Consider the following 56,540-nt stretch of genomic DNA (forward strand, 5'->3'; position numbering starts at 1 on the left):
AGACGGCGCGCCGCTCTTCCAGTATCCCGGACCGGTCCTGCTACTGGATCACGAAAAGGCGATTATTGCCGCAAATCCGGCCGCCATGTCCCTGGTGCACGGGATCATGTCCGGCAGCGCCCTGTCGGTCATCGCGCTGGTCAGCGCCACGCTTTCCAGCGGCGGTCGCGCCCAGAACATGAAGATCCTGGACGAGGAAGCCGGGCGGACAACCGATATTACCGCCCTGCCGGTCGATGGGGGCGCGCATGTGCTACTGCTGGGCCGGGACATCTCCCTTGACCAGAACCTGCGCAACGCACTCGTGGAATCCCGTCAGCGCTACAAGGATCTGGTTGAGATCTCCAGCGACTTCGCCTGGGAAACCGACGCGAAAGGGACCTTCGTCTTCGTTTCCACCGCCGGCGCCCTCGGATACGAGCCGGACGAGCTGGTCGGACACGCCGCCGACGATTTCGTCAGCAAGATTGACGGCATCCGGACGGTCACTCCCTTCAATGCGAAAGAGCCCTCGACCGGGATCGAATTCCGCTTCCGCCGGGCCGACGGCAGCATCGCAGAACTGGAGGCCTCCGCCGCGCCCCTGCATACGGAGGACGGCAGCTGGCTCGGCGCCCGCGGCGTCTGCCGGGACGTGTCCGAGGCCAGACGCCGCGACGCGGCTCTCGCCAAGGCGCGGAACCGGGAACGGCTGATGGCCTATATCGTGCGGACCATTCGCGACGAGATGGACCCGAAGGCCATGCTGGCCTCCGCTGCCCGAGCGATCGCCCGCTCCCTCGCCTCTGATGGCTGCGTGATCTTCCGCAGGAATGATTCCGGAGGGTTGACGGTGGCCGCCGAACTCGGCGGCGCTCCCGAGGCCTATCTCGCCGATCTGCTCGCGTCCGGGACCTCCTCGCTGTCTCCGACTGTGCTGCAGGATGCCGACGGCTCGAACATCCTCGCCTGTCCGACCGGATACCGGCAGCAGGCCAACGGTGCGGTCATCCTCTGGCGGGACACTGTCAGCGGAGCCTGGAACGAGGATGACAGCGACCTGATGAAGGAGGTTGCGAACCAGATCGGCATCGCGATCGAGCAGGTTGCCTCGAACGAAAACCTGGAATTGCTGTCGACCACCGATCCGCTGACCAAGCTGCTGAACCGACGCACCTTCCAGCAGCGTCTGGACGACCGGCTGGCGAAGGCCGGACAGGGCGGCGCGCTGATCTATGTCGACCTCGATAATTTCAAGCTGGTGAACGACAATCTCGGCCACCAGATGGGCGACAAGGTGCTGCTCGATGTCGCCGGCATGCTGCATGAAGCCGCCGGAGCCCAGGACATGCCGGCAAGGCTCGGCGGGGACGAGTTCGTGATCTGGTTCGACGGCGCCGACAAGGATACAGCACGGACCAAGGCGGAGGGATTGCTGAAAGCAGCCGGAACGCTTGCACAATACGCGGTGGATGAAACACGGAAGGTCGGCATGTCGATCGGTATTGCCTGCGTTGACGGACAACCAGACGCACCGTCCGAGAATGCCGAGAGTCTGATAGCCCGCGCGGACGAGGCGATGTACGAGATCAAGCATGGCGGCAAGAACGCCTATGCTTTCGCAAAAGACCCGGAAGAAAGCGGAGACCGCAGTGATGGCCACTGAACCGAAGCGGCGGATGAGCGACACGGAGAAGGCCGTCTACGAGAAGGCGAAGAACGTTGCCGCCAGCAAGGATCTGGCAGAGCGCCGGCGTCTTGCGGAAGACCATCTGACGCCGCCCGAGATCCTGTTCTTCCTGGCCGAAGACGATAACCGTGAGATCCGCCAGGCGGTGGCCGCCAATAAGGCGACACCACGCCATGCCGACCAGTTCCTGGCAAAGGACGAAAGCGATGACGTCCGGTCCATCGTCGCCCGCAAGGTCGCTGCGATCGCCCCGAACCTGAGCTCGGAACGGCGGGACAGCATCCGCAAGCTGACCATCGAGGTCCTGGAGACGCTGGCGCAGGACCAGGTTGACCGGGTCCGGGCGGTTCTGGCCGACGCGGTAAAGGATCTGCCCGACGCGCCACCGGAGATGATCACCCGGGTCATCGAAGCGCTTGCCCGCGATACCATCCTCTCGGTCTCGGGTCCGATCCTTGAACATTCGCCGTTGCTGGCCGACGAACTGCTTGTCGAGATCATCCAGAACGAGCCCGTGGCCGGCGCCCTCTCTGCCATTTCACGGCGCCAGACCGTATCCGAGCGGGTGTCCGATGCGGTCATTTCCGCGAACGACGATGTTGCGATCGCGGATCTGCTCGGCAACAAGTCCGCCCAGATCCGCGAGGAAACCCTGGATGAGCTGATCGAGGGCGCAGCGGACCGGCCCGTGCTGCACCGGCCGCTGGTGACACGCCCGAAACTGCTCGGCCGCCATGCCCTGAGCCTGGCCAAGTTTGTCGGCTATGCGCTGGTCGCCGAACTCAGCAAGCGCACGGATCTCGCTGCGGAGACCTCGGCCCACCTGGCGTCCGAGATCGAGAAGAGGCTGGCTGAAAATCCCGCTCTCGCGGAGGGCGACACCATCGTCACCGGCCGCGAGCGGGCACGGCAGATGCATGAGAACGGAACGCTCACCGAAGACGCGGTGAGTGAGGCGGTGAGCGAAGGAAAACGTCCCTTCGTGCTGGCGGCGTTCGAGCTGGTCACCGGCCTGTCGGAGGATGCGGTGCACAGCCTCGCCTCGTCGGTCAATCCGAAGGCATTGGTGGCGCTGGTCTGGAAAGCAGGCTACAGCATGGAATTCGCCGTCCAGCTGCAGCTTCGGCTTGCCAATATTCCACCGGAAAAAGCGCTCAAGCCAACGGAGGATGGCGGATTTCCCCTGAGTGAGGATCAACTCTCCTGGCAGATCGAGCTGGTCAGCGAGGAACCTGAAGAAGAGTCTGAAAGCGCCTAGAAAGCACCGCTCAGGACGCTACTTCCGGCTTCGGAACCTCATTTTCTTCCTTCTGCCAGTCGTTCCCTGCCGAAATAACGCAGGTCTGCCCGCCCGGTGTGGAGATTGCGATCGTCCAGCTCCCGGTCTTGGAACTGAAGACCTGGACGAAATTTCCGGCGCCGTCGAATCCGGAGGCGGAAACCGATTCTCCGTACTTCTTCCCGAGCTGCTTCACCAGATCCGCATGCTGCGTGCAGAGACGCGGATCCACCGCATCGGCCGGGGCCGCGAAAGAAACCAGCGCGGCGACAATGGTGGCGGCGGAAAAATAACGCCCGGCCTGAATTTTCAAACTTCCATGCACGGCATTCTCCTTTCTGAGAATTACGCCGATCCGGGTACACGGCCTGACCAGACGTCTTGCCGCGACGCGTTCCGAGAAAGTCCCCAGGGACCTCTCCATGGTTGTGATTGTACTGGCTGAATATTGACAAATCGCAAACGGGAATCCCGGCGATTTACAGGATTTGTTAGGCATAAAACGGCAAGAAATACCGTTAATTCAATGTACTATGGATTTCTTATGATTCCGTGCCGCCGGTATCTACCGGAGCGGGTCAGCCACGGATGATGGTTCCGACACCGTGGGGCGTGAACAGCTCGACCAGACAGGCATGCGGCACGCGTCCGTCGAAAATGACAGCGGCGCGGGCGCCATTCTCGACCGCATCGATGCAGGTTTCGATCTTCGGAATCATGCCGCCGGAAATGGTGCCGTCCCCGATCAGGCGCCGGGCATCGTCAACGCTGAGCTCGGGGATCAGGTTCCCGCTCTTGTCCAGGACTCCGGCCACATCGGTCAGCAGCAGGAAGCGGGCCGCGTCGGACGCAGACGCGATGGCACCGGCAGAGGTGTCTGCATTGATGTTGTAGGTCTCGCCATCCTCGCCAAAGCCGATGGGCGCGATCACCGGAATCAGCCCGCCTTCGGCGAATGTTTTCAGGATGCTGACATCCACGCTCTCCGGCTCACCGACAAAGCCGAGATCAAGCACCTTCTCGATATTGCTGTCCGGGTCGATCCTGGTCCGGCGCAGCTTGCGCGCGGTGATCAGGTTGCCGTCCTTGCCGGAAATACCGATGGCCCGGCCGCCAGCCGCATTGATGGCGGCCACGATGCTTTTGTTGATCGAGCCGGACAGCACCATCTCGACAATCTCGACCGTCGCGCTGTCCGTGACCCTGAGGCCATCGATGAACTCGCTCTTGATCGCCAGGCGGCCGAGCATCTTGCCGATCTGCGGGCCGCCGCCATGCACCACGATCGGGTTCATGCCAACCTGCTTCATCAACACCATGTCGGCGGCGAAGGATTTGAACAGATCGTCGTCGCCCATTGCATGACCGCCGAACTTCACGGCGACCGTCTTGCCGCTGTAGCGGCGCATGAACGGCAGCGCCTCGGTCAGAATGCCGGCTTTCGAAAGCCATTCCTGCCGCAGTTCGTGCAAAGACGATTCGCTCATGTTTCTTTCCCCACTTTCAGGATGCGGACAAAGCGGCCAGGGCCGCCCTCAGCTCCGGAATCCCGTCTCCCTTGTCGGCGCTGCTGCACACGATCACCGGATGCGCGGCGACATGCTTGCGCAGCTCGGTTTCCGTGGCGGATACGACTGCATCCAATTCATTTTTTTTCAGCTTGTCGATCTTTGTCAGGACGACCTGGTAGGAGACGGCGGCCAGATCCAGCATCTCCATCATTTCCCGGTCCGAGTCCTTGAGGCCGTGGCGGGAATCCACCAGCAGCAGCACGCGCTGCAGCACGGTGCGGCCTTTCAGGAACTGGCGCAGGGTATGGTTCCAGGCGGCAACCACGGTCTTGGACACCTTGGCGTAGCCGTAACCGGGCAGGTCGACGATCATCAGCCGGTTGCCCAGATTGAAGAAGTTGAGCTGCTGGGTCCGGCCCGGCGTGTTCGACGTCCGGGCCAGCGTCTTCCGGCCGGTCAGCGCGTTCACCAGGCTCGACTTGCCGACATTGGACCGTCCGGCAAAGGCGATTTCCGGCATCGAGGCTTCCGGCAATTGATCAAGCCGCGCCGCGCCCCAGACAAAGCCGCATTCCTGGGCGAACAGCAGGCGGCCTGCTTCCAGTTCCGCCGGATCCAGAGCGTCGTCGGTCATCGCAATCCCTACTTGACGCCCATACGCCACATGATGAGGCGCTGCTGCGCAATCGAGAGCAGGTTGTTCCAGGCCCAGTAGATCACCAGACCGGCCGGGAAATTCGCCAGCAGGAAGGTGAAGAAGATCGGCAGGAACATGAACACCTTGGCCTGGATCGGATCGGCCGGCTGCGGGTTCAGCCTCTGCTGCAGGAACATGGTCAGGCCCATCAGGATCGGCCAGACACCGATCATCGGGATGAATGCCGGCGGTGTCCACGGGATCAGCCCGAACAGGTTGAACAGAGTGGTCGGATCCGGCGCCGACAGATCGTGGATCCAGCCGTAGAACGGCGCGTGGCGCATTTCGATGGAAACGAACAGCACCTTGTAAAGCGCGAAGAACACCGGAATTTGGACGAGGATCGGCAGACAGCCGGAGGCCGGGTTGACCTTCTCCTTCTTGTACAGCCCCATCATTTCCTGGTTCAGGCGCTGCTTGTCGTCGGCATATTGCTCACGCAGCACCTGCATCTTCGGCGTCAGCTCGCGCATCTTCGCCATCGACTTGTAGGACTTGTTCGCGAGCGGGTAGAAGACCAGCTTCACCGCGACTGTGAAGACCAGAATAGCGATACCGAAGTTTCCGACCACGCTGTGAATCCAGGACAACGCATAGAAAAATGGCTTGGTCAGGAAGTAGAACCAGCCGAAATCGACAGCCAGATCGAAGTTCGCGATGCCATATTCGGCTTCATATTTGTCGAGGAGCTTGACCTCCTTGGCGCCGGCAAAGAGATGGACCTTGGATTCCGCCGTGCCGCCGGCTTCGATCGCCCGGCCGGAGCCCAAATAATCGGTCTGATAACGGTCGTCCTGCTGCCGGATCATGTGCATGAAACGGTATTTGACCGCTTCGTCCTGGGCCGGCACCAGCGCGGCCAGCCAGTATTTGTCGGTGATCCCGATCCAGCCGCCGGTCGCCGAAACCTCGACGTCTCCATCCTCCTGCAAATCGTCGTAATCGACTTCCTTCAGGGTCTCGTCAAAGACACCAAGCGGGCCTTCATGAAGAATGTAGAACCCGGCAGTCTGCGGCGTGCCGCCACGGGAGATCAGACCATAGGGAAAAAGCGTCACCGGAGCGCTGCCGCTGTTCCGTACTTTCTGCGTCACGGAAAACATGAACTGGTTGTCGATCGCGTAGGTGCGCTCGAAGATCAGACCCGCGCCGTTGTCCCAGGTCAGAGTGACCGGCTGGTTCATACTCAGCGTGCTGCCATCTGCGGTCCATACCGTCTTGGCATCGGGCACCGGGGTGCCTATGGCTTCCGGCACCCAGCCGAATTCGGCGTAGTAGGATTTCGGCGCGCCCACCGGCTTCAGCAGATGAATGTCGTCGCTGTCCTTGTCGAGGGTCTCGCGATAATCGGTCAGGACCGTATCGTCGATCCGCGCCCCCACGGTCGAGATCGTGCCGCGCATTCCGGGCGCATCGATCGTGATCCGTTTCGGGTCGGCTGCGATCTCACGCCGCGCCTTGACCGCATCCTCGGCCGACATCTTGACGACACCCGGAAGGGAAGCGCTTCCGACCGGCGCTCCCGACGGAGCCGGCGCGGAAGAGTCGGATGCTCCGGAAGCCGCGAGTTCGGCCTGCCGGGCCTGCTGCTGCTCGACCTTCGGAACCTCGTATAAAAACTGAAACCCGACCAGAATCGCCACGGATAGAACGACGGCGAGAATCAGGTTCTTTTGCTCATTCATTGTTCGGCCCGACAATTGTGATGCATCTGAGAAGCGGCCCCATTCCGCTTGGGGACGGGATCATAGCCGCAGCCACCCCAAGGATGACAGCGCAGAATACGTTTCATGGTGAGCCAGCCGCCAACCAGGGCGCCGTGACACTCGATTGCTTCCAGGCCATAGCGCGAACAGCTCGGCTCAAAGCGGCAGTTGGTCCCGAGAAACGGGGAAATCATGTAACGGTAGAACATAATCAGCCCGCGGAAGAGCCAGGCAAGCGGAGACCTGCTGGAACGTGTCACGTCCGTGCCTCCTGCTTGAGCGCGTCCACCTTGGCGAGCGCGCGTTTCAGGTCCGAGAGAAGGTCGTCATAAGAGCGGGTCAGGGTGTTCGCGCGAGCAATCAGGACAAATTCATGCCCGGGTCTGGCCAGCGCGTTCAACAGATCATGAACCACGGCTCTCAGCCTTCGTCTTGCCCGGTTTCGCTGAACCGACCCGCCGACCTTGCGGCTGGCGGTGTAGCCAACCTTGATCTCGGTCTCGTGGCCGGGCTCAAGCGGGCGGGCCTGCAGGACGATCCCCTGCGTCACGGCCTTGCGTCCGGTTCGGGCAATCGTCAGAAATTGGCTGCGCTTTCGCAAGCGCTCCAACGTTCCTGAGGACGAATTGCGCATGATAAGAGCGCTTTCTGAAATGCACGCGACCCGGCCAGACTGGCCGGGCAGCAGCATTTAGGCGGACAGACGCTTGCGGCCCTTGGCGCGCCGGTTGCGAATGACATGGCGGCCGCCAACGGTCGCCATGCGGGACCGGAAGCCATGACGGCGCTTGCGTACGAGGACGCTGGGCTGATAGGTGCGTTTCACGGGAAGTCTCCGTCGACGTAAAATATAGCAATCTCGCGAGTGCGGGGCTGTATATAGAGTTGCCCTGCCCGAGTCAACGCGAGCGCGGGGTTATGCCACATAAAATCGCAGAACACACTAAGCTTCTCGGCTTTCGCTCACGCCATGGTGACTGGTTGTGCCTCGACTGCCGCGCAACATCGGTGTCCCAGGAGCCGGACCGCGTTAAGGTTCCGCAACAAGACACACCGAGGAGCATCCCGAGAGCGATGAAGACCGACGCCCCAGACCGTGGCACCGCCACACAGGAGATCACGGCGGATATCTGTGTTATCGGCGGAGGCTCGGGCGGATTGTCCGTGGCCGCCGGCGCCGTACAGATGGGCGCCTCCACCGTGCTGTTCGAGCGCGGCCTGATGGGCGGAGACTGCCTGAACTACGGATGCGTGCCCTCCAAGGCCTTGCTGGCTGCCGGACACGCAGCGGCGGCGGCCCGGAAAGCCGGACGCTTCGGGATCTCCCTGCCGGCGCCAGAGATCGATTTCAGCAAGGTACATGCCCATGTCCGCGATGTGATTGCCGGCATCGAGCCGCATGATTCCGTCGCCCGGTTTGAAGAGCTCGGCGTCCGGGTCATCCAGGCGCAGGCCACCTTCTCCGATGCCCGTACCGTTACCGGCGGCGGAGTCAGGGTCCGGGCCCGGCGTTTCGTGATCGCAACCGGGTCCAGCGCCATGATTCCGCCCATCGCCGGTCTCGACAGTACGCCCTACCTCACCAACGAGAGCATTTTCGATCTCACCGAGCGCCCCGATCACCTGCTCATCCTCGGCGGCGGCCCGATCGGCTGCGAGCTGGCGGAGGCCTACCGCAATCTCGGCGCGGATGTGACGCTCATCGAAGCCGCGCGGCTGCTCGGCAATGAGGACGAGGAGGCCGCCGACATCCTGCGCGCGCACCTGACGGAGATCGGTGTCACCCTGCTCGAAGGCGCCCTGGTGAAAGAGACATCCGGTGCCGGGCGGACGGTCCGGCTCGGCATCGAACAGGACGGGCTGCGCCGGCAGATCGACGGCAGCCATCTGCTGGTTGCGGCCGGGCGCAGCCCGAATCTGGAGGGGCTCGGCCTGGAGGCGGCGGGGATCACGTTCGGCAGATCCGGCATCGAGGTCGATGCCGGGCTCAAGACCAGCAATCGCCGGGTCTACGCCATCGGCGATGTCGCCGGCGGCCTGCAATTCACCCATGTTGCCGGTTATCACGCCAGTGTGGTGATCCGCAGCGCCCTGTTCCGCATGCCCGCCAAGGCCGATCACAGCGCCGTGCCCCGGGTCACCTATACTGACCCGGAGCTTGCCCATGTCGGCTTGCTGGAGCGGCAGGCGCGCGAGCAACACGGCGAGAAGCTGCGGGTGCTGAAATGGCCGTACCAGGAGAATGACAGGGCCAGGGCGGAACGCGCGACGGACGGCTTCATCAAGGTGATGGTGCTGAAGAACGGACGGGTGCTGGGCGCGACCATCGTCGGCAGGAACGCCGGTGATCTCATCCAGAGCTGGGCCATGGTCATCGCCCGGAAAATCAAGATCGGCACCATTGCATCCTCGATCGTCGCCTATCCGACATTCGGGGAAATCGGCAAGCGTGCTGCCGGATCTTTCTTCACGGAAACATTGTTCAGTCCGCGCATGCGCAAAATCGTCCGCTTCCTTGCCGCCTTCGGGTAAACTTGCCCGGCGGGTTATGTCGACGGACAGGTGTTCATGCTGGGCTTCGCCAACAGTCTCTCTTTTCGGCTGCTACTGCTGACGGTGTTCTTCGTCATGGTGGCGGAGGTACTGATCTATACACCGTCGATTTCCCGCTACCGGCTGAGCTACCTGCAGGAAAAGCTCGCCGAGGGCCATCTTGCGGCCCTGTCTGTCAAGGCGGCACCGGATGGCATGGTCACCGAGATGCTGGCGCGCCAGCTGCTGGATCATGTCGGCGCCTACAGTGTCGTGGCGAACGATGAATCCAATTTCATGCCGATGCTCAGGCGCACCGAGGTCCCCGAGCCGGACATGGCCGTCGACCTCAGAAGCGCCGGCGTGCTCGCCCTGATCCTCGATGCGTTCGATACGCTGGGGCAGCCCCGCAACCGGGTTCTCCGGCTGCATGGCCTGTCTCCGCGCGATCCGGATATCTTCGTCACCATGCTGATCGACGAAGCCCCGATGCGCATGGAGATGCTGGATTTCTCCTGGCGCATCCTGACACTCTCGGTGGTGATCTCGCTTTTCACCGCCGCCCTTGTTTTCCTCTCCCTGCGCTGGTTGATGGTACTGCCGATGCAGCGCATCACCAGCAGCATGACCGCCTTCAGACAGCGTCCGGAAGATCCCACTTCCGACCTCCCGGTTTCTACCAGACGGGACGAGATCGGCATCGCGGTCCGTGAGCTTGCGGACATGAAACAGGGTGTCCGCCGGGCGCTCCGGCAGAACATGCGGCTGGCCACGCTCGGCACGGCAGTGAACAAGATCAATCACGATCTGCGCAATATGCTGGCAACCGCCACCCTGGTGTCCGACCGGTTCGCCGAAAGCTCCGACCCGTTTGTCCGCAAGGCGGTGCCGCCCTTTCTCAGAACCCTCGACCGTGCGGTCAAGCTCTGTTCGGATACGCTGAATTTCACCCAGGAGTCGGTCCCGCTGATGACCGAGAGAATGACCCTGAAGAGGCTGCTCGACGACATGATTCCCGAGCTGAGCAGCTCGCTTCCGGAAGGTCAGCTGGCGATCGAGATCGATGACGTTCCCGGCGTTTCCGTGTCGGTCGACCCCGACCAGATTTACCGGATCTTTGCCAACCTGGCCTCGAACGCGTCGCGGGCCGGGGCATCCCGTTTCCATATCCGGTTCGAACATGACGACGGGACGCTGGCGCTGTTGTTCGAAGATAACGGGCCGGGCATACCAGATCCAATCCGCGAGAAGCTGTTTCTGCCGTTTCAGCTCTCCGGCAATGGCGGCGGATCGGGTCTCGGACTCGCGATCGCCCGCGATATCGCCCGCGCTCATGGCGGTGCGCTCTTTCTTGTACAGACCGGGGCAACGGGCAGCCTCTTCCGGCTCGAACTGCCCTGCCCGGCAACGGGCCGGTCGCGGGGCGGCACCACACGCGCGGCATGATGGCACGCCGGTAGGCGCTTCCACGGGGCGGCCTGACACGGTAGTGTTGGGGCGATAACAACCGTTGAGGCCGCACACAGCCCCCTCGACTGGCGCGAACCGGAGCATCGGATGCAACGCATTTCGGGAGAGATCAGAGCGACCGACACATTCGCGTCGCCGTGCGATGATTGTACCATCCGCGATCTGGCGATCTGCGGCGCGCTCCGAGCAGATGAGGTGCGGCGGTTGACCGCTATTCTCTCCTCGGTCGAACTGGCCGCCGGCGAGCCGATCGTCAATGAGGGAGATCCGGCCGATTTCGTCTATACGCTGACGGCAGGAACCATCCGTCTCTACAAGTTGCTCGCGGACGGACGCCGGTCGGTAACCGGATTTCTTTTTCCCGGCGATTTCCTCGGGGTTTCCCATCGGGATACATACGGGTTCAGCGCCGAAGCCATTACCCCCGCGACGCTCTGCCAGTTCCCGCGCACCAAGCTCGAAGCTTTGCTGCAGGAGATCCCGACGCTCGAGCACCGGCTGTTTGCCCGCGCCTCGGAGGAAATGAGCCTGATGCAGGAGCAGATTGTGTTGCTTGGCAGGAAGACCGCCGCGGAACGGGTCGCCTCCTTCTTCCGCGGCCTTGCCGCCCGGCAGGTGAAGCGCTACTTACCGGCAAATCCGGTTTCCGTGCCGATGACCCGCACGGATATCGCAGACTATCTCGGCCTGACGACGGAAACGGTCAGCCGCACCATCACACAGCTGAAGAACAGGAAGCTGATTTCGATCGAGCCGGGGTCCCGGATCAGGATCGAGGATGAAGACCTACTCGACGAACTCGCCGAAGCTCTCTAGCGGCGCAGCGAGGAGATCGGCTCGACCGGGCGCGGCTCCAGATCCCAGGGAAAGTGAATCCAGGTATCCTGGCTGACCTCTGTCACAAAGGTATCGACCAGGGGCCGGCCGGCCGGTTTGGCATAGACTGTGGCGAAATGGGCGTTCGGCAGCATCGCCCGCACCGCTTTCGCCGTCTCCCCGGTATCGACCAGATCGTCGACGATCAGCCATCCGGTACCGTCACCGGCAAAATCGCTGTTCTTCATCAACTTGACGGTGCCACGCTCCTTGTCGGAACCATCCACGCCATAAGACGCGACGCTGACCGTATCGATGATCCGGATATTAAGCTCGCGGGCAACCACGGCTGCCGGGACAAGTCCGCCGCGGGTGATGGCGACGATGCCGTCAAAAGGACCGACTTCCGTCAGCCGCCAGGCCAGGGCCTTGGCCGTCCGGTGAAGTTCTTCCCAGCTGACCGGGAAGGACTTGTTGAAAGAGGCCTGATCGTCGCTCGTCATGGCGCACACCCATCAACTACGCAAAGAGATGCGGCGACATAGCGCGACCGGCGGCTTTCCGCAACGATGAAAGCCGCCGCATGGCGTATTACGCGGATTTCGCCTCGGCCCGGATCATCTGCACGCCGGCGATTCGCCAGCTGCCATCCGCCTGCTGCTCCATCTCATAGGCGGCGAGATAGGCGAGACCGTCAGGACCGATGAAGAAGACCATCTGGACCGGTTGCGGCCCGGAGCTATCGAGATCGCGGAAGGTGACCTGCTTCGGCCGGTAGACCGTACGATAGCCACGCAGGACCATGGCGCGGAAACGCTCAGGCGAGCCGAAAATGGTCTGCAGGACAGGACTGGCGAAGGCAAAGGCTCCAGCCCAGTCATCACGCTGGAAAGCCTCCAGCTGCCGGCTGATGGTGCTCCGAATATCGTCGCCGGATGCCGGCTCGGCCGACCAGGCGTTCCCTGGCGTGCCCGCATACAGTCCGGCAAGCAACACCAGACAGAAGATGAGAGACCGCATGACCAGACTCCTTTTCGGCAAGAGGTCGATGTCTCTACGCGGGCATGGACTGCCTTGGATCAGTCCGGCGGACAGCCGGAGCGGCGTCACGGGACAAACCCCGCGCATGAAAAAAGCGCCACCCGAAACCGGACGGCGCTTTTTCTAAGGTCTTTCGTTCCGGTGTTACCGGACGAACAGACGCACCTCGTTACCCGATGTATCGCCGGCGGTGGTCGCCGACAGAGCCACCCGGCTTGGCGGCAGTCCCATATCGGTCAGCGAGCGCAGGACATCCTGGGCATTCTTCCGGGCCTTGCTGGTATCGAGCGCCGCCTGCGCCGACGATCCGCCGGACGGTGACACCGCCACGAGGTCGAAGGATGCATCCGGACGCCGCTCCAGAGCGCGGCTGACGGCGGTATAGAGCGCCTGCTGATAGTTCACGTTGCTCCGGTCGAACCGGATGACCACGAGCGGCCGCCGGGATCCGGTAGCAGAACTCAGCCCGCGGCCTGGCGCGGTCGGTGTCGCGATCGCTTCGGCACCGCCCATGCCATAGGTCCGGGAGGCGAGGCTTGTCCCGAAGAACTCACCGTTCTTGATGGCCAGGGCCAGCGTGTTCAGATCATTCCGCTCGGTCGCAACATAGCGGCTCTGACGGCGGATATCGTCGCTCAGTTCGGTCAGCAGCCGGTCGACCAGAACCACAGTCCGGTTCACGTCGTCTTCGAGAATTTCCAGTTGGCGGTGATCTGCGTCGACAGCGCCGGAAAGCCCGAAGGAAGCCCGGGTGGCGTCGAGCAGATAGGTTGACAGCGCCGCATCGGCTGCAACCCTGTTCGAAAGATCGTTCATATCGCCGATATCAGCGTTCACCTGTTCGAGCAAACGCTGCGATTCGTTCCAGGAGGTGACCAGCATCGGGTTGCCCGGCGTGGTGCCGACCTGCAGCCGGGAGCGAATGGTCGCGACGGACTGGTGATAGGTCTGCGCATTGCCGATCGTCCGCTGCCGGACCATCTGCAGATCGCCGTTATGGGACCGGATGGATTCCTGAAGCCGCCGCAGATCGTCCCGAAGCTGAACCACCTTGTTGCCGACGAAAGTGCCCGTCGCGGCCCCTGGCCGCGGAGGCTGCACCTCGAAATTCGTGCTGTTCAGACTGAGCGGCTGTTGCCCGTTGGCACTGAGCGGCTGCCCGGAGGTTTCGCCGGCAGATGGCTGGATCGCCACCTGGCCAGGCGTTTGCCCTGAAGTCTGAGCGGACCCTGCCGGACTTTCGCCGGAAAGACTCGGCCACAAAGCGTCGGATGAGAAAGAACAGCCTCCGAGCAGGAGGACCATTGCGCCCAGGACAACGAGCGACGAGCGATTAAGAACCATTGGACGCTGTCACCTTGTAAATAGGTGTTATATGTGCCGCGGTTTCAGGTAGATCCGTCCGACCAACCAATGCCGACCCCCCTAGCAATATTGCCCCGGCGATCTATCCCTAGGGATAGATACCCCGCCTCTGTCTCCCCCAACCGGTAGAGGGTGAGACACAAGGAAGAAGCTTGCCGACGCAGTCCCCCACAGATGGTAGCCGCAAGCCGCGAAATTCGTAGGGATAGTAACCAATGCCAATCGGGCCTACAAGTTGTTTTGCCAGACGATTCCGTAAGATAAGCGCTTGCGTTTCCAAATTGGCTTGAGTATGTTCCGGCCTCCTTCGGGGGCGCCACGCTCCCATGGGGCGCCCGTAGCTCAGCTGGATAGAGCACTTGACTACGAATCAAGAGGTCGGGAGTTCGAATCTTCCCGGGCGCGCCACCTTCATTTATCTCCCAGAATTTCCCCGTATGTAAGCGCGTCTCGCGCCGCCATGGCCCGCAGCCTGCCGGTCAGTTTGCGCGCGAAACACGCAAAAAAACTGAATATTAACCTTTGTCTCCCAATATAACGTACAGGCAACACACGAGCTTGAACGAGAGATAATGACCAACCTGTCAAAAGAGGACCTGCGTGCCCTTCGGGTCATGGTCGTGGAAGACGACCAGTCGACACGACAGCTGTTGCGCAAATTCATGGAGCACCTTCTGTTCGACGACGTCACCGAACGCGAGAATGGAGAGGCGGCCCTGAAGGACCTGACCCGACGGCACTACGATCTCATCGTCACCGATCTCGAGATGCAGCCGATGAACGGATGGGACTTCCTGCATCACATCCGCCACGACCAGAACGTCACGAATCCCTACGTCCCGGTCATTCTCGTCACCCAGCACGCAAACAGGGAAACCGTCCTCAGAGCCCGCGATGACGGCGCCAGTGCGTTTGTTGCCAAGCCGGTCGACTTCAAGAATCTTCAGCGGACCATCATGACGGTGCTTTCCGAGACCCGCCCGTTCGTGAAAGCGGACGACTATGTCGGGCCGGACCGTCGGCGCCAGGACAAGCTCCCGAAAGACGGCAAGTATCAACGCTCGGACGACTACAAGTGGTAGCCGGTCAGCCGCCGGGTCGCAGACGGCATTCCTCACGATAGGGCGTCAGCCGCGGTACTTCCCCCCGGTCCAGACGGCCCTGCATTTCGGTCCAGTATTCCAGCGTCAGAAGATCCCCGTGGGCATCGCGGAAAACCCGGCGCAGGTGGCGGTTCTGGATCCTGAGATGAGTCTCCAGCTCCTCGGGGAGAAAAATCACTCCCTCCTCGAAGAACCAGTCCGGAATATCCTCCTCGCCGTCGAACCGGTCCAGATTGGTCCGGACCTTCACGTCGGTCAGGTCCTCGATGGCGTCATAGTCGAAGAGATAGACCTTCCGGATCCCACTGATGCCGTAGTTCCGGCCATCCAGATCCTTGTTGAAGATATTGGCCGCCGCATTGTTGGCGATGCACTGCCCCAGATTGAGGATCGCAAGCTCGGCCTCTTCCTCCGTGGCGCCTTCCAGAAAGACCGGAAACGGGATCATCTTGATCTGCACGATCAAGTGGCGGAACAGCAGCCCGGCCCCGGTCTGGATCACATTGTCACCGGCCGCCTCCAGGATCTCCTGGCGCAGCGCATCTGTGAAGTAATCCGCCGGCAGGGTGACGTTGTAATAGATGATGTTGTCCAGCATGGAGCCGGCCCGGTTGATCTCGTGCACCCGGCTGTATTTCTGCAGCACCGACCGGACACCGGGAAACACGCCCCACTTGTAGCCTGCCGTCGGATGATCCCGGATCACCTTGGCGACATAGCCAAGAGAGGGTGCCGAGAAGCCGATAGCGACGGTGCCCCGGGAGCCGACCGCGTAATCCAGCACCTCTCCCGTTTCCCGCAATTCCCGCTCGATCTGCCGGATAACGGCAACCTTGCCGATATGGTTATAGCCGATGGTGGAATATTGCAGGCCGTGCGGCCGGTCCGGCATCAGCGCGAACAGAAAGGCCGCCATCTCGTGATAATGCTCGGCGGTGACCTGGAAGTTGGCCAGCGTCGAGCTGAACACATATTGCAGGTCGTCGGAGCCGAGAATGACGGCGTCCACCAGAACCCCGTCCGCTTCGTTCAACAGGGCAATGCCGAGCGGCACCGGGTCCAGCCCGTCCCGCAGCACACGGCCGACCAGATAGGCGCCGCGGTTCCGGTAAAAGCCGGCATCCGCCATCTCAATCCCGTTGATCCGTTCCGGCTCCCGAACCGCCTCGCGTAACCGTGCCGCGACCGCCGCCGCGTCGGCGTCAAGATCGCGCCAGGACCGGGTGAACCCGGCCAGCGTCAGCACAGGCACAAGCTGCTCTGCGTCCACAGGACCGCTGATATCGAACCTTCGCGTGACGACAGGATGCGGCGCGGTTTCCTCATCCCGGGCGCGGGCGCTGGAATAGGTCGAGGCGCGCCACATGTCCGCATGCACCTGGCGGCGTACCGAATTCAGAAACGCATAGGCAAGGTCGGCATGGTAGAGCCCGTCGATCATCGGCAGATACTGGTCCTCCACATCCGCCCAGAAGGCGTCCTTGCCCTGCACATCCGGGCAATGCAGCAGAATCACCGGCACCAGCGCATTCACGGTAGCCCCGTAAATGCCGAGCCGTTCCTGACTCAGCGCCAGGGAGGCCGGCCAGTCCCGCGCCTCGAATGCGGTCTTGGCGAGATGGGCGATCGCCCGGAAACGGCCGTAATAATCGGTGAAGGCGCCATGGACCAGGGAGGCGACGGATTCGATCCGTTCAGCGTCGCTGCCGGCCGCCTCAAGCTCTTCCTGGGCCGCCGCCGTGATGTTCGGTGTCCTGAGCGTCGTCGCCCCGCGCCGGATCGATTGCACCGTCTCGCCCCTCCCATGCCGGTTCTTCCTGATCATGGGGCGGGACAGACACCGGGGCAAAGCCTATTCGGAGCAGACCGGGGACATGCAACACGCAAGACGGGCGACCACATGGCCGCCCGTCAGCAATCGTGAAACTGTTGCGCGATCAGGCGACCCGCTTGCCCTTTTCGTCGTAGCGGTACCAGCCCCGACCGGCGCGGCGGCCGGCGCGGCCGGCTTTCACCATCTGGCGCAGGATCGGGCGCGGGTTGAAGCGCTCGCCATAGGCCTCGTGCAGGATCTCGGCGACCTGCAGGTTCAGGGTGTTGGAGATATTGTCCATCAGCTCGAACGGTCCGACCGGATGGCCGAGGCCCAGCTTGCAGCCGATATCGATATCTTCCGGCGTGCAGGCGCCTTCCTCGGCGAGCCGCAGCACCTCGTCCCACATGGCGAAGAGGATGCGGTTGACGGCGAAGCCGACCACGTCCTTCACGTCGATCGGGGTCTTGCCCGCTTCGATGCAGACGTCGCGGGCGGCGGCGATCACCGCATCGTCCGTGTCCATTCCGCGGATCACCTCGACCAGCTTCATCCGGCTGACCGGGGAGAAGAAATGCAGGCCGAGGAAGCGGGACTGGCGCTTCTCGGAGAAATAGGACGCCAGAACCGTGATCGAGATGCTGGAGGTGTTGGAGGCGATGATCGCATCGTCCTTACAGACCGCATCCAGGTCCTTGTAGACGGCGGCCTTCACCTCTTCGTCCTCGAACACGGCCTCGATCACCAGATCGCGGTCGCCGAAGCCGGAAACGTCCGTCGCGGTGGAAATGTTCGACAGCGCCGCCGCCATGTCCTCTTCCGCCCAGAACTTCCGGGCCACACCGGATTCCAGCGTCTTCTGTATCCCGGCCATGCCCTTGTCCAGACGCGCCTGCTCCGGCTCCATCATGACGACGCTCTTGCCTGCCATGGCGAAGACCAGGGCGATTTCGGAGCCCATCATCCCGGCGCCGATGACGCCGATTTTGTTCACTGACATCCCATCCTCCTCGAACGGACTGGTATCTGAAATTCGTAGCCGGATTTCGTATAGGCTTCGGCGCTCCGGTTCAAGCCGTCCGGCAGTTTTGCCTCAGCGCAGCACGAACCCGCCATCGACGGTGATGAGCGATCCGGTCATGTATGCCCCCTGATCGGATGCCAGCAGCAACAGGGCGCCATCCAGATCGTCCGGCTGGCCGAGACGCCGTTGCGGGATCGTCTTGATCATCTTCTGACCGGGTTCGGTCTTGAAAAACCCGCTATTGATCGGCGTTTCGATATAGCCCGGCGCGATGGCGTTCACCCGAATGCCGTAGCGGCTCAGCTCAAGCGCCATGGCCCGGTTAAGCTGCAACAACCCGCCCTTGGAAGCGCAATAGGTCGAGAGCGCGCCGATCACTTCGGTGCCGAGCACCGATGCGATGTTGATGATCGAGCCGCCACCGCTCTCCTTCATCCGCCGGGCCACTGCCTGGGCAACCAGGAAACAGCCTTTCAGATTGGTGTCGAGCACCTGGTCGTAATCTTCCGGGCTCATCTCCAGGAACGGCTTCTGCACCGCGATCCCGGCATTGTTCACCAGCACGTCGAGCGGGCCGAGCGCGGCCTCCGCATCCTCGGTGGCCGCCGTGACGGAGGCCGGGTCGGTGACATCCATGGCCACCGCGTGGGCGGTGCCGCCGGCAGCGCGAATCCGCTCAGCCAGTTCCTGCAGCTTCGCCACCTGGCGCGCGGCAACGGCAACGGCTGCGCCGTTGGCCGCCAGTGTCTCCGCGAAACGAGCGCCGAGGCCCTGGCTGGCACCGGTGACCAGCGCCACCTTGCCGGTAAGGTCAAAAGACATGGGAAACTCCAGGGTCAGACGATGAGATTCTCGATCAGCACGGCCATGCCCTGGCCTGCGCCCATGCACATGGAAATACAGGCGTAGCGCTGCCCGGATTCCTGCAGGTGATGCATGGCGGTGATGGTCATGCGCACACCGGTCGCGCCCGGCGGATGGCCGATGGAGATACCGCCGCCATAGATATTCGTCACGTCGCGGCCAATGCCGAGTTCCTTCTCCGCATGCAGATTGACCACCGCGAAGGCCTCGTTGATCTCGTAATAATCGATGTCCGACGCCTTCATGCCGCGCTTTTCCCAGAGCGCGCGGATCGCCGGCACCGGACCGCAGCCCATGATCCGGGGAGAAACACCGACAATCGTCCAGTCGACGATCCGGGCCACGGGTTCGATCCCCTGCGCCTCGATCGCCGCCCGGTCACCGACCAGCACGAAGGCCGCACCGTCGGTCACGCCGCTGGAATTGCCCGGCGTCACCTGCCCGCCCTTGCGGAAGACCGGCTTCAGGCTCGCCAGCTTCTCCAGCGTGATCTCGGGACGCGGGAACTCGTCCTCGCTCATCAGTCGCGTGCCCTTGCGGCCCTCGGGTACCTCGATCGGCGCGATCTGCCGGGCCAGGAAACCGGTCGCCATGGCTTTGCCGGCGCGCTGCTGGCTCATCAGTCCCCAGGCATCCATGTCCTCCCGGCGATACTGGAAATCCTCGCTGAGATTCTCCGCCGTCGCCCCCATCAGGCCGTGCCCGAACGGGTCGCTATAAACGGATTCCATGGTGTCCTCGAAGCTTTGCGCACCGCGAATGGCGCCCCAGCGCATCTTCTGGTTGGCGAAGGGCGCGCGGGAGAAGTTCTCGCCGCCGCCGGCCAGCGCGATCTTGCCGTGCCCGGTCATGATCTGCTGCGCGGCGGTCAGGATCGCCTGGGTCCCGGAGCCGCAGGCCCGGTTCACCTGCATGGCGCAGCTCTCTTCCTTCATGCCGATATTGAGCGCGGCGGCCCGGCCGGTGTAATAGCCGTCCGGATCGACCGGCAGGACATTGCCCCAGACCACATGATCGATCTCTTCCGGCGAAATCTCGGCGTCCTCGACGCAGGCCTTCGCCGCATGGGTGGCCAATGCCGTCAGCGGAATGTCCTTCAGCGATTTCCCGAAATCCCCGAACGGCGTGCGCTTGCCACCCGCCAGAACGATCTCCTGTGCCATGATCCCTCACTCCCCTGCACCGGCTTTCGCGATGCTTCTTGCTTGTTGTTCGGCGCCGGAACTCTGACCCGAAGGCAGGCGGCGGCGCAAGCAGCTAGCTGCTTTGTGTCCCCGATTTTCGGTCCAGGAACAACTCGCCGAAAACCGACCCGGTGATGACGATGATGGCGAGGATCTGCGTCGCCGAGAGGTCCTGTCCGAGAACCAGAACGGCCAGCAGTGCGGCGATCACCGGCTTCAGGAAAAACAGATAGCTGCCGCGGGTGATGTCCGGCACGGCGGCGAGCCCTCCGATCCAGAGAAACTGGGTGATGGTGGTGTTCCAGAAGGCGATGACCAGCAGCGACGCCAGCGCCGGCATCTCCAGCCCGGTGAGCCGCTCCGGCGCCGCCCAGACACCGAAGAACAGGCCAACCACAAGCCACAAGCCGATACCGCCGAGCATCATGGTGATGGCGGTGATCCGGAGCGCGCCATAGAGCGTGATGATCGGCCGGACCAGCACCGAATAGGCGGCGACCGCCGCGGCACAGGCTGTGGCCAGGAGAATGCCCAGCAGGCTTTCACCGGAACCCGCCAGCGCAGCGACATAGCCGTCCGTGATCAGCAGCGCGATCCCGGCCACGGCACACAGTCCGGCGGCAATCTTGCCACGGGTGATCGGTGCCTTGTTGATCACGAGATTGCTGATGGCGACGAAGATCGGGACCGTCGTCACCAGGGTCGCGACCTGGGGCACCGAGGCGAAATCGAGCGACCAGTGAAACACCAGATAACCGATCGTCACGCCCAGCAGGGAGAGCAGCAGCAATCTCATCCCGTGGGTTTTCAGGGGCGCGACCAGATCACGCGTCCCCGGGATCAGCAGGGCGAGGACGACCAGACCGGCGCCGCCGAGGAGGAAGCGCCAGACCGACAGCTCCGGTCCGGAAATACCGGACAGAACAGCGAAAAATTCGGTCGAGGCATGCCCGAGAACACCAACGAATACCGCAAGATATGCAATGGAGGAGTATTTATGCCAGAGTGCCATGGTGAATCCCGTCAGGCCTACGATGGTGCGAACTGTCTCGTATCGTTCGCGTGCCCGCAATGTTGAATTGACACGCGGATCATCAGTTAAGCATTTACACGCGCTGCCTATAAACCGCGCATTCACGCAGCTCACTGGCTCTTCTAGGGTCTCCCGCCGTCCCGCATTCTGGAAGCATTCTCATGAGTTCGTCCGACGCCACCACCGATCCGGAACAGATCGTCACGCTCACTGCCGACGTCCGGAATACGGCCGAAACCAAGATTGCGGAAATCCACGCCATTACCGGCAGGACCAAGATGCTGGCCCTGAATGCCCTGATCGAAAGCGCGCGGGTGGGAGAGCTGGGGCGCGGCTTCGCAGTTGTCGCCGATGAGGTGAAGGGTGTTTCCGTCGAGATCGAGCAGATCGCCGATGCGCTGCAGACGGAACTCTCCGGCAAGGCCGAACGTCTGGAAACCATCGGCCGCTCGATCGTCGACCAGCTCAAGGGCCAGCGGCTTGTCGATCTGTCCCTGAACGCGGTCGAGCTGATCGACCGGAACCTGTTCGAACGGACCTGCGACGTGCGCTGGTGGGCGACGGACAGCGCCATAGTCGATTGCCTGGCTGTTCCCTCCGACGAAGCAGCGGCCTATGCCTCCAAGCGGCTGGGCGTGATCCTGTCGGCCTATACCGTCTATATCGATCTCTGGATCTGCGATGCACGGGGGACTGTTGTCGCCAACGGCCGGCCGGACCGCTACGATGTTACCGGTCGATCCGTCTCTGGTGCCGGCTGGTTTCGCGACGCCATGGCGACCCGGGACGGGGACGAATATTCCGTCGCCGACATCACGACAAGCACGGAGCTTGGCGGCCAGGCAACGGCCACCTATGCCGCCGCCATCCGGGAAGGCGGCGAGAGCGCCGGCGCCGTACTCGGCGTTCTGGGCATCCATTTCGAGTGGGAGCCGCAGGCCCAGACCATCGTCGAGGGAGTCCGCTTCGAAAAGGCCGAAGCCACCCGCTCCCGGGCCATGCTGCTCGACGCCGATTTCCGCGTCATCGCCGCGTCCGACCGGGAAGGCATCCTGGACGAACGATTCGACCTGAAGACCGAGGGCCGGGACAGCGGTCACTACACCCTGCCCAACGGCGCCGTCGTCGGCTTCCACAAGACGCCCGGCTACGAGACCTATGAAGGCCTCGGCTGGTATGGCTGCGTGATCCAGCACCCCAGCACCTGACTGCCCCGGTCTTTATCCGGAGTCTGGAACAACCCGCCGGCCGCCGCCAAGCGGCAGGGTCAGCATGACCGCCAGCAACACCATGGCGGCGGAGACCCAGAGCGTCGCCGTCAGCCCTGCGAGCTGATAGACCAGCCCGGAAAGAAGCGTTCCGGCAAACCGCCCGACGGCATTCGCCATGTAATAGAAGCCGACATTCAGCGCCACCTTGTCCGCGTCCGAATAGGCGACGATCAGATAGGAATGCAGCGCCGAATTGATGGCGAACACCACACCGAACAACAGCAAGCCGCCGACCAGAATGACCGCGGGCGCATCGCCGGCGCCTAACTCGACGGGCAGCCAGCCCGGGGTCAGCCCGGCCGCGATCAGGGCCGGAAGGAGCGCCAGGACAGCCCCCCAGAACACGGCGCCGCGCGCAGCCGAGCCGGCATCCCGCGTCCGATGCAGGAACCGGGGCACCAGCGCCTGCACGATGCCGTAGCCGACCACCCAGACCGCCATGAACAGACCGACACGGTCGAAGGACCAGCCGAGCTGGTCATAGAGAAAAACCGGCACGCCAACGACGAACCAGACGTCGCGGGACGCGAACAGGAAGATCCGCGCGGCGGAAAGGAAATTGATCTCCCGCGTCTTGGCGAACAGATCCCGCCTGCCGATCTTTGTCTTCGCCCGGCCGAGATCCGCCTTGATGGTGAGAAGGGCCGCGGCGAGAACGACGGCCAGCATCCCCGCCATGGCATAGAGCGCATGCGCAAAGCCAAGCCCCTCCAGCATCACCCCGCCGAGCAGGAAACCGACGCCCTTGAGCGCGTTCTTGGAGCCGGTCAGCACCGCCACCCAGCGGAACAGCAATCCGGCCTCCTCCGAGGCCACCACCAGCTTGACGGCGGATTTGGAGCTCATCTTGGTGAGATCCTTGGCCACGCCGGAAAGCGCCTGCGCCAGCATGACGTAGCCGACCGAGAAGAACGCCGTCCAGGCCGGGTTCGCGGCCGAGAGCATGAGCAGCGCCGCGATCTGCACGGCCAGCCCGGCAAAAAGTGTGATCCGCAACCCGAAGCGCGCACCGATCCAGCCACCGAGGAAATTGGTGACGATTCCCATCGCCTCGTAGAGCAGGAACAGGAAGGCGATATCGAGCGGCGTAAAGCCGAGCTGGTGGAAATGCAGCAGCACCAGCATGCGCAGCGCGCCGTCCGTCAAGGTGAAAGCCCAGTACGCTGCCGTCACGGACGCATAGGTCCGTCCGTCCCGCGCTCCCGCCGTGCCTTCCGTCGCCGTCACAACCGTTCCGCCACGTGCCGGGCAAGCTCCATCATCCGGTTCACATAGCCCCACTCATTGTCGTACCAGGCATAGATCTTCGCCTGTGTGCCGTTCACTACCATGGTGGATGGCCCGTCGATGATGGCCGAACGCGGATCGTCGGTGAAATCGGTCGAGACCAGCGGCCGTTCCTCGAAGCCGAGGATACCGGCAAGAGGGCCGTCCGCCGCCGCCCTGAACAATCCGTTCAGCTCCTCTACCGAACTTTCCCGCTCCAGCTCGAACACGCAATCCGTCAGGGAAGCATTGAGCAGCGGCACCCGTACCGCATGGCCGTCGAGACGGCCCTTGAGCTCCGGATAGATGATGCCGATCGCCGTCGCCGAACCGGTACTGGTCGGAATCAGCGCGTTCAGGGCGGAACGGGCCCGGCGCAGATCCTTGTGCGGCCCGTCGACAATCGTCTGGGTGTTGGTCACGTCATGAATGGTGGTGATGGAGCCGTGCCGGATGCCGACTCCCTCATGCACCACCTTCACCACCGGGGCGAGGCAGTTCGTCGTGCAGGAGGCCGCCGTCAGCAGGTGATGCCGCGCCGGGTCGTAGAGATGGTGGTTGACACCCATCACGATGTTGAGCGCACCGGCTTCCTTGACCGGGGCGGAGACGATCACCTTGGCGATGCCCTTGTCGTAATAGGGCTGCAATGCCGCGCCGGTCTTGAAACGCCCGCTGCATTCCAGAACGATGTCGATATCCTTCCCGCTCCAGCCGCTTTCCGCCGGGGAGGCGTGGCCCGTCAGCGGGATCTCTTTTCCGTCGATCAGGATGCCCGTTCCGGTATGGCCGACGGGTCGGCCCCAGCGCCGGTGCACCGTGTCGAATTCAAGCAGGTGCGCCGCCATTTCCGGCGTGAAGGCCGGGTCATTGATGGCGGCAATCTCATAGCCTCCGCGCCCCCACCAGGCGCGCAGGCCCAGGCGCCCCATCCGGCCAAAACCATTGATCGCAACACGCACGGCCATCCGCTTCTCCCATCATGCGCACACTGCCCCCAAGCATATGCCCCGGCAGCCCGTGACGCGGAGAATAGAATTTACAGCTTTTCATTTCAATGATATTTGAATTGTTGAAATGAATGATCATGAGGCAATAGCCGCGCTTGGCGCACTGGCACAGGAATCCAGGCTTCAGGTCTATCGCAGGCTGATGAAGGCCGGGCCGTCCGGCATTTCTGCGGGCGATCTGGCGGAGCAGATCGGCGTCTCCCGTTCCAGTCTTTCTTTCCATATCGCGCAGCTGGAGCGGGCAGGTCTGGTCCAGGCCCGGAAGCAGCATCGAAATATCTTCTATTCGGTCGAAATCGACGCCATGCGGCAGCTTTTAATATTCCTGACACAGGATTGCTGTAACGGAAGTCCGGACATTTGCGGCGATCTCGTCGTTACAGCCGCCTTCTGCGGCACCATTCCGGAGACAGGGCAATGACCGGTGACAGGATTCTCAACGTGCTTTTCCTCTGCACGGGCAACTCTGCCCGCAGCATCATGGCGGAAGCCATTCTGGACCGTGCCGGTGCCGGCCGGTTCAAGGCCTACAGTGCAGGCAGCATGCCGCGCGGAGAAGTGCACCCTTACGCCGCCGACTTCCTGAGAAACCAGAATTACGCCGTCGATAACCTGCGCTCCAAGGGCTGGGAGGAATTCTCGGTCCCCGGTGCGCCGGTCATGGATTTCGTCTTCACCGTTTGCGACGGCGCGGCAAAGGAAACCTGCCCTGTCTGGCCGGGCCAGCCGATGACGGCCCATTGGGGCATTCCCGATCCGGCGGCAGCCGAGGGCAGCGAGGCGGAAAAGCGCTTTGCTTTCGCCGACGCCTTCCGGATGCTGAATACCCGGATCGAGATTTTCGTCAACCTGCCGCTCCGGAGGCTCGACAGACTTTCGCTGCAAGAACGGCTGGATGATATCGCCGGCCTTACGAAGACACACGAAAGCGCCTGACAGCATACAGAAGGACCCGATACCCAATGAGTTCAGAAGCACTGGCCGCCCCCGGCGGTATCGGGTTCTTCGAGAAATGGCTTTCCCTGTGGGTCGCGCTCTGCATCGCGGCGGGGATTCTGCTCGGCAACCTGGCGCCCGGCCTGTTCGCCGTGCTGGCCGGGCTGGAATATGCCTCGGTCAATATCGTCGTCGCCGTGCTGATCTGGGCGATGGTCTATCCGATGATGGTGGCCGTCGATTTCGAGAGCCTGAAAAACATTGGCGACCGGCCCAAAGGGCTGGTCATCACCCTGGTGGTAAACTGGATCGTCAAGCCTTTCACCATGGCGGCGCTCGGCATCCTGTTCTTCCGCTATCTGTATGACGGCCTGATTTCAGCAGCCGATGCGGAACAATATATCGCCGGGCTGATCCTGCTCGGCGCCGCGCCCTGCACGGCCATGGTGTTCGTCTGGTCCACCCTGACCAAGGGCGATCCGACCTACACGCTGGTCCAGGTCTCGGTGAACGACCTGATCATGATCGTCGCCTTCGCCCCGATCTGCGCCCTGCTGCTCGGCGTCACCGACCTGACCGTGCCGTGGGAGACCCTGCTGCTCTCCGTGCTGCTCTATGTCGTCATTCCGCTCGGCGCCGGCTACCTGACCCGGCGTCACCTGACGGCAAAGGCCGCCGGCCATGACAGCGGCGAGAAGATCGTCAGCGATTTCACCGCCCGGGTGAAACCTTTCTCCGTGCTCGGCCTGCTGGCGACTGTCGTCCTGCTTTTCGGTTTCCAGGGCCGGACCGTGCTGGAACAGCCGGTCACCATCGTCCTGATCGCGATCCCGCTGATCCTGCAATCCTACGGAATGTTCGCCATCGCCTATGGCTGGGCGAAGGCCTGGAAAGTGCCGTTCAACGTCGCCGCGCCCTGCGCCCTGATCGGCACCTCGAACTTCTTCGAACTCGCCGTCGCCGTCGCCATCAGCCTGTTCGGGCTCAATTCCGGCGCCGCGCTGGCCACCGTGGTCGGCGTGCTGGTCGAGGTTCCGGTGATGCTGTCGCTGGTGGCCTTCGCGAACCGCACGCGGGGATGGTTTTCAGAGCGCCCGGAAAGGCGCTGATCGGGTTTTCCGCCCATCAATTAACACTCATGTGAACAGCGACTGTTCGCGGAAGTGATATGGTCACTTCATGGACAAGCGACTATTGAAGATTGGTGTGCTTGGCACCGTTGTGACTGCAATCTGCTGCTTCACTCCGGTACTTGTCGTTCTGATGGGAGCCATCGGATTATCCTGGGCGACAGGCTATCTCGATCTCGTTCTGCTGCCTGCCCTTGTCTTTTTCATTTCGATCGCGGGGGTTGCCCTATGGCGGCGAATACATCCCAGGCCATCCTAGAATCCACCATCACCTGCCCGGAATGCGGTCACCGCGAGACCGAGCAGATGCCCACCGACGCGTGCCAGTATTTCTATGACTGCAAGGGATGTCGCGCCGTCCTCAAGCCGAAGCATGGAGATTGCTGCGTCTTCTGCTCCTACGGCACCGTGCCGTGTCCGCCGATCCAGTCCGGGACGGATTGCTGCGGATAGCCGGCCAGGAACTCAATCACGACCTGATAGGCTGCCAAAAAACCCGGGCCGCCGAAAGGGCGGCCCGGGTGAGCCCGAGTCTTCTGAGGGAGGAGTCCCGGGGAAACTCAATCGTGAATCTTGACGTATTCGAAGTCGCCCGGCTTGTTGTCGATGCCGACGCGCGGGGCAGAAATCCACCCGGCGAACTGGCCGGGCTCGCGCACGGACGTCATCAACGATGCGATATAGTCTCCATCCCCGGTGGTCGGCAAGAACTCATCGCGGCGCGCCCCCCATTCGCCGTCGCTCAGGACCTGGCCCTGCGGCGTGGTGTGGATATCGCGGAACTCGCCGATATGGCGGTGGAAGGCCACGCTCGGCAGGGTGATCTCGAAATTGATCCCGGCCTTGCTGATGATCCGGTTCCAGCGGTTGATGCCGCCCTGGCAATCCCGGACGTAATCATCCCGCAGCCGCGCGTTGAGGGCGGACAGCGCCGGCTCGTCGACCAGCTTCAGCGCGCCGCCGACCAGCTTCAGCACCGGATAGGTATCGTTGACCAGGCGGTGGTCGTCATCGATCCGCTCTTCCTGGAAACGCCCCTTCAGGCCTGAATTGTAGCCGTTGGCCGCATTGGTCGAGATCTCGGAGCCGAACAGGTCGAGGGACAGCGAGAAGTGCAGGTTCGCCTTCTTCTGCAGGGTCGGCAGGTCGATCACGCCCAGGGCGCGGACCTTGTCGATCTCGTACGGGTCCTCGATGCCGGCCGCGCGCATCGCCTCGCAGGTGCGCTGCACGGTACGGCCGACGCCGGTCTCGCCGACGAACATGTGGTGCGCTTCCTCGGTCAGCATGAAGCGGCAGGTCCGGGAAAGCGGATCGAAGCCGGACTGGGCCAGGCTTTCGAGCTGCATCTTGCCGTCACGATCGGTGAAGAAGGTGAACATGAAGAAGGACAGCCAGTCCGGGGTCTCCTCGTTGAAGGCCCCCAGCATGCGCGGCTTGTCGCCGTCGCCGGAACGGCGGTTCAGCAGCTCGCCCGCTTCCTCCCGGCCGTCGCGGCCGAAATACTTCTGCAGCAGGTAGACCATGGCCCAGAGGTGCCGGCCTTCCTCGACATTGACCTGGAACAGGTTGCGCATGTCGTAGAGGGACGGTGCCGTGGCGCCGAGGAAGCGCTGCTGCTCGACCGAAGCCGGCTCGGTGTCGCCCTGGATCACCACCAGGCGGCGCAGCATGGCGCGGTATTCGCCCGGGATCTCATGCCAGACATCCTCGCCCTTGTGCTCGCCGAAGGCGATCTTGCGGTCCTCGACCTGCGGTGCCAGCAGGATGCCCCAGCGATAGTCGGGCATCTTCACATAATCGAACTTGGCCCAGCCCTTGGGATCGACACTGACCGCCGTCCGCAGATAGACGTCGGAGGTCTGGAAGCCTTCCGGCCCCTGGTCCATCCACCAGTCGATATAACCCGGATGCCACTGTTCCAGCGCCTTCAGAACCTTGCGGTCGCCGGACAGGTTGATGTTGTTCGGAATCTTGGTGTCGTAGCTGACATTCAGAACTTCATTCATGATCCGCGTTTCCTCTCTGTTTCGGGTCCAGCCCTTATTGGGGTTTGGGGCAATCAGACCCGCTTCGTGTCGTATTCCGGCTGCCGGCCGGTGCCGTAGCGGCCGAGCGCACCCTCCGGGCCAACCGCATTCGGGCGCTGGAAGATCCAGTTTTGCCAGGCGGTCAGACGGCCGAAAATCTTGGTTTCCATGGTCTCGGGCCCGGCGAAACGCAGGTTCGCCTCCATGCCGGTGAGCGCATCGGGGGAGAAGCTGGAGCGTTCCTCGAGGAACATCCGGACCTCGTCCTCCCAGTCGATATCGTCAAAGATGAAGGTGACGAGGCCGAGCTCGTCCGCCCGCTCCGCGTCCAGACTCTCGCCGATCGAGCCTTCCGCTTTCGTCACGGCCTCGGGGGCACCGAGGAACCGGGTCTGCAGCCGGGTCAGATCGTTGCTCATCGGGAACGGCCCGAAATTGGCCGGGCCGAGCGCGATTTCGGCCGGCGGGCGATTGTCCCCCTCAAGCTGGCCTTCCAGCATGTAGCTGCGGTCGGCGGCGAACAGCAGTTCGGCCAGCGATCCGGCAAAGCAGCTTCCCGGCTCGACCAGCGCCACCAGCGAGCGCGAGGTGACGTCGATCCGCTTCATCACCCGTTTCCAGTAGAGCGAGATCTCGCGGGCCAGCCAGTGGCTGCGGTTGGCGCCGATGAAGGCATCGTGCGCCAGCACCTTGGCGCCGTCGCCTGCTGTCTTCAGGATCAGCGTGCCGATTTCCAGCTCGTTGATCCGCAGATGCAGGATGGCGTCGTCCAGCTCGCGGCACAGCTTCAGCATCCAGTAATCGGCGCCGAGCGCGGTCAGCGCATCGGTATCGGACGGCACATCCTGTTCCGGGCCCTTGATGGTGACGGTAGCATTGCGCTCGTCCCGGTCAATCTCGACCGTGACCAGATCGTACTGCATCAGATCGCCCTCGATCTTCCGCTCGATCGGCGGAAACACAATACCCTTGGCATCGGACGGCCGGTCCGACTGTGCGGCCATCGTCGCCACCCGGGCCGCGACCGCCTCGTCGAACTTCGAGTTCGGCGCCAGTTCGTCGACCAGATCCCAATCCACGGCGCGCTTGCCCTTGATACCTTCCTCGATGGCACAGAACACGTCTGCCCGGTCCCGCCGGACCTTGCGCTTGTCGGTGACGCGGGTCAGCCCGCCGGTGCCCGGCAACACGGCCAGCAGCGGCGCTTCCGGCAGGGCGACGGAGGAGGCGCCGTCGTCGGTCAGGATGATATGGTCGGTCGCCAGTGCCAGCTCATAGCCGCCACCAGCGCAGGCGCCGGTCACCGCCGCCAGATATTTCTGGCCGGACTCCGCGCTCGCTTCTTCCATGTAATTCCGGGTCTCGTTGGTGAATTTGCAGAAATTCACCTTATGGGCATGGGCCGCGCCCGCCAGCATGCGGATATTGGCACCGGCGCAGAACACCCGGTCCTTGGCAGACCGCAGCACCACGACCTTCACTTCCGGATGCTCGAACCGCAGCCGCTGGATGGCATCGTAGAGTTCGATATCGACGCCGAGATCGTAGGAATTGAGCTTCAGCTCATAGCCCTCGAACAGGCCACCCTTCTCGTCCACATCCATGACGAGGTCGGCGCGGGCGCCGTCGAACACCAGCTTCCAGTGTTTGTAACGGGACGGATCGGTGCGGAAATCGATCATCATTTTGCGCTTCTCCCAGGGGACGCCGCTTGATGGGGCGTTCCGTCTTCTTCAATCGGCAACGCACTATAATGCAATCATGAAAATTGACATGCATTATTTTGCATGTTCGCACGCAAACAGCTCAACACCAAAACTCATCTTTCGAAAGCCCCCGGGTCGGACGCCGTCCGCATGTCGGAAATCTGACTGGCTTCGGTAAAAAACACATTGTAATGTCAAATTATGCAAGATTTCGCAGACTCATTCTCGCTGGCTTTTCAGCTGATCCTCTCCGCGAACGCCGATCTCGCGGAGATCGTGCTACTGTCGCTGAAGGTCAGCCTGTCCGCGACCCTGTGCGCCTGCATGATCGGCATGTCCCTGGGCGCGGCCATTGCCATCTTCCGCTTCCCCGGCCGCGGCGCGCTGATGGTTCTGACCAATGCCATGATGGGCCTGCCGCCGGTGGTGGTCGGGCTGGCGATCTACATGCTGCTGTCGAACGCAGGGCCCTTCGGCACCTTCCGGCTGCTCTACTCGCCGACCGCCATGATCATCGCGCAGACCGTGCTGGTGACGCCGATCGCGACGGCGCTGACCCGGCAGGTCGTGGCCGATCTGCATAATGAATATGACGAGCAGTTGCGCTCCCTCGCCCTCGGGCCGCTTGCCACCCTCACCACCCTGCTCTGGGACGCCCGCTTCTCGCTGATCACCGTGGCGCTGGCCGGGTTCGGACGGGCGGTCGCGGAAGTCGGGGCGGTGATCATCGTCGGCGGCAACATCAACCACGTGACCCGGGTGATGACGACGGCCATCGCGCTGGAAACCTCGAAAGGCGACCTCGCCCTGGCCCTGGCGCTCGGCATCATCCTGATCGGCATCTCGATCAGCGTGAATGCCGCCCTGATGGCCCTGAAAGGGACGGCGCGGCGGTTTGCCTATGAATAACATCCCGCAGGATGTCAGCCGGAATGCCAGTTTCGCGGCAACCAACCCGCTCTTGCCGTTGCGCGCCGACGACATCAGCTTCGCACCCGACGGGCTTGCCCTGCTGGACAAGGTGAGCCTGCAGATCGCCGAGGGCGGCATCAGCATGATCCTCGGCCCGAACGGCGCCGGGAAAAGCATCCTGATGCGCATTCTGCACGGACTGATCCCGGAGAGCGCCGGCACGGTGACCTGGCGGGGACAGTCTGCCAATGCCCAGATCCGCCGGCGTCAGGCCATGGTGTTCCAGAAGCCTGTGCTGCTGCGCCGGTCTGTCACCGCAAATCTCGATCACGCCCTGAATGCCGCCGGTGTTCCGCGCGGTGAGCGCAGCCAGCGCACAACAGACGCCTTGCAGGAAGCCGGCATTGCGCATCTGGCGGCGCGCCCGGCCCGGGTGCTGTCCGGCGGGGAGCAGCAGCGCCTTGCCCTCGCCCGCGCCCTCAGCCTGCGGCCGGACGTGCTGTTCCTGGACGAGCCCACCGCCAGCCTTGACCCGGCTTCCACCGCCGCCATCGAGGCGCTGGTGCTGGCGGCGGAACGGCGCGGCTGCAAGATCATCATGATCAGCCATGACATCCACCAGGCCCGGCGCCTCGCCACCGAAATCATCTTCATGGACCGGGGCAGGGTCGCAGAGCAAAGCGCCGCCGCCGCCTTCTTCGAAGAGCCATCAAGCGCCGCCGCGCGTGATTATCTGGCCGGACGGCTGCACCTGCCGGACGGCGCCTGACCGGACCACCGACCAACGGGAGCAAACGCAATGAAACACCCGAAGAGGGTTTTGGCAGGGCTCGCACTCGCGGCGACGCTCGCTCTGACGGGAACCGGCAATGCCGTTGCCGCCGACACGTTCATCATCCTGCAGTCGACCACCTCGACGCAGAATTCCGGCCTGTTCGACTACATGCTGCCGGTCTTCACCAAGAAAACCGGCATCGAGGTCCGGGTCGTGGCCGTCGGCACCGGCCAGGCACTGAAGAATGCGCGGAACGGCGACGGCGACGTCCTGTTCGTGCACGCCAAACCTGCCGAGGAGAAATTCGTCGCCGCGGGCTTCGGTGTCAGCCGCCAGGACGTCATGTTCAACGATTTCGTCATTGTCGGCCCGGCCGCCGACCCGGCGAAGGTCGGCGGCATGAAGGACGCACCGGCGGCGCTGAAGATGATTGCTGCCGCGGGCGCGCCATTCGCATCGCGCGGCGATGACAGCGGCACGCACAAGAAGGAACGCCGCCTCTGGAACGCAGCGAGTATTGATGTGGATGCTTCCAGCGGTTCCTGGTATCGCGAAACCGGCTCCGGCATGGGCGCGACCCTGAATGCCGCCGTCGGCATGGGCGCCTATGCGCTGACAGACCGGGCCACCTGGATCAGCTTCAGGAACAAGGGCGATTTCAAGGTCCAGGTCGAGGGCGACAAGACCCTGTTCAACCAGTATGGCGTCATTCTGGTGAACCCGGCCAGGCATCCGGCGGTGAAGAAGGAACTGGGCCAGAGTTTCATCGACTGGGTGACCGGCGCCGAGGGCCAGAAGACCATCGACAGCTACAAGCTGAACGGCCAGCAGCTGTTCTTCGCGAACGCAAACTGAACCACATCAAAGGCACGGGTCAGGGCGCATTGTCCCTGACCCGGCCACATTCAGACACGTCGTATCCTCCGAGCTCCGCCGCCCGCGCGCGGAAGGCCGGCCGCTCCGCAAAATCGAGCAGGGCCTGGAATGGCGGCTCAAAATAGAACTTCCGGCAGACCAGCAGATCGAACCGCTCCTCGACCAGGGGAACGAAGGCAAGCCCATGTTGCCGTGCGACCGTGGCAAGCCCCAGACCCGCGTCGGCCCGGCCGGTGCGCACCGCATCGGCGATGTCTGTTTCCGTCCGCGCCGGCGACTCCAGCCAGCCCACATCCGTTTCCGCCAGACCGTCGCGCACCATCAACTGTTCGAGCAGCAGCTGGCTGCCCGCATCGGCCTGCCGTTGCGCCACCGTCTTGCCGGCAAGGCCAGCAATCGTCTCGATTCCGCCAGGGTTGCCGGGTGCAACGATCAGGCCGCGCGTCCGGGTCGCCCAGCAGATCAGCACGGCGTCGCGGGCCGGGCCGAGGGCGCGCACGGCCGACAGATTCCAGCCGGAGCCGCTTTCTTCGGGAATATGGATTGCCGCGACCGCGGCCTCGCGCCTCTCGAAGCGGGCCATGCCATCGAGACTGCCGTCGAACAGGGTCGGCAGGGCCGCGCCGGACTCCCGCAGTGCCCAGTCCAGCAGGGGATCGTGACTGCCGGCGACAATATTCCGGCGTGGCGCCATTCCCGGCACCGGCGCCGCCGATGCGGGCGATGCTTCGGGCTCACCGGCAATCCAGGCCTCAACCTCCTGGCGCGGAAACAGCAGCTTTCCGGTAACCTTGCGACAGGGCACCTCGCCATCGGCCACGAGCTGATAGACCTTGCGCTCTTTTACCCGCAGCAGGTCCGCGAGTTCACGGACGGTCAGAAAGGCGGGGGGCGGAACGGTCATCGGCCTCGCGGTGTGTCCAACATGAAAATCATTCCGGGAAGCCTTACTGACGGGACTTCTCTCCGTCAATCCGGCTGCTGTTTCAGGGACTGCACGAAGACCAGCAATGCATCGAGGTCGTCGACCGTCAGCCGGATCTCGGCGGCATTGGGCGGCAAGGGCGTCGGCGGCGCGACCCCTTCCACGCGGATGAAGGCCGGGTGCGGGCGCCGGGCAAAAAAGGTGTCGAACCGGTGCTCGGCATCCGCCAGAGACAGCAACAGGCTGAAGGAGGGCGTGCTGCCTATACCGCCGAGCCTGGTCTCTGCATTGATGACGTGGCAGCGGGCGCAATGGGTAAGGGCGATTTCCCGACCCTTGGCAGCAAGAGTGCCTTCACCGGCCTGTGCGGGGATCGCAAAGGCGGCCAGACCAGTGAGCGCTATCGCAAGAAGCCGCAGCATCATTCAAGCCGGACGTCGCCCGTGCCGGACTGGAAGACCGTCCTGGTGCTGAAATCGACCATGTTGAGACCGAACCATGCAACGCCCGTAATCACGGCAAGGCCGACCAGAGCAGCGACGAAGGCTTTCATTTTACTCTCCTTTGTTTTGACCGGCCCGGCGTTCGGCAAATGCCAACGCCTGCCGCAGAAAATGCAGAAGGGCTTGCCGGTCCTCCGGATTGCCCAGCCGTTGCAGCGGCATCTTGGTTCCCGGGACCACATGCTGCGGTCCTTTCTCGAACAGCGCGCCGATGGTCTCGTCGTTCCAGACAATATCGCTCTGCCGCAAGGCTTTCGAATAGGGATAGTCCGGTACCGTCCCGACCTTGCGTCCGAACACGCCGTAAAGCGTCGGCCCCGCCCGATGACCGCCGTCCGGCGTCAGGGTGTGACAGACTCCGCAGGTCCTGAACAGTTCGGCGCCGCGTGCCGCCAGAACATCACCCGGCGGCACGTACGGCACCTCCCCGGGCGGGCGTCTCGCGCCGATCTCCGACCCTGCCTCGACATCCCAGCGTATCACCCTGCCGTCGCGCCCGGCCGACACCAGCTGGCTGCCATCCGGCGTAAAGGCGAGCGACCAGACCGGCCCCTTATGCCCCCGCAGGATATTGAGGGGCCGGCCATCCGCCATGGACCAGAGAACGATCTGGCCCCGGGCGCCGCCGGTGGCGAACCGCGCGCCTCCCGGCATGACCGCGATCGACAGCACCGGAGCTTCATGCCCGAGCATGAACCGGCGCTCCTTTCCGCTGTCCATATCGAACAGCCGAACGGCTTCATCTGTCCCGGCAACAACCAGGGTCTTGCCATCCGGCGAGAGAGAGAGCCGGTTCGCCGGCAGGCCTATCTCGGCAAACAAGTCCGGAGCCGTTCCGGCGAACGGGTTCCAGAGGCGAATGGTGCCATCATATCCGGCGCTCAGGAGTTGCGTCCCCTTGCCGGTGAACAGGACTTCATTGACCGGGCCGACATGGCCTTTCAGAACCACGGTATCAACATCGCCGGCAAGCCGGCTGATGCGGACCGTGCCGTCAAATCCGGCCGACGCGACCAAGGCACCATCGGACGACGCGGCGATCGCCGACACATTGCCGTCATGCCGGTGCACGGCGCGCAGCGGCTCGGTGTCTCCGATCCGCCACAGATAGACGGCGCCGTCATTGCCGCCGGAGACAGCAAGCCCGGTACCCGGAACAAAGGCCACGTCACTGACGGCGGCATCGTGCCCGTACATCAGGGCGCGCGCCTTCTCGGTCGCCAGTTGCCAGTGAATGATGGAATAGTCGAACCCGGCGGTCAGCGCCGTCGCCCCGTCATCGGAAATGGCGATGGCATGCACCGGCCCGCCATGGCCGATCAGCTCCGCACTGGCTGGCGGACAAAATATCAGCACGGCAAGAAGGACGGGCGCGAGCCGGCGAGTGATCGCGTCCGGTAGAAGTTGTGACGTCTTGCCGTTCCCTCGTCGCACGATGGGTCTCGGCCGTCGCGCCTAGTCCGACCCGGGCGAGGTCTGGCGTGCCTGGACTTCCTCGACCCAGAGGCTGTGGTGCTCCTTGGCCCAGTTTTCATCGACCTGGCCGCTGCCCATGGCATCGAACGCGCCTTCCATGCCAATCGAGCCGATATAGATATGGGCGATGATCACCATGATCAGGCCGATCCCGACAATCCCGTGCCAGAGCTGCGACAGCTGCATTTCCTGCATCACAGTCAGCTGGGTCGGCAGGTCGGTGCCGAACAGGTTGATGAACGCGAAAGTCTTGCCGAACATCTGCACCTCGAAAGGAAACAGCAGGGCAACACCGGACACGCTGATCGAGGCGCCGCCGATAATGACGGACCAGAAAATCAGCTTCTGACCGGCATTGAACTTCTTTGCCGGCGGATGGACGCCCTTGGCGAACAGGCCGCCGGCCTTCGCCAGCCAGACCAGGTCGAGCCGGTTCGGAATATTGTGGCCGACCCACATCACGAACATCATGACAACACCGACCATGAAGGCGAAAGCCAGGTAATTGTGCAGATACTTTCCGGCAATGGTGATGACCGAGAAAGCGTCCGCGCCGATCAGCGGCAGCAGCGCGTAGCGTCCGTACAGCACGTTCAGGCCGGTGATTGCCAGAACCACGAAACTGGTCGCCGTCAGCCAATGGGCGAAGCGTTCGACCGTATTGAAGCGTTCGATCAGCTTGCCGCTCAGGCCGTGCTCGACCTTGATCCGGCCACGCAGGATGAAGAAGACACAGAGCAGGATAACCATCCCGAGCAGAGCCCAGGCACCGAAGACAGAAAGCGGTCCGTTGCGGAAGGCCCGCCAGTTATCGCCCTCTGACTGGATCATGATTCCGGCGCGGGCATCCGGGATAGAGACGTTTCCTTGTTCGCCCTGGCGGATCTGGCGCCAGAAATCAGTGTCACTGGAGGTGCCGAGCGCATTCCCCGGAACCTGACCCGTTTGCTGAGCGGCCGCGTCGGTGACAATGCCTGTGTCCGTCATCATGCCAAGCCCCGCTATCAGGGTCGCGACCGCTGCCAGACCGGCGAGATATTTCGTGAAAGCCGAGAATGTCATACTGAGATCTCCCCCGGGCCTATAGATCGAAGCCTTGCCGGCGTCCGCGATCGCGGATCTCCGACAGGGTTTCCTCGGACAATTGCTGATCTGCCTTCCCGAGATAGGTCCCTTTTTTGTACAACAGCACACGTTCCTGCTCCGTCTCCCGGCAGCCGCCAAGCAGCGCCAGAACGAGCACCGCGAGTGCCGCGCCGCGAATCCAGTTCGGACGAAGTGAATTCATGTCCGTTCGACTCCCCGAAAAATGCATTGCGTCCGTCTTCGCTCTCGCGATCCATGGACAACCGGCCGATACCCTTACAATACGCCGCAAAACACTGTGGGCGGATTGGGCCGGATACGCACTTGTTTGGTCAAAGACCGGGCCGGGGGCCGCAGAACGGCCCCCGGGGTCCAGCGGTTATCCGCCAGTTTTCTGATCGTAGGCTGTACCCCAGCCCCAGGCACCGGAGCCAAAGCCCCGAGCCACTGTCCGCTCACGATAAATCGCGGACACGACGTCTCCGTCTCCAGCCAGCAGGGCCTTCGTCGAACACATCTCGGCGCAGAGTGGAAGCTTGCCCTCTGCCAGACGGTTCCGTCCGTACTTCTGGAACTCGTCACTGCTGGTGTCTTCTTCCGGACCACCAGCGCAGAAGGTGCACTTGTCCATCTTTCCGCGGCTGCCGAAATTGCCGGCTTGCGGATATTGGGGCGCCCCGAACGGACAGGCATAGAGGCAATAGCCGCAGCCGATGCACAGATCCTTGGAGTGCAGAACCACACCCTCGTCGGTCTGATAGAAGCAATCGACCGGGCACACAGCCATGCAGGGTGCGTCGGAACAGTGCATGCAGGCCACCGAGATGGACCGTTCACCCGGCTTACCGTCATTGATCGTGACGACGCGCCGGCGGTTTACACCCCAGGGAACCTCATGCTCGTTTTTGCAGGCCGTGACGCAGGCGTTGCATTCGATGCAGCGCTCGGCGTCACATAGGAACTTCATACGTGCCATTGTTTCGCTCCCTTACGCAGGTTCAATACGACACAGGGTCGCTTTGGTTTCCTGCATCTGCGTGACCGAATCATAGCCGTAGGTCTGCGCAGTGTTTGACGATTCGCCGAGGACATAGGGGTCCGCACCGTCCGGATACTTGCTCCGGAGATCCTTGCCCTGGAAATGCCCGCCGAAGTGGAACGGCATGAAGGCAACGCCTGTGCCGACCCGTTCGGTGACCATCGCCTTGACCTTGACCTTGCCGTTTTCCGGACCTGTCACCCAGACCATCTGCCCGTCCCTGACGCCGTAATTGTTGGCATCGCGGGGATTGATCTCGACAAACATGTCCTGCTGCAGCTCGGCCAGCCAGGGGTTGGACCGGGATTCGTCCCCGCCGCCCTCATATTCGACCAGACGGCCGGATGTGAGGATCACCGGGAAGTCTTTCGAGAAATCGTTCTTCTGGATCGACTTGTAGAGCGTCGGCAGACGATAGGATTTCCTGTCCTCGTAAGTCGGGTAGTCCGCCACGAGGTCACGCCGGGACGTGTAGAGCGGCTCGCGGTGCAATGGCACCGGATCCGGGAAGGTCCAGACCACGGCACGCGCCTTTGCGTTGCCGAACGGTGAACATTCGTGAGCGATCGCAACGCGCTGGATGCCGCCGGAAAGGTCGGTCTTCCAGTTCGTCTTGTCGCCGGAAATGCCCTCAATGGTCTTCCGCTCTGCGTCGGTCAGGTCCTTGTCCCAGCCAAGCTTCTTCAGCATGGCCATGGTGAATTCCGGATACCCGTCCTTGATGTCCGAATTCGCGCCATAGGAATCGACCGCCAGCAGGTTTTCACCATTCCGCTCCACACCGAAGCGCGCACGGAAGGTGAGACCACCCTCGGAGACCGGTTTCGACGCATCATAGAGGATCGGGGTGCCCGGATGGTTCATCTCCGGAGTCCCCCAGGCCGGCCACGGCATGCCGTAATAGTCGCCGTCGCACGGACCGCCACGGGCCTGAAGCGAAGTCTTGTCGAAGGTGTGCTGATTGGCCATGTGCTTGCGCAGCCGCTCCGGCGACTGGCCGGTATAGCCGATGGTCCACATGCCCCTGTTGATCTCGGCCGTGACGTCCTCGACCAGTGGCTCCTTGCCGTTGACCTTGATGTTCTTGAACATCTGGTCGGCCATACCGAATTTTTCGGCAAAGAGATACATGATCTCGTGATCGGGCTTGGATTCGAAGAGCGGATCCACGACCTTCTCGCGCCACTGGATGGAGCGGTTGGACGCAGTCACCGAACCGTAGGTCTCGAACTGCGTTGCCGCCGGGAGCAGGTACACCCCGTCCTTGCGGTCGTGCAGGACGGCAGAAACCGTCGGGTACGGATCGACGACGACGAGAAGATCGAGTTTCTCCATCGCCTTCTTCATCTCGACCATACGGGTCTGCGAGTTCGGCGCGTGGCCCCAAAGCACCATGGCCCGGACATTATTGGGCTGGTCCATGTTGGCCTTGTCTTCAAGCACGCCGTCGATCCAGCGCGACACCGGAATGCCGGCTGATTCCATCAGCGTCTTGTCGCCGAAGCGGCCGAGCAGATAGTCGTAATCGACATCCCAGACCCGGGACCAGTGCTTCCAGGCACCGGTGCTGAGACCGTAATAGCCCGGCAGGGTGTGGGACAGAACGCCGAGATCGGTCGCGCCCTGCACATTGTCGTGGCCGCGGAAGATGTTGGTGCCGCCACCGGCCTTGCCCATGTTCCCGAGCGCGAGCTGCAGGATGCAGTAGGCCCGGGTGTTGTTGTTGCCGTTGGTGTGCTGGGTGCCGCCCATGCACCAGATCACGGTGCCCGGACGGTTGTTGACCATAGTCCGCGCGACGCGGCGCATCTGCGAGCCCGGCACCCCGGTGACCCGCTCGGTCTCTTCCGGATTCCACTTCTTCACTTCGGCCCGGATCTCTTCCATGCCCCAGACGCGCTGGCGGATGAATTCCTTGTCTTCCCAGCCATTCTCGAAGATGTGCCAGAGCAGACCCCAGATCAGCGCGACGTCCGAGCCCGGACGGAACCGGACATATTCGGATGCGTGCGCCGCGGTACGCGTGAAGCGCGGGTCGCAGACGATCAGCGGTGCGTTGTTCTGTTCCTTCGCCCGCAGCAGGTGCAGCAGAGAGACCGGATGGGCCTCCGCCGGGTTACCGCCGATGACGAAGATGGCACGGCTGTTGTGGATGTCGTTGTAGCTGTTCGTCATCGCGCCGTAGCCCCAGGTGTTTGCAACACCCGCGACCGTGGTCGAGTGACAGATACGCGCCTGATGGTCTCCATTGTTGGAGCCCCAGAAGGCGTAGAATTTACGGAACAGGTAGGCCTGTTCGTTGCTGTGCTTGGCGGAGCCGAGCCAGTACACCGAATCCGGGCCGCTTTCTTCCCGGATCTTCAGCATCTGGTCGCCGATATCGTTGATCGCCTGTTCCCAGCTGACCTTGGTGTATTTGCCGTTGACCAGCTTCATCGGGTATTTCAGGCGGCGCTCGCCATGTGCATGTTCGCGCACCGCGGCGCCCTTGGCGCAATGAGCACCGAGGTTGAACGGGCTGTCGAAGCCCGGCTCCTGGCCGATCCACACGCCGTTCTGCACCTCTGCCTCGACGGTGCAACCGACCGAGCAATGCGTGCAGACAGACCTGATCTTCTCGATCCCGGCCATTGGATTGGTTTGCGCTTCGGCTTTCTTGACCATGCCGCCGCCGAGGGTGGCTGCGGCGGCAAGACCGCCGACTGTAATACCGGAGCGTCTCAGGAACGTTCTCCGGTCGATCGCGCTGCCGGCCTGGCCGGCCACTGCGCGCGACATGCGGGGCAATCCGGATCGCCCGCCCGTTTTCTTCATCAACATATCGTTCTCCCGAACATTACGGCCTCTTTATCGACCGCTTATGTTTCAGCAGGCGCCCCAGCATGTGGCGCCCCGGGACCTCCCAAGTGAGAGGACCCTCCCTGTTCCGCTCCTAGAAGCGCGACAGAGCGTAGGCCGTTTTCACATGCGCGGTTTCCCTGTAGCCGGCGCTGACCTTTTCGGGCCGCACGGCGGCTTCGGCAGGTTTCTGCACCCCGGCAATTACCGCGGCACCGGCAGCAGTGCCGATGCCCGACAATTTAAGGAAATCACGGCGTGTGGATGTGGAACTCTTTGTTTTCGCCATCTCCAACTCCGTTCTGCTCCGCACGGGTCCCTAGTGTCGATCCGCCACCGGCCCGTGCCCGGCAGCGGAAAAATTCCTCCGGTTGCCCTAGCCGAGCATCCGGAACGACTCGATCTCGATCTCCATGAACTGGCGGCCGATAGCGCCAAGCGGCATGAAGAGAGTGGACGCCTTGGCGCCTTCAAGATCTTCGAAAAACTTCACAACCCACGGCGCCATATGCCGGTCGAAAAACTCGACCTGGCGCTCAAGATGGCAGGCCGGACCGAAATCGCCACGAATCATCCCCGCCATCACGTCACAGAGCGCGGCGACATGATCCTCGGGTTCCTTCACCTCATCGGCACGCGCAACGCCAAGCTGCGCAAGATCAACCCGCAGCTGCGACAAGGGCTTTTCGTTTAGGAAACCCGTCAGATAGAAGGAGCCGTGCGGAACAAGTTCACCGCGACCGACCCCGTAGAACAGGTTGTGGAATTCATCGTCGGCCGTCTCGACGGTCGCGACCCGCGCCGCAGCCGCGAAGGCGGCGACGGACTTGCCGAGCGGCGTGTCGTCGCCTTCAAGGCCACGCGCGATCTCAAGGCTGTCCTGACTCGGCGGACGCGCGAGAAAATGCGCGAGCAACCCGTACCAGTGCGCTCTGACGGCGTCTTCTTCCGACACCAGACTCCGGGCGGTTTCTGTCACCGACCCACTCTCCCTTGCGTGCCCGTGTAATCCGAGTGGGAATCACAGGCTTCGTTTCTAACGACTTTAGAGCCGTTCTTAGATTAATTAACGTACGCTCACCCGCGTCATAAGTCCATATGGACACGGTGACGTGAGAGGCGGTTTTCCACACTGCGAATAACGCGGCAGGTTATTCGAGATCGCCGTCACCGACTTTGCCGTCCTCCTGGTCGCCATCGCATTCCTCATCCGGATCGTGATCCGGTTCATGAGTCCTGACTTTTTCCGGCTCGTCGGCCGCCACCTGTGGCCGCGCCTCCTCTTCCTCCTCTGGCAGGTCTTCCCCGTCGACGGCTTCCTCGTCCGGCGTCTCTTCCAGTTCCTCGTCCGTCATGAAGCCCTTGCCGACCCGGTAGGCCGTCTGCATGCCTTCGATCACCCGCGCGGCATCGGTGAAATCTTCGCCGTAATCGACAAGCCCGTCGACATTCGCCAGCACCGGATTGCTGCGCCACAGGACCTGCAGGGCACGGCGGCGCAGAAATTCGGGGACTTTGCTTTGCATGAAAGGCGTGAAGTCGCTGTCCGCGTCGAGCGCCTCGATATCCGGCAGGGTGTCGACCAGTTCCCGCTCTTCCTCGGAAAGCGGCCGCTCGTCCCCTGTGACCAGGGCGGGAAGCTGATCCTCCGGCGCCTCTTCCGGCAGAACCGGCGCCGCGCCGCCGCGCTTGTCGCGGGGTGTCGCCGTCTCGGCGATCCGGGCAGAACCTTTGCGCTGCGACCAGCGGGCGAGAAAACCGCGGCCATCGTCATCCCGGGTGTCAGTCAAGGCGCCGCCTCCCCGATCCGGCGCGGCCACCGTCGCTGACCCGGGGCCGGCGGGCGAACTTCTCCTGCTCGCGGCGATGATCGCTGCGCTTGCGCTTGATGAAGACCTCATCCTCATGATGGGTGTCACAGAAATCCTGGACCCAGGCGATCAGACCTTCTGGCATCGCAACGCTCTCGACGATCTCCTCGCCTGAATCCAGATAATCCTGCGCCTCATAGGCAGAGGCCGTGGCCAGGAAAGGATACACCTCATAAGGCGAGTCCGGATCGTCATCGGACCGCATCACGACATAGACCGACGGCTGGCCGGACAGGTTCACCTTGTAGGATTCGGTTTCCTTTCGATACAGCGTCAGCGGCACTGTGGCCGCGTGATACCGCTCGAAACCGGGCCCCTTGTCGAGCAAGGTCCATTCCTCGACGTCCGGGGCACCGACAATCACGGAAACGGCATTCCAGCGATGATCCTGCCAGGGATTGTCGATTTTCCGGCGCTCCAGCACCAGTCCAACCGGGATGGTCCGGCTGCGTTCCATTTCCACTCCTTGGATTCTCCGGCAGAGGTCATTGCCCTAGCCGTCCCGTATTGCAAATATGTGTATCAAAAGAGCGCCCCGAAAAGACCCAACAAAAATGGGCGTTTAGGAGAGAGAAATAATGGCCACCGAAAACGGGCGGCTGCTGGTCTGCAACTGCAATCAGACCATGCCCTTGGATTCCGCTACCGGCGCGCTTGCGCAAGGCGATGGGGCACCCTTCATCCATTCCGCCCTCTGCCGATCCCAGCTCGGAAATTTTCGCGATGCGGTAGCCGCAGGCGGTCCCCTGACCGTCTGCTGCACCCAGGAAGCGCCGCTGTTCGGGGAAATCGGCCAGGAAGGCGGACTGGATGAGGAGGCGCTGACCTTCGTCAATATCCGCGAGCGGGCCGGCTGGTCCGAGGAGGCGGCGAAGGCCGGACCGAAGATCGCGGCGCTGATCGCGGAGGCCTCTGTCGCAGGCGCACCGACGACGCAGGTGTCTTTGTCCTCGGACGGGATCTGCCTGGTTTACGGCAAGGACCAATCAGCCCTGGACGCTGCGCGACAGCTTGCCGCCCGGCTCGACGTCACCCTGCTGCTGAAGGAAAGTGCCGGCATCGTGCCGCCGGCGCTGATGGATGTGCCGGTCTTCCATGGCCGGATCACCCGTTCTGCGGGACATCTCGGCGCCTTCGAGATCAGTGTCGACGATTACGCCCCCGCCAATCCGGCAAGCCGGGACGCCTTTTCCTTCGACCGGCCGCGGAACGGTGCGGTCTCGAAATGCGATCTGATTCTTGACCTGACCGGGGAGACGCCGCTTTTCACCGGACACGACAAACGGGACGGATATTTCCGCCCCGATCCGGGCGACCCGGTGGCCGTGCAGAAGGCCCTGTTCGAGCTATCGGACATGGTCGGCGAGTTCGCAAAGCCGCGCTATGTGGATTTCAAGCCAGACCTCTGCGCCCATTCCCGCAGCCGCAAGACCGGCTGTTCGCGCTGCATCGACGTCTGTCCGGCAGGCGCAATCAGTTCGGATGGCGACGTTGTCGCCTTCGATCCCTATATCTGCGGCGGCTGCGGCGCGTGCAATTCCGTCTGCCCGACCGGCGCGGCGCATTATGCCTTCCCGCAGACGACAACCCTGATCGAGCGGCTGTCCGTGCTGATGCAGAGCTACGCCGATGCCGGCGGCCGCGATGCCGCGCTCTTCGTGCATGATCCCGCCGACGGCGCCGCGATGATCGATATGGCGGCCCGGTTCGGGCGCGGCCTGCCCGCTCACGTGATCCCGTTCGCGGTGACGCAGGTGACCCAGATCGGTCTGGATTTCCTGGCGGCCGCCTTCGCCTTCGGCGTCGGCCGGGTGGTGCTGCACGCACATCCGCGCAAGCAAGAGGAAATCGGCGGGCTGGCCGGCCAGATCGGACTTGCCGAAACCGTCCTGACCGGGCTCGGTTTTGACAGCGGCCGGGTGGAACTGCTGATCGAGTCCGATCCGGACGCGGTCGAATCCCGGCTCTGGTCGATGGAGCGGTCGTCCGGTGTCAGCCCGCGTTTCTTCCTGCCGCTCGGCAGCAAGCGGGAGATCATGGACACCGCCCTCGCCCAGCTCAGGCTGGCCGCGCCGACCCCGGTTGACAGAATTGCGCTGCCGCCCGGCGCGCCCTACGGCGCGGTGATTGTCGATGTCGAGGCCTGCACCCTCTGCCTCGCCTGTGTCAGTGCCTGCCCGGCCAGCGCCCTGCTCGACAACCCGGAATCGCCGCAGCTTTCCTTCGTCGAAAGCAGTTGCGTGCAATGCGGTCTGTGCCGGAACACCTGCCCGGAAAGCGCCATCACCCTGGAGCCACGGATCAACTTCCTGACCGCCGCGAAATCACCGGTGGTGATGAAGGAAGAGGAACCCTTCCACTGTGTCCGCTGCAACAAGCCGTTCGCGGCGAAAAGCACGATCGACCGGATCGTCAAGACCCTGGCGGAGAAACACTCGATGTTCGCGACACCGGAAGCCGCCCAACGCCTGCAGATGTGTGAGGATTGCCGGGTGGTGGACCAGTTCGAAGCAGCCGACAACCCGATGGGTGGCGGCGCCCGCCCGATGGTCCGCACGACGCAGGATTATACCGACGGCACCGTGTCGGACGATGACGAAAGCATCCACTGAGCCGGCAACCGGCGCGCAGGGAACCGGGCGGCGGCGTCAGCCGCCGAACCGGTCCTGGCACATGGCGGCGGCACGTTGTCTGAACAGGGTGTGCTTGACGTCATCAATGACGCCATCGGCCAGCATCCGGTCGACAGAACCGTAGCGCTCCGACAGGCAGGCCGCCAGTTCGGGGGTGGCCGGCGTCTCTGGTGCGGCGCGGCCACCCGCGAGGGTTCTGAGATCCGCGCGGTGGAAATAGACGAGCATGGACACGGCGACGACCAGGACCAGCCCCGCGACCAGACGGGCCCGCCGGCTGTCGATGAAGGGCTCGGCAGCCATTGCGGACCTATTCGGTCTCGATCGTGCCGTCGATGGTGACCTCGAGACCCGCAGCCGGGATCGAAAGCACCACCTTGGCTTCCGCTGCAGCGCCGGGCTTCAGCGCGCCACTCTGCATCGCAGCCCGGATCGCGGTCTCGATCTCGCGCTGGCTGGTCACGCCGACCTTCTTCAGGAACTTGCGGACGCTCATGTTGAAAATATCTTCGTTCATTTCTTCCTCCTGTTAGACGCTCCGTCCCTCATACGGGTACGGCGAGCGGCAGATTCACAAGCAGGTTCTGCGGCTTCATCCGCAGAACGCCTTTCGCGTCCTGGGCCAGACCGAGATAGACCGGACGCCCCGCGATATCCGCCCGCATGGCTTCCGGCTGCCTGAACTCGAGCCGGAACAGGGCGATCAGGTTGACGAGGGTCTCCTGATCCACCTCCTCACCCTTGTAGAGCGCGTTCAGGATGCCGGTCGAGGTCGCATCGAGGCCGACATGCCAGACCCAGCGCTCGTCCGTGATGCTGCGCACCGGGGCCACGGAGACCTCGACGCCGAGGAAATGGGCGGCCCAGCTTTCCAGAACCCGGCACAGCGCATCCAGTCCGGGGCGGGTGAAGGTGAGATCGAGCACGGTGTCGAACCGGTCGCTGCGGTCCCAGTAAATCGCCGCATTCTCCTCGGTCAGCACATCAAGCTCGACGGAGCGCAGCGGCGTGTCGTTCTCGGCGATCAGGCGCTCCAGAGAACTCTGTCCCTGTCCCGCCGCGTGCATGTCCACGATCTCCTCGTCGGCGCACATCACGGTCCCGTCCTGCAGCGTCACCCGCTGGCTGCGAAACAGCAGCTCGGCGGCGCGCACCCGGATCGGGTCGGTCACGCCCTGCAGCATGTTGCGGGCGACGACATGGGCGATCTGGTCGAGAAACAGCGGCGGAATGGAGACGTCGCCGGACAGGAAGGTCGAGAGATAGAAGGCTTCGAGACTGTCCGCCGCCAGCAGGGCATCGCGAAAACCGAGCACGATCTGGTAGTTTTCCCGGCCGTCCTGATCCCTGAAGGCACTGAGCTCCACGTCGCTCACCGGGCGGCGGGGATCCTCCAGCAGGGCCGCGTGCAGGCTGCGCTCCGTGGCGCAGGATTCCGGTACCGGCGCCACTTCGGGCCTGGCAAAAACCGCGCGCAGGAAATCATCCGTGACCGCAAGCCGGCCATCCACCGTCCGGTCGAGCAACACATGGCCGGAGGTTACCCAGAAGTCCCGCGATTGATCGATCACTGTCATCTGTCTATCCGCTTCAATCGAAGGACCAGGTTGGCGTGCGCAACACATCAGTCAACGGCACCAGTGGTGTTTTCGTATCGCCGAGCACAAGGCCGCCTTTCTCGTCGAGGCCGAGAAGCGTGCCTTTCCAGTGTCCGCCGCCGAACCGGAGGTCCACCGGCTCTCCGCGTTTTGCCGCACGCGGCAGCCAGTTATCCGCGATCGGCCGCAGCCCGTCGGAGACATACCGGTTGGACCAGAGCAGGAAATGCCGCGAAAAGCTTTCAAGCAGCCCGCCGGTCGTCAGATCGCCACAGCCTTCGTCGAACAGGGTGGTGCGCTGGCGGGTCATGCCGGGCTCCGGCGCATTCTCCCGCGGCGTCATGGCCACATGGGCGGCAAGCACGGCCCATTCCGGCACGGGATCCCCGGCCAGATTGTCCCAGGCAGCCGGATCGACCGTCAGGGTGATGCCGCCCGCCAGGCCGCCATTCACCATCAGCCTGTCAGGCCAGCCGAACATGACCTCGACCTGCGGCGGAACCTGTGCGCCGAGACAGTCTCCGAGCGCCACCATCGCCACATGAACAGAGGCGAGACATTCCGAAAGCGGTTGCTCCGGTGCCAGCACGATGGCGCAGGACATCATGTCGGCGCTGTCGAGCCAGTACAGGGTCGCCGGGTCGGCGTCATTTCGCGCTGCCTCTGCCGCCAGCGCCGCGACGTGGCCCCCCTCGTCAATCCGGTGAGGCCGGTATATCGGCGGAAAAATCAGCTCTTCTTGCATGTTTCACTCCCTCGCCGCGAAACCTACCATGGTCATCCGCTCTGTCATGGGGAATCGCCATCTGCAGGCGCACATGATAAGCGATTCAAGGACCTTAGGCGCAGCGGGGCGCTGGTGACGGAAAAGGAGACAACGGCGTGCAGATTCGCGGAATGCTGATCGCTGCACACGGTCTGCACCAGGCCGGGCGAATCGCCGAGGCCGTGACCGGGTATCGCCGCGTGCTCTGCGCGGCACCTGCCGAAGCAGACAGCTGGCACCTTCTCGGAACCGCGATGCTGCAGGCCGGCCGGCCGGGACCGGCCATCTCCGGGATCGGGCGGGCGCTGACCGCCGTCCCTGAACGGCATGATTTCCGGCTCAATCTCGGCTTTGCCCTGATCGATTCCGGAGCGGCCGGCAAGGCAGTTTCCGTTCTGGCCGATGCGGCCGGCAGCCTGTCCGGCAGCCCCGCTTTCTGGAGCGCCTTTTCCTCGGCGAAGAAGCAGGCCGGCGATCCGCAGGGAGCGGGTGCCGCATTGAAACGGGCAAGCCTCCTGGCGCCGGGCGACTTTACCCCGCTCTACAATCTTGCCCTCGGCGTGCAGGAGCAGGGCCGGAACGCGGAGGCCCTGCCTTTGTATGATCGGGCCATCACCCTTCAGGCGTCCTCTCACACACCTTTCGCCAACCGCGCCCAGGCATACCGCGCGCTTGACCGAACGGCGAACGCGGCCCGGGACTTCAAGCGCGCCCTGATCCTCAGCCCGGCGCTCGCCGATCTGCTGAACGATCTCGGCATCGTCGTGCTCCGGGCGGCAAAGGACAGCGCGCAGGCCATCGCGCTCTACCGCTACGCCCTCGCCGCCGCGCCGGAAAAAGCCGAAATCATGCGCAACCTGGCAAGCGCCCAGCTGGGTGCCGGGCGCTACGAGACCGCGCTCGATACCTACAGGGACGCAGCCGAACGCTTTCCGCAGGAACCCGCCTTCGCGGTCCGCCGGGCCTTCGCCCTGCCTGTTATTCCCAGGGATGTGCGGCAGATCGACGCCGCGCGGGAGAAGATCGCCGCCTTCCTGGACTCTCCGGAGGCGGAACGGATCACGCTCAAGGACCCGCTCACCGAAATCGGCGCCGCCAATTTCTATCTCGTCTATCACGGCCGCAACGACCGGGATCTGGCGGAAGGCATCAGCCGTTTCTACCGGCGCACCTGCCCGATGCTGAATTTCACCGCCCCGCACGTCGATGACGGGCCGCCGCCCGCGAGCCGCAAAATTCGCCTCGGAATCTGCTCGACCCACCTTGCCGGCCATACAATCGGGGCGGTGTTCGGCGATCTGGTGACGGGGATCGACCGGGCGCGGTTCGCGCTCACGCTGCTGCGCCCTGCCGGCCTGCGGGACGCGGCGGCGGCGGCGATCGCGGCCGGGTTCGACGCGGTCGTGGAATTGCCGGCGGATATCGGCCAGGCGGCGGAGCTGGCAAGCGCCTGCCGCCTCGATGCGCTGCTCTATACCGATATCGGCATGGAGCCGTTCACCTATTTCCTCGCCCACACGCGGCTGGCGCCGGTGCAATGGGTCACCTGGGGCCACCCGGTGACCACCGGCATCGACACCATCGACGCCTATCTCTCGCCGGACTGTTTCGAGCCCGACGGTGCGGAGGCGCATTATTCGGAACGTCTGGTGCGCAGTCCGAGCATTCCGATGAATTACCGGGACGAGCCCGCGCCGCCGGCCGGCGCAAAATCCGATTTCGGCCTGCCGGACGACCGGCCGCTTTATCTCTGCCCGCAAAACCTGTTCAAGCTGCATCCGGAATTCGACCACTGGCTCGGCGCCATTCTTGCCGCCGATCCGAACGGCATCGTCGGCCTGATCGAGGGCGCGAACAGTGCGTGGACCGAGCGGGTGAAGACCCGGCTTGCCAGGGTGCTCGGCTCCGGGATGGAGCGGGTCCGGTTCGTGCCGTTCCTGCCGAAGGACAGGTACATGCGCCTGCTCGGTGCCGCCGAGGTCATGCTGGATCCGATCCATTTCGGCGGCAGCAACACCACGCTCGGTGGATTTGCCGCCGGCACGCCCGCGATCACCTGGCCGAGCGGCTTCATGCGCGGGCGCATGACCACGGGGCTCTACCGGACGATGGGCATCGAGGACTGCATCGCGTCAGGACGGGATGACTATGCGGCCAAGGCCACGGAAATCGCCAACGATCCGGCGATACGGGCGGACATCGTCGCCCGTATCCGGGCCGCCCGCCCGAGTGTCGTCGGGACGGCGGGCGCGGCCCGGGATCTCGGGAACCTGCTTGCAGACGCTGTCAGCTCGCGGAACGGTTCGCGATGAAGACGGCTTTGCCCGCTTCCATGTCGTAGCGCAGCCGCGGCTCGTTCTCCAGCGGCCGCCCGGTGACCCGCACGAAGCAGGCCTGGGCCGGGTAGTCGATCGCGTGAATGGCCCGCACATCGTACAGGCCGGCCTGCCCCGGCGCGAGCCGGTAGGTCTTCACATGCTCGATCTTCACGTCGCCGTCGCCATCGCCGCCATCGGCCCGGCTGAACTCGCTCATGTCGGTATATTCCTTGGCCTGGCCGTAGATGGCCCAGGAGGTGCCATGGTCGTGCGGCGGCGAGGCATGCGGCTTGTCGTTCACATGGGCCAGCACCACGAATTCCAGCTCATCGTCGCGATAGAGCTCGGTCACGCCGACCGGGGCGTCCGCACCGCAACAGGATTCGACAAAATCCTCGTTCGTCAGCAGCTTTTCGAGGTTCTTGCGAACCGCTTCCCTGCCTGCGGGACTGTTGTCGCGCGCCAAGACGTCATGACTGTCGCGACAGAATTCTTCCAGACCGTATGCCATCCGGGTTCTCCCTATGATTTTTTTTGGCGTCCCCGGAACGGTTCCGGGCGGAACCGGGGAGCGCAATCAGATTTGGCATTCTTGCTCCGATAGGCGTGAAGAGCAACGGGTCGGATCAGAATTTCGCCGGATCTACCGGCCTGCATTCATCCGGGCGATGGTCGCCGTCGTGCTGTGGCCGTCCTCAAGTCCGGCGAGCACCACTTTTCCGCCGTAGGACTGGACAAATTCCGCCCCGACTACGGTTGCGACCGTATAGTCGGCGCCCTTCACCAGCACGTCCGGCCGGATCAACTCGATCAGGTCCTGCGGCGTGTCCTCGCTGAAAATCGCGACCCCGTCCACGGATGCAAGAGACGCCAGCACCGCGGCGCGTGCGGCCTCCGACTGCACCGGACGGGTCGGCCCTTTCAGGCGCGCGACGGAGGCATCGCTGTTCAGACCGACGATCAACCGGTCGCAGGCGGCCTTGGCCTGACGCATCAGGGAGATATGCCCCGGATGCAGCAGGTCGAAACAGCCGTTGGTAAAGCCCACCTTCAGGCCCTGCCGGCGCCACTCCTCGGCCCGCTTGGCGATCATCTCGGCCGACGCGACCTTGACCTCGCCCTGCAGCAGGTCATGGGCGCGGAACGCGGCCGCGAGTTCGGAAGCATAGGCCACCGCGGTTCCCATCTTGCCGACGACAATCCCGGCGGCGACATTCGCCAGTTCGATGCCCTCGGCCACGGGCAGCCCCCGCCCGAGGCAGGCAGCCAGAACCGCCACCACGGTATCCCCTGCACCCGAGACGTCGAAGACTTCCCGCGCCACCGCCTCGAAATGCAGCGGCGCGACATCGGGACCGCCGGAGACATAGGTCATGCCATCCTGGCTCCGGGTGACGAGCACGGCACCGATCCCGGCGCTCTCGATGATATGCCGGGCAGCGGCGACGATTTCCTCTGTCGATCCGACCGGCATGCCGCTCGCCTCGGACAGCTCCCGCCTGTTCGGCGTGATGGCCGTGGCGCCGCGATACCGCGTGTAATCCGTGCCTTTCGGGTCAACGATGATGGGCCGGCCCTTTTCCCGGGCCGCCGAAATCAGCGCGCCCAGAACGGAATCCGTCAGCAGGCCCTTGCCATAGTCGGACAATACCAGGGCCGACGACTGCTCGAGGTCGGCAACCGCCCGGGACACCAGATCCTCTTCGAGCCCAGCATCGATCGCGTGCACGTTTTCCTGGTCCGCCCGCAGCAGCTGGTGCGCGCCGGCAACATAGCGGATCTTGATCGTCGTCTCGCGGCCTGGAACCGTCAGCAGATGGCTTTCCACCCCCGGCTCCCCTGCCACCAGGCCGGTCAGCTCCCGTCCGGCAGCGTCGCGTCCGATCACCGAAACAAAGCAGGCCTCGGCGCCAAGGGCGACAAGATTGCGCACCACGTTTCCCGCCCCGCCAAGCATCGCGATCTCGCGCTCGATCCGCAGCACCGGGACCGGTGCTTCAGGCGAAATCCGGTCGACCGAGCCATAGACGAACCGGTCGAGCATGGCGTCGCCGACACAGAGCAGGCGCACCCCGGAGAGGGATTCGACTTTGGCGGCAAGATCTGAATCGTGCGTCATTACGCCTCCACGAGGCCAAGCTGGATCTCGATGGCGCCGCAAAGCGCCTGGCCAATGGTAATATGCATTTCCTGGATCCGGGCCGCCGCCTCATGCGGCACCATGATCAACGGGTCCGCAAGACCGACCATATCGCCTCCAGTACGGCCGGTCAGCCCGGCCGCGACAAGGCCCTTTTCCCGCGCCATCTTCAGGCCCGCGATGACATTCGGCGAACGCCCGGAGGTCGAGATGCCGATGGCGACATCCCCCGGTCGCCCGAGTGCCTCGATCTGCCGGGCGAAAAGCCGGTCAAATCCGAGATCGTTACCCGCCGCCGTCAGCGCGGAACCGTCAGTCGTCAGCGCGATGGCCGCAATGGCGGGCCGATCCTTGATGTAGCGAACCGTGAGTTCGGTGGCGAGATGCTGCGCATCCGAGGCGCTGCCGCCATTTCCAAAAAACAGGATCTTGCCGCCGCCCTGCAGGGCGGTCACACAGCTTTCGGTGAGGGACGCGAACGGGCCTGCAAGTGTTGCCCGCACGGCCGCCGCAACTTCCAGATGCTCGGTCAACTCGCTTTCAAAGAAGGCGATCAGGTTCATGTTGTCTCGAACTCCGGTTCGGCAGGTTGCACCCATTCATGCAGGGAAACATACGTGGCCCGCGGGCAGGATCGGTCCGCGCCTCTGGATATCCGATGACGGCGCCGGTCTGTTATCCCAAATGCCGCATTCCGCATCAAGCGAACCTCTGATTCGATATATCAAAAAAAAATAGATCGCTTTTTATGCATTTTTTGGCCATAGTTATTAGCGTATCCCTAGTACATTGTGATACAACGAATAATGTCACAGAATGAGACACAATCATGTATGCAAAACGCACTCTCCGATACGACGAAATTCGTAATTTCTTTATCTTTTCATGCAATAATTTGCGGATCGGCAGATCCGACACACAACATCTGCGCTCCGCGAGAAAATAAATGGCAGAGCTGAACGGAACAGACGCAAACGACAGGTTGAACGGGACCGGCGGTGCCGACACGATCAATGGTGGCGCGGGTGCGGACACAATTGACGGTGGCGCCGGAGCGGACTCTCTCCTCGGCGGCCTCGGCGACGACCTGCTGCTCGGCAGCGCGGGCGCGGAAACCTCCGTCAATGAACTTGCCTATGACGACACGCTGGATGGCGGCGCCGGTAACGACACCCTGCGCGCCGGCGGCGGCAATGACGTCTACGAGTTCCGCATCGGCGGCGGCCGGGACGAAATTCTCGACGAATATCACATTTATCCGAAGAACCCGCTCGGCGGCCTGCAGCCGGTCCAGCAGGTGGATGGCGGCTTTGACACGCTGCGTTTCGGTTCCGGCATCTCCGCCGACAATCTCTGGATAACTGTCAGCGGCGGCAATCTTTATGTCGCCATCAGGCAGCCCGGCGTGGACCTTTTCGATTCCGACGACCTGGTGGTGATCCAGGGTTGGGCTGACACGGATACCCGGATCGAGCAGTTCGAATTCGACGACGGAACGGTCTGGACCGTGGACGACATCCTGGGAAACATCTCCGGGTCGGATGCCGGCGATGTGATCGACTGGGGCACCAGCGAGGAAATCACGGTCTCTTCAGGAGAGGGTGACGATTTTGTCAGCTCGGGTTCCGGGGCTGATTCAATTGACGGCGGCACCGGCGCCGACACCGTGAGTGCCGGTGCCGGCAATGACGACGTTTTCGGCGACGAGGGGGGCGACCACCTTTTTGGCGAAAATGGCGACGATACTCTCGGCGGCGGCGCCGGTGACGATACGGTCGATGGCGGCGATGGCGACGACATTATAGACGGTGGAGACGGTGACGATCTGCTGCGCGGCTCCGGCGGCGAGCGCGGCAACGTCAATGAGGAAACCGGAAACGACACCCTCAGGGGCGGCACCGGTGCGGATACCCTGCGCGGCGGTGGCGGCGACGATGTCTACCGCTTCGGCGTCGGCGACGGTCAGGACCAGATCCACGACGAATATATCCACACCCAGATGGCGCCAGGCGATCAGGTCGTTCTTTTCACGCGCGACGAGAACGCCGGCAACGACGTGATCCGCTTCGAAGACGGTATCACCGCGGATGACATCTGGATCGACCTTGTCGGCGACAATCTGGTTGTCGGCATCCGGGACGGTGAGACCGATATTGTCGATCTGGACGACCAGATCACCATCATTGACTGGCGCGATTCCCTGAACCGCGTCGAGACGTTTGAGTTCGATGACGGCAGCCAGATGAATGTCGCCGACATGCTGCAGAACATTTCCGGCAGCGCAGGCAACGACACCCTGACCTGGAGCGACGCCGACAACACCAGGATGGATGGCGCCGGCGGCAATGATTTCCTGTCCGCGGCGGGCGGCAACGATACGCTCTCCGGCGGCGACGGCGACGACACCATCCGGCTCGGGAACGGCAGCAATCTCGGCGATGGCGGCGACGGTGCCGACGCGATCTTCGGCGGGACCGGCAAGGACACGATCAGCGGCGGCGGCGGCGACGACTTTATCGACGGCGGTGCCGGCGAAGATGTCCTGATGGGCAATGACGGCAATGACACGATCCGTGGCAGCGCCGGCCAGCGGGGCTCGATCAACGAGGCGGCCGCGAGCGACACCCTGTCCGGCGGCGCCGGCGATGACGAATTGCGCGGCGGCGGCGGCAACGACAGTTACGTCTATCGGGCCGGTGAAGGCCGCGACACGATCCTCGACGAATATGTCTATACCGGCCGGTCGCCGCTCGGCACCGTCTATTCGCCGTATGACAGGGATGGCGGCGAAGCGGACAGCCTGCAGCTCGTCGGCGACGACATCATCCAGAACACGACGTTCTCCCTCGACGGATCGACACTGAACGTCTCCGTCTGGCAGCCGGGTGCGGTCAGCCTCGACGATTATGACGACCTTGTGCAGATCCAGCGCTGGACCGAGGATTTCCGCCGGGTCGAGGGTTTCGAATTCACCGATGACGGCATCACCGTCACCGACACGCAGCTGCTTGATGTCTTCAATGACATTTCCAGCGGCGACGATGTCATCGATGCAAGCTTCATCGGTCTCGGTCTCGACGCCGGCGCCGGCAACGATCAGGTGACCGGCGGCGCCTATGCCGACCGGTTCGCCGGCGGCGCGGGCGACGACACGCTGTCCGGCGCCGGTGGCAATGACGTCCTGCAGGGCGGCGCGGGCGACGACTCTCTCGCCGGCGGGTCCGGCGACGACCTTCTTGTCGGCGGGGCCGGCAGCGACACGCTCGCAGGCGGGTCCGGCGCGGACACCTTCGCCGGGACGGCCGAATCTTTCGATGGCGACCTGATCGCCGATTATGAAGACCACGATGTCGTCCGCTTCGACAATGTGCAGCTTACCGAGGCCGACGTCACGCTGACTGCCGAAAACGGGCAGACCACGGTCGAAATCGATACCAACGGTGACGGCACACCGGACGTCACCTTCACGGTCAATGGTGAATTTATCGCCGCCCAGGTCACCCAGAATGGCGGCAGCTCCGATCTCCAGTTCAGCACGGAGTCGCTTGACGACACGCTGACCGGAACGGCCGGCGACGACACGATCAATGGCGGCGCCGGCAGCGACGACATTTCCGGCGGTGACGGCGACGATTTCCTGATCGGCGGCGACGGCAACGACACGATGGACGGCGAAGCCGGGAACGACACGGTGCTCGGCGGCGCAGGCGATGACAGCCTCGACGGCGGTGTCGGCAATGACAGCGTCGACGGCGATGCCGGCAGCGACACGATCGACGGCGGCGCCGGCAATGACGTGCTCGAGGGTGGCGACGGCGCGGACACGGTCAGCGGCGGCGCGGGCGACGATACGGTTCTCGGCGGTGAGGACAACGATCTGGTCGATGGTGGCGCGGGTGATGATTCACTCGACGGCGGCAGTGGCGAAGACACCGTGATCGGCGGCGACGGCAATGACAGTGCCGATGGCGGTGCCGGCGACGATACCGTGCTCGGCAATGCGGGTGAAGACACGCTCGATGGCGGCGACGGCGACGATCTCGTCGATGGCGGGAACAGCAACGACCTGCTCGACGGCGGTGCCGGCGACGATACGGTTCTCGGCGGCGCGGGCGGGGATAATCTCGGCGGTGGCGACGGCAATGACAGCCTCGACGGCGGCGACGGTAACGACATCGCCGAAGGCGGCGCGGGCAATGACACCGTACTGGGCGGCGCCGGCGACGACACGCTGGATGGCGGCGACGGCAACGATCTGGTCGATGGCGGTGCCGGTAACGACACGGTCACCGGCGGCGCGGGTGACGACACCGTGCTTGGCGGCGCGG

55 protein-coding genes, 1 tRNA gene and 1 pseudogene (2 of these 57 running past the window's edge) are annotated in these 56,540 nt (G+C 63.4%); 19 read left to right on the plus strand and 38 right to left on the minus strand.

Annotated elements, in window-relative coordinates:
- Together RH950_RS04505 and RH950_RS04510 are read left to right on the plus strand one after the other, a co-directional pair.
- A protein-coding gene (locus RH950_RS04505) for a sensor domain-containing diguanylate cyclase (protein WP_350054128.1) crosses the window boundary here: on the plus strand, nt 1-1,645 show its 3' portion. 95 nt of this gene lie to the left of the window's left edge; only the last 1,645 of its 1,740 coding nucleotides appear in the window; its start codon lies off the left edge, out of view; its stop codon occupies nt 1,643-1,645.
- Complete coding sequence (locus RH950_RS04510; RefSeq protein ID WP_350054130.1) at nt 1,635-2,927, plus strand: DUF2336 domain-containing protein; 1,293 nt, start codon at nt 1,635-1,637, stop codon at nt 2,925-2,927. The genes RH950_RS04505 and RH950_RS04510 overlap by 11 nt, the downstream gene beginning before the upstream one ends.
- A 10-nt stretch (nt 2,928-2,937) precedes the next feature.
- Here RH950_RS04510 and RH950_RS04515 read toward each other — a convergent pair whose 3' ends face one another.
- From RH950_RS04515 to rpmH, 7 genes are all read right to left on the minus strand, one after another.
- Entirely contained in the window at nt 2,938-3,273 is a 336-nt protein-coding gene (locus RH950_RS04515; RefSeq protein ID WP_350054132.1) for a hypothetical protein, read from the minus strand.
- A gap of 253 nt (nt 3,274-3,526) precedes the next feature.
- Entirely contained in the window at nt 3,527-4,435 is a 909-nt protein-coding gene (gene argB, locus RH950_RS04520; RefSeq protein WP_350054133.1) for an acetylglutamate kinase, read from the minus strand.
- A 16-nt stretch (nt 4,436-4,451) separates the two neighbouring features.
- Nucleotides 4,452-5,093, minus strand: a complete 642-nt coding sequence (gene yihA / locus RH950_RS04525) for a ribosome biogenesis GTP-binding protein YihA/YsxC (protein ID WP_350054135.1) — start codon at nt 5,091-5,093, stop codon at nt 4,452-4,454.
- A gap of 8 nt (nt 5,094-5,101) precedes the next feature.
- Complete coding sequence (gene yidC / locus RH950_RS04530) at nt 5,102-6,841, minus strand: membrane protein insertase YidC (RefSeq protein WP_350054137.1); 1,740 nt, start codon at nt 6,839-6,841, stop codon at nt 5,102-5,104.
- Entirely contained in the window at nt 6,838-7,122 is a 285-nt protein-coding gene (gene yidD, locus RH950_RS04535; protein ID WP_350054139.1) for a membrane protein insertion efficiency factor YidD, read from the minus strand. The genes yidC and yidD overlap by 4 nt, the downstream gene beginning before the upstream one ends.
- Nucleotides 7,119-7,463 (minus strand): ribonuclease P protein component, encoded by a 345-nt coding sequence (gene rnpA / locus RH950_RS04540; protein ID WP_350054141.1) that lies wholly within the window; start codon nt 7,461-7,463, stop codon nt 7,119-7,121. Before rnpA ends, yidD begins: the two co-directional genes overlap by 4 nt.
- A 90-nt stretch (nt 7,464-7,553) precedes the next feature.
- Complete coding sequence (rpmH, locus tag RH950_RS04545; protein ID WP_193184514.1) at nt 7,554-7,688, minus strand: 50S ribosomal protein L34; 135 nt, start codon at nt 7,686-7,688, stop codon at nt 7,554-7,556.
- Nucleotides 7,689-7,936: 248 nt separating this feature from the next.
- Between rpmH and RH950_RS04550 the strand changes: the two genes are divergently transcribed.
- The 3 genes from RH950_RS04550 to RH950_RS04560 all read left to right on the plus strand — a co-directional run bounded on the left by RH950_RS04550 (nt 7,937) and on the right by RH950_RS04560 (nt 11,680).
- Nucleotides 7,937-9,394, plus strand: a complete 1,458-nt coding sequence (locus RH950_RS04550) for a dihydrolipoyl dehydrogenase family protein (RefSeq protein WP_350054143.1) — start codon at nt 7,937-7,939, stop codon at nt 9,392-9,394.
- Nucleotides 9,395-9,430: 36 nt separating this feature from the next.
- Nucleotides 9,431-10,840, plus strand: coding sequence for a sensor histidine kinase (locus tag RH950_RS04555; RefSeq protein ID WP_350054145.1), 1,410 nt, complete (start codon nt 9,431-9,433; stop codon nt 10,838-10,840).
- Between the two features lie 111 nt (nt 10,841-10,951).
- On the plus strand, nt 10,952-11,680 hold the full coding sequence (locus RH950_RS04560; RefSeq protein ID WP_350054147.1) for a Crp/Fnr family transcriptional regulator: 729 nt from the start codon (nt 10,952-10,954) through the stop codon (nt 11,678-11,680).
- Here the strand turns inward: RH950_RS04560 and gpt are convergent.
- From gpt to RH950_RS04575, 3 genes are all read right to left on the minus strand, one after another.
- On the minus strand, nt 11,677-12,183 hold the full coding sequence (gpt, locus tag RH950_RS04565) for a xanthine phosphoribosyltransferase (RefSeq protein WP_350054149.1): 507 nt from the start codon (nt 12,181-12,183) through the stop codon (nt 11,677-11,679). The genes RH950_RS04560 and gpt overlap by 4 nt on opposite strands.
- Nucleotides 12,184-12,271: 88 nt before the next feature.
- Nucleotides 12,272-12,700, minus strand: coding sequence for a DUF4864 domain-containing protein (locus RH950_RS04570; RefSeq protein ID WP_350054151.1), 429 nt, complete (start codon nt 12,698-12,700; stop codon nt 12,272-12,274).
- Between the two features lie 165 nt (nt 12,701-12,865).
- Entirely contained in the window at nt 12,866-13,915 is a 1,050-nt protein-coding gene (locus RH950_RS04575; RefSeq protein WP_350054153.1) for a hypothetical protein, read from the minus strand.
- 502 nt (nt 13,916-14,417) lie between these two features.
- Here RH950_RS04575 and RH950_RS04580 point away from each other — a divergent pair.
- A tRNA-Arg gene (locus RH950_RS04580) sits at nt 14,418-14,494 on the plus strand.
- Between the two features lie 164 nt (nt 14,495-14,658).
- Nucleotides 14,659-15,168 carry a response regulator gene (locus RH950_RS04585; protein WP_350054155.1) on the plus strand — a complete coding sequence of 170 codons (510 nt, stop codon included), beginning with the start codon at nt 14,659-14,661 and terminating at the stop codon, nt 15,166-15,168.
- Between the two features lie 4 nt (nt 15,169-15,172).
- On the opposite strand, the gene RH950_RS04590 is transcribed toward RH950_RS04585, so the two are convergent.
- From RH950_RS04590 to RH950_RS04610, 5 genes are all read right to left on the minus strand, one after another.
- A complete protein-coding gene (locus RH950_RS04590; protein WP_350054157.1) occupies nt 15,173-17,014 on the minus strand; it encodes an isocitrate dehydrogenase kinase/phosphatase AceK regulatory subunit in 1,842 nt (613 codons plus the stop codon).
- A gap of 112 nt (nt 17,015-17,126) precedes the next feature.
- Complete coding sequence (locus RH950_RS04595; RefSeq protein ID WP_350054159.1) at nt 17,127-18,002, minus strand: 3-hydroxyacyl-CoA dehydrogenase family protein; 876 nt, start codon at nt 18,000-18,002, stop codon at nt 17,127-17,129.
- A gap of 93 nt (nt 18,003-18,095) precedes the next feature.
- Nucleotides 18,096-18,848, minus strand: a complete 753-nt coding sequence (locus tag RH950_RS04600) for an SDR family NAD(P)-dependent oxidoreductase (protein WP_350054160.1) — start codon at nt 18,846-18,848, stop codon at nt 18,096-18,098.
- Nucleotides 18,849-18,862: 14 nt separating this feature from the next.
- Nucleotides 18,863-20,053 (minus strand): thiolase family protein, encoded by a 1,191-nt coding sequence (locus RH950_RS04605; RefSeq protein WP_350054161.1) that lies wholly within the window; start codon nt 20,051-20,053, stop codon nt 18,863-18,865.
- Between the two features lie 94 nt (nt 20,054-20,147).
- Nucleotides 20,148-21,086 carry a DMT family transporter gene (locus RH950_RS04610; protein ID WP_350054162.1) on the minus strand — a complete coding sequence of 313 codons (939 nt, stop codon included), beginning with the start codon at nt 21,084-21,086 and terminating at the stop codon, nt 20,148-20,150.
- A 182-nt stretch (nt 21,087-21,268) separates the two neighbouring features.
- On the opposite strand from RH950_RS04610, the gene RH950_RS04615 reads away from it, so the two are divergent.
- Entirely contained in the window at nt 21,269-22,315 is a 1,047-nt protein-coding gene (locus RH950_RS04615; protein WP_350054164.1) for a methyl-accepting chemotaxis protein, read from the plus strand.
- A gap of 12 nt (nt 22,316-22,327) precedes the next feature.
- Here RH950_RS04615 and arsJ read toward each other — a convergent pair whose 3' ends face one another.
- Both arsJ and RH950_RS04625 read right to left on the minus strand, forming a co-directional pair.
- Nucleotides 22,328-23,605, minus strand: a complete 1,278-nt coding sequence (gene arsJ / locus RH950_RS04620) for an organoarsenical effux MFS transporter ArsJ (protein WP_350054166.1) — start codon at nt 23,603-23,605, stop codon at nt 22,328-22,330.
- The gene (locus RH950_RS04625) at nt 23,602-24,612 is read right to left on the minus strand and encodes an ArsJ-associated glyceraldehyde-3-phosphate dehydrogenase (protein WP_350054168.1); all 1,011 of its coding nucleotides are present in this window, start codon (nt 24,610-24,612) and stop codon (nt 23,602-23,604) included. Before RH950_RS04625 ends, arsJ begins: the two co-directional genes overlap by 4 nt.
- A gap of 109 nt (nt 24,613-24,721) precedes the next feature.
- On the opposite strand from RH950_RS04625, the gene RH950_RS04630 reads away from it, so the two are divergent.
- The 5 genes and pseudogenes from RH950_RS04630 to RH950_RS21000 form a co-directional block, all read left to right on the plus strand.
- A complete protein-coding gene (locus tag RH950_RS04630; protein WP_350054170.1) occupies nt 24,722-25,075 on the plus strand; it encodes an ArsR/SmtB family transcription factor in 354 nt (117 codons plus the stop codon).
- Entirely contained in the window at nt 25,072-25,590 is a 519-nt protein-coding gene (locus tag RH950_RS04635) for an arsenate reductase ArsC (protein WP_350054172.1), read from the plus strand. Before RH950_RS04630 ends, RH950_RS04635 begins: the two co-directional genes overlap by 4 nt.
- Nucleotides 25,591-25,616: 26 nt before the next feature.
- The gene (arsB, locus tag RH950_RS04640; RefSeq protein WP_350054174.1) at nt 25,617-26,699 is read left to right on the plus strand and encodes an ACR3 family arsenite efflux transporter; all 1,083 of its coding nucleotides are present in this window, start codon (nt 25,617-25,619) and stop codon (nt 26,697-26,699) included.
- A gap of 70 nt (nt 26,700-26,769) precedes the next feature.
- Complete coding sequence (merF, locus tag RH950_RS04645) at nt 26,770-26,979, plus strand: mercury resistance system transport protein MerF (RefSeq protein ID WP_350054176.1); 210 nt, start codon at nt 26,770-26,772, stop codon at nt 26,977-26,979.
- 47 nt (nt 26,980-27,026) lie between these two features.
- Nucleotides 27,027-27,092 (plus strand): annotated as a pseudogene (locus RH950_RS21000) (GDCCVxC domain-containing (seleno)protein); the annotation flags it as partial.
- A gap of 188 nt (nt 27,093-27,280) precedes the next feature.
- Here the strand turns inward: RH950_RS21000 and boxB are convergent.
- On the minus strand, nt 27,281-28,729 hold the full coding sequence (boxB, locus tag RH950_RS04655; RefSeq protein ID WP_350054180.1) for a benzoyl-CoA 2,3-epoxidase subunit BoxB: 1,449 nt from the start codon (nt 28,727-28,729) through the stop codon (nt 27,281-27,283).
- Nucleotides 28,730-28,782: 53 nt separating this feature from the next.
- Nucleotides 28,783-30,435: a 2,3-epoxybenzoyl-CoA dihydrolase gene (boxC, locus tag RH950_RS04660; RefSeq protein ID WP_350054182.1), complete on the minus strand. Its 1,653-nt coding sequence runs from the start codon at nt 30,433-30,435 to the stop codon at nt 28,783-28,785.
- Nucleotides 30,436-30,657: 222 nt separating this feature from the next.
- Here boxC and RH950_RS04665 point away from each other — a divergent pair, with 222 nt between their 5' ends.
- The 3 genes from RH950_RS04665 to RH950_RS04675 are packed head-to-tail and all read left to right on the plus strand — an operon-like array spanning nt 30,658 to nt 32,998.
- Entirely contained in the window at nt 30,658-31,365 is a 708-nt protein-coding gene (locus tag RH950_RS04665; protein ID WP_350054184.1) for an ABC transporter permease, read from the plus strand.
- Nucleotides 31,358-32,137, plus strand: coding sequence for an ATP-binding cassette domain-containing protein (locus RH950_RS04670; protein ID WP_350054185.1), 780 nt, complete (start codon nt 31,358-31,360; stop codon nt 32,135-32,137). The genes RH950_RS04665 and RH950_RS04670 overlap by 8 nt, the downstream gene beginning before the upstream one ends.
- Before the next feature lie 30 nt (nt 32,138-32,167).
- Nucleotides 32,168-32,998, plus strand: a complete 831-nt coding sequence (locus RH950_RS04675; RefSeq protein WP_350054187.1) for an ABC transporter substrate-binding protein — start codon at nt 32,168-32,170, stop codon at nt 32,996-32,998.
- Between the two features lie 19 nt (nt 32,999-33,017).
- Here the strand turns inward: RH950_RS04675 and RH950_RS04680 are convergent, their stop codons facing one another.
- The 12 genes from RH950_RS04680 to RH950_RS04735 all read right to left on the minus strand — a co-directional run bounded on the left by RH950_RS04680 (nt 33,018) and on the right by RH950_RS04735 (nt 43,214).
- The gene (locus RH950_RS04680) at nt 33,018-33,923 is read right to left on the minus strand and encodes a substrate-binding domain-containing protein (RefSeq protein ID WP_350054189.1); all 906 of its coding nucleotides are present in this window, start codon (nt 33,921-33,923) and stop codon (nt 33,018-33,020) included.
- A gap of 65 nt (nt 33,924-33,988) precedes the next feature.
- Nucleotides 33,989-34,369, minus strand: coding sequence for a c-type cytochrome (locus RH950_RS04685; protein ID WP_350054191.1), 381 nt, complete (start codon nt 34,367-34,369; stop codon nt 33,989-33,991).
- Entirely contained in the window at nt 34,366-34,497 is a 132-nt protein-coding gene (locus tag RH950_RS04690) for a hypothetical protein (RefSeq protein ID WP_350054192.1), read from the minus strand. Before RH950_RS04690 ends, RH950_RS04685 begins: the two co-directional genes overlap by 4 nt.
- A gap of 1 nt (nt 34,498) precedes the next feature.
- The gene (locus tag RH950_RS04695) at nt 34,499-35,881 is read right to left on the minus strand and encodes a c-type cytochrome (RefSeq protein ID WP_350054194.1); all 1,383 of its coding nucleotides are present in this window, start codon (nt 35,879-35,881) and stop codon (nt 34,499-34,501) included.
- A 21-nt stretch (nt 35,882-35,902) separates the two neighbouring features.
- Nucleotides 35,903-36,985 carry a formate dehydrogenase subunit gamma gene (locus RH950_RS04700; protein WP_350054196.1) on the minus strand — a complete coding sequence of 361 codons (1,083 nt, stop codon included), beginning with the start codon at nt 36,983-36,985 and terminating at the stop codon, nt 35,903-35,905.
- Between the two features lie 19 nt (nt 36,986-37,004).
- Entirely contained in the window at nt 37,005-37,211 is a 207-nt protein-coding gene (locus RH950_RS04705) for a hypothetical protein (RefSeq protein ID WP_350054198.1), read from the minus strand.
- Nucleotides 37,212-37,388: 177 nt separating this feature from the next.
- A complete protein-coding gene (fdh3B, locus tag RH950_RS04710) occupies nt 37,389-37,985 on the minus strand; it encodes a formate dehydrogenase FDH3 subunit beta (RefSeq protein WP_350054199.1) in 597 nt (198 codons plus the stop codon).
- A 12-nt stretch (nt 37,986-37,997) separates the two neighbouring features.
- Nucleotides 37,998-40,868, minus strand: coding sequence for a formate dehydrogenase subunit alpha (locus tag RH950_RS04715; RefSeq protein WP_350054201.1), 2,871 nt, complete (start codon nt 40,866-40,868; stop codon nt 37,998-38,000).
- A gap of 112 nt (nt 40,869-40,980) precedes the next feature.
- Complete coding sequence (locus tag RH950_RS04720) at nt 40,981-41,175, minus strand: twin-arginine translocation signal domain-containing protein (protein ID WP_350054202.1); 195 nt, start codon at nt 41,173-41,175, stop codon at nt 40,981-40,983.
- An 87-nt stretch (nt 41,176-41,262) separates the two neighbouring features.
- Nucleotides 41,263-41,865: a TorD/DmsD family molecular chaperone gene (locus RH950_RS04725; protein WP_350054204.1), complete on the minus strand. Its 603-nt coding sequence runs from the start codon at nt 41,863-41,865 to the stop codon at nt 41,263-41,265.
- A gap of 172 nt (nt 41,866-42,037) precedes the next feature.
- A complete protein-coding gene (locus tag RH950_RS04730) occupies nt 42,038-42,676 on the minus strand; it encodes a DUF3306 domain-containing protein (RefSeq protein WP_350054206.1) in 639 nt (212 codons plus the stop codon).
- Nucleotides 42,669-43,214, minus strand: coding sequence for a DUF3305 domain-containing protein (locus tag RH950_RS04735; RefSeq protein ID WP_350054208.1), 546 nt, complete (start codon nt 43,212-43,214; stop codon nt 42,669-42,671). The genes RH950_RS04730 and RH950_RS04735 overlap by 8 nt, the downstream gene beginning before the upstream one ends.
- A 121-nt stretch (nt 43,215-43,335) precedes the next feature.
- Between RH950_RS04735 and RH950_RS04740 the strand changes: the two genes are divergently transcribed.
- Nucleotides 43,336-45,369 carry a 4Fe-4S binding protein gene (locus RH950_RS04740; protein ID WP_350054210.1) on the plus strand — a complete coding sequence of 678 codons (2,034 nt, stop codon included), beginning with the start codon at nt 43,336-43,338 and terminating at the stop codon, nt 45,367-45,369.
- A gap of 36 nt (nt 45,370-45,405) precedes the next feature.
- Here RH950_RS04740 and RH950_RS04745 read toward each other — a convergent pair whose 3' ends face one another.
- From RH950_RS04745 to RH950_RS04760, 4 genes are read right to left on the minus strand one after another with little or no spacing between them, the layout of a single operon-like run.
- A complete protein-coding gene (locus tag RH950_RS04745) occupies nt 45,406-45,693 on the minus strand; it encodes a hypothetical protein (RefSeq protein WP_350054212.1) in 288 nt (95 codons plus the stop codon).
- A 7-nt stretch (nt 45,694-45,700) separates the two neighbouring features.
- The gene (locus RH950_RS04750) at nt 45,701-45,907 is read right to left on the minus strand and encodes a DUF6494 family protein (protein ID WP_350054214.1); all 207 of its coding nucleotides are present in this window, start codon (nt 45,905-45,907) and stop codon (nt 45,701-45,703) included.
- 28 nt (nt 45,908-45,935) lie between these two features.
- Complete coding sequence (locus RH950_RS04755) at nt 45,936-46,967, minus strand: DUF6352 family protein (RefSeq protein WP_350054216.1); 1,032 nt, start codon at nt 46,965-46,967, stop codon at nt 45,936-45,938.
- Between the two features lie 13 nt (nt 46,968-46,980).
- Nucleotides 46,981-47,733, minus strand: a complete 753-nt coding sequence (locus RH950_RS04760; RefSeq protein WP_350054218.1) for a biotin/lipoate--protein ligase family protein — start codon at nt 47,731-47,733, stop codon at nt 46,981-46,983.
- A 137-nt stretch (nt 47,734-47,870) separates the two neighbouring features.
- Between RH950_RS04760 and RH950_RS04765 the strand changes: the two genes are divergently transcribed.
- The gene (locus RH950_RS04765; RefSeq protein ID WP_350054220.1) at nt 47,871-50,066 is read left to right on the plus strand and encodes a tetratricopeptide repeat protein; all 2,196 of its coding nucleotides are present in this window, start codon (nt 47,871-47,873) and stop codon (nt 50,064-50,066) included.
- Here the strand turns inward: RH950_RS04765 and RH950_RS04770 are convergent.
- The 3 genes from RH950_RS04770 to RH950_RS04780 form a co-directional block, all read right to left on the minus strand.
- Nucleotides 50,041-50,583: a hypothetical protein gene (locus RH950_RS04770; protein ID WP_350054222.1), complete on the minus strand. Its 543-nt coding sequence runs from the start codon at nt 50,581-50,583 to the stop codon at nt 50,041-50,043. The genes RH950_RS04765 and RH950_RS04770 overlap by 26 nt on opposite strands.
- 132 nt (nt 50,584-50,715) lie before the next feature.
- Nucleotides 50,716-52,191, minus strand: coding sequence for a D-glycero-beta-D-manno-heptose-7-phosphate kinase (rfaE1, locus tag RH950_RS04775; protein ID WP_350054224.1), 1,476 nt, complete (start codon nt 52,189-52,191; stop codon nt 50,716-50,718).
- Nucleotides 52,191-52,775 (minus strand): D-sedoheptulose 7-phosphate isomerase, encoded by a 585-nt coding sequence (locus RH950_RS04780; protein ID WP_350054226.1) that lies wholly within the window; start codon nt 52,773-52,775, stop codon nt 52,191-52,193. Before RH950_RS04780 ends, rfaE1 begins: the two co-directional genes overlap by 1 nt.
- 383 nt (nt 52,776-53,158) lie before the next feature.
- Here RH950_RS04780 and RH950_RS04785 point away from each other — a divergent pair, with 383 nt between their 5' ends.
- On the plus strand, nt 53,159-56,540 hold the beginning of the coding sequence (locus RH950_RS04785) for a calcium-binding protein (RefSeq protein WP_350054228.1). It continues 12,308 nt past the right edge of the window; 3,382 of the gene's 15,690 nt are visible here — the first part of the coding sequence; the start codon lies at nt 53,159-53,161; its stop codon lies off the right edge, out of view.

Source organism: Nisaea sp. (assembly GCF_040217065.1).
GTDB lineage: Bacteria > Pseudomonadota > Alphaproteobacteria > Thalassobaculales > Thalassobaculaceae > Nisaea.

Excerpts from the sequence above, each read along its gene's own strand:
- RH950_RS04510 (WP_350054130.1), top strand. The coding sequence starts at position 1,635 with ATGGCCACTGAACCGAAGCGGCGGATGAGCGACACGGAGAAGGCCGTC.
- argB (WP_350054133.1), bottom strand. The coding sequence starts at position 4,435 with ATGAGCGAATCGTCTTTGCACGAACTGCGGCAGGAATGGCTTTCGAAA.
- yihA (WP_350054135.1), bottom strand. The coding sequence starts at position 5,093 with ATGACCGACGACGCTCTGGATCCGGCGGAACTGGAAGCAGGCCGCCTG.
- yidC (WP_350054137.1), bottom strand. The coding sequence starts at position 6,841 with ATGAATGAGCAAAAGAACCTGATTCTCGCCGTCGTTCTATCCGTGGCG.
- RH950_RS04550 (WP_350054143.1), top strand. The coding sequence starts at position 7,937 with ATGAAGACCGACGCCCCAGACCGTGGCACCGCCACACAGGAGATCACG.
- RH950_RS04555 (WP_350054145.1), top strand. The coding sequence starts at position 9,431 with ATGCTGGGCTTCGCCAACAGTCTCTCTTTTCGGCTGCTACTGCTGACG.
- RH950_RS04560 (WP_350054147.1), top strand. The coding sequence starts at position 10,952 with ATGCAACGCATTTCGGGAGAGATCAGAGCGACCGACACATTCGCGTCG.
- gpt (WP_350054149.1), bottom strand. The coding sequence starts at position 12,183 with ATGACGAGCGACGATCAGGCCTCTTTCAACAAGTCCTTCCCGGTCAGC.
- RH950_RS04570 (WP_350054151.1), bottom strand. The coding sequence starts at position 12,700 with ATGCGGTCTCTCATCTTCTGTCTGGTGTTGCTTGCCGGACTGTATGCG.
- RH950_RS04585 (WP_350054155.1), top strand. The coding sequence starts at position 14,659 with ATGACCAACCTGTCAAAAGAGGACCTGCGTGCCCTTCGGGTCATGGTC.
- RH950_RS04590 (WP_350054157.1), bottom strand. The coding sequence starts at position 17,014 with ATGATCAGGAAGAACCGGCATGGGAGGGGCGAGACGGTGCAATCGATC.
- RH950_RS04595 (WP_350054159.1), bottom strand. The coding sequence starts at position 18,002 with ATGTCAGTGAACAAAATCGGCGTCATCGGCGCCGGGATGATGGGCTCC.
- RH950_RS04600 (WP_350054160.1), bottom strand. The coding sequence starts at position 18,848 with ATGTCTTTTGACCTTACCGGCAAGGTGGCGCTGGTCACCGGTGCCAGC.
- RH950_RS04605 (WP_350054161.1), bottom strand. The coding sequence starts at position 20,053 with ATGGCACAGGAGATCGTTCTGGCGGGTGGCAAGCGCACGCCGTTCGGG.
- RH950_RS04610 (WP_350054162.1), bottom strand. The coding sequence starts at position 21,086 with ATGGCACTCTGGCATAAATACTCCTCCATTGCATATCTTGCGGTATTC.
- RH950_RS04615 (WP_350054164.1), top strand. The coding sequence starts at position 21,269 with ATGAGTTCGTCCGACGCCACCACCGATCCGGAACAGATCGTCACGCTC.
- RH950_RS04625 (WP_350054168.1), bottom strand. The coding sequence starts at position 24,612 with ATGGCCGTGCGTGTTGCGATCAATGGTTTTGGCCGGATGGGGCGCCTG.
- RH950_RS04630 (WP_350054170.1), top strand. The coding sequence starts at position 24,722 with ATGAATGATCATGAGGCAATAGCCGCGCTTGGCGCACTGGCACAGGAA.
- RH950_RS04635 (WP_350054172.1), top strand. The coding sequence starts at position 25,072 with ATGACCGGTGACAGGATTCTCAACGTGCTTTTCCTCTGCACGGGCAAC.
- arsB (WP_350054174.1), top strand. The coding sequence starts at position 25,617 with ATGAGTTCAGAAGCACTGGCCGCCCCCGGCGGTATCGGGTTCTTCGAG.
- merF (WP_350054176.1), top strand. The coding sequence starts at position 26,770 with ATGGACAAGCGACTATTGAAGATTGGTGTGCTTGGCACCGTTGTGACT.
- boxB (WP_350054180.1), bottom strand. The coding sequence starts at position 28,729 with ATGAATGAAGTTCTGAATGTCAGCTACGACACCAAGATTCCGAACAAC.
- boxC (WP_350054182.1), bottom strand. The coding sequence starts at position 30,435 with ATGATGATCGATTTCCGCACCGATCCGTCCCGTTACAAACACTGGAAG.
- RH950_RS04665 (WP_350054184.1), top strand. The coding sequence starts at position 30,658 with ATGCAAGATTTCGCAGACTCATTCTCGCTGGCTTTTCAGCTGATCCTC.
- RH950_RS04670 (WP_350054185.1), top strand. The coding sequence starts at position 31,358 with ATGAATAACATCCCGCAGGATGTCAGCCGGAATGCCAGTTTCGCGGCA.
- RH950_RS04675 (WP_350054187.1), top strand. The coding sequence starts at position 32,168 with ATGAAACACCCGAAGAGGGTTTTGGCAGGGCTCGCACTCGCGGCGACG.
- RH950_RS04680 (WP_350054189.1), bottom strand. The coding sequence starts at position 33,923 with ATGACCGTTCCGCCCCCCGCCTTTCTGACCGTCCGTGAACTCGCGGAC.
- RH950_RS04685 (WP_350054191.1), bottom strand. The coding sequence starts at position 34,369 with ATGATGCTGCGGCTTCTTGCGATAGCGCTCACTGGTCTGGCCGCCTTT.
- RH950_RS04690 (WP_350054192.1), bottom strand. The coding sequence starts at position 34,497 with ATGAAAGCCTTCGTCGCTGCTCTGGTCGGCCTTGCCGTGATTACGGGC.
- RH950_RS04700 (WP_350054196.1), bottom strand. The coding sequence starts at position 36,985 with ATGACATTCTCGGCTTTCACGAAATATCTCGCCGGTCTGGCAGCGGTC.
- RH950_RS04705 (WP_350054198.1), bottom strand. The coding sequence starts at position 37,211 with ATGAATTCACTTCGTCCGAACTGGATTCGCGGCGCGGCACTCGCGGTG.
- fdh3B (WP_350054199.1), bottom strand. The coding sequence starts at position 37,985 with ATGGCACGTATGAAGTTCCTATGTGACGCCGAGCGCTGCATCGAATGC.
- RH950_RS04715 (WP_350054201.1), bottom strand. The coding sequence starts at position 40,868 with ATGTTGATGAAGAAAACGGGCGGGCGATCCGGATTGCCCCGCATGTCG.
- RH950_RS04720 (WP_350054202.1), bottom strand. The coding sequence starts at position 41,175 with ATGGCGAAAACAAAGAGTTCCACATCCACACGCCGTGATTTCCTTAAA.
- RH950_RS04735 (WP_350054208.1), bottom strand. The coding sequence starts at position 43,214 with ATGGAACGCAGCCGGACCATCCCGGTTGGACTGGTGCTGGAGCGCCGG.
- RH950_RS04740 (WP_350054210.1), top strand. The coding sequence starts at position 43,336 with ATGGCCACCGAAAACGGGCGGCTGCTGGTCTGCAACTGCAATCAGACC.
- RH950_RS04745 (WP_350054212.1), bottom strand. The coding sequence starts at position 45,693 with ATGGCTGCCGAGCCCTTCATCGACAGCCGGCGGGCCCGTCTGGTCGCG.
- RH950_RS04750 (WP_350054214.1), bottom strand. The coding sequence starts at position 45,907 with ATGAACGAAGATATTTTCAACATGAGCGTCCGCAAGTTCCTGAAGAAG.
- RH950_RS04755 (WP_350054216.1), bottom strand. The coding sequence starts at position 46,967 with ATGACAGTGATCGATCAATCGCGGGACTTCTGGGTAACCTCCGGCCAT.
- RH950_RS04760 (WP_350054218.1), bottom strand. The coding sequence starts at position 47,733 with ATGCAAGAAGAGCTGATTTTTCCGCCGATATACCGGCCTCACCGGATT.
- RH950_RS04770 (WP_350054222.1), bottom strand. The coding sequence starts at position 50,583 with ATGGCATACGGTCTGGAAGAATTCTGTCGCGACAGTCATGACGTCTTG.
- rfaE1 (WP_350054224.1), bottom strand. The coding sequence starts at position 52,191 with ATGACGCACGATTCAGATCTTGCCGCCAAAGTCGAATCCCTCTCCGGG.
- RH950_RS04780 (WP_350054226.1), bottom strand. The coding sequence starts at position 52,775 with ATGAACCTGATCGCCTTCTTTGAAAGCGAGTTGACCGAGCATCTGGAA.